A 57,671-nucleotide genomic window follows, 5' to 3' on the forward strand; every position below is an offset into this window, starting at 1 on the left:
GTGGACAGCCATACTTCTGATTTATGGCAGCAAATTTTATCAATCATACAAAATAAACTCAGCAAACCCAGCTTCGACACCTGGTTCAAAGCAACCAAGGCCACCAAGCTGAACGATCAGACCATCGTCATCTCCGCCCCAACTACGTTTGCCGTCGAATGGCTGGAGAGCCGTTACACCAAACTGGTTGGTTCGACGGTCTATGAACTGCTTGGGAAACAGGTCGATGTGAAATTTGTCATCGAGGAGAACAAACCTGTAGAACCAGATCCGCAGTTGCCGGCACCGACGCCGACAGTCGTTCAGGAAGAAGCCGTGCTCAGCATGCTGAATCCTAAATATACGTTCGACACCTTTGTCATTGGGCCGGGGAACCGTTTTGCCCACGCCGCATCGCTGGCGGTCGCTGAAGCGCCCGCCAAAGCCTACAATCCTCTTTTCCTATATGGAGGCGTAGGACTTGGCAAAACCCACTTGATGCATGCCATCGGACATTATATTTTGGAGCATAATCCGAGTAGCAAGGTGGTTTATTTGTCATCTGAGAAATTCACGAATGAGTTCATCAACTCCATCCGTGATAATCGCGGGGAAAGCTTCCGGAACAAGTACCGGAGCGTAGATATACTGCTTATTGATGATATTCAGTTCCTGGCCGGGAAAGAATCAACACAAGAGGAATTTTTCCATACGTTTAATGCGCTGCATGAGGAACGGAAGCAGATCATCATCTCCAGCGATAGACCACCTAAGGAAATTCCAACCCTGGAGGAGCGGCTGCGCTCCCGGTTTGAGTGGGGGTTAATTACGGATATTCAGCCTCCGGATCTGGAGACGCGGATTGCGATTTTGCGTAAAAAAGCGCGTGCGGAGAATCTGGATATTCCAAATGAAGCGATGATGTACATCGCCAACCAGATTGATACGAACATTCGGGAGCTTGAAGGAGCCCTGATTCGTGTCGTTGCTTACTCTTCACTGACCAATCAGGACGTTAGTTCTCATCTGGCCGCTGAAGCACTGAAGGATATTATTCCTTCCAGCCGTCCCAAAATGATCACGATTCAAGACATCCAACAAAAGGTCGGCGAATACTACAGCCTCAAGCTTGAAGATTTCAAAGCACGGAAACGGACAAAAGCTGTTGCTTTTCCTAGACAGATCGCTATGTATCTCTCTCGTGAACTGACAGACTTTTCTCTGCCCAAAATCGGGGAGGCTTTTGGAGGACGAGATCATACCACGGTCATTCATGCCCATGAAAAAATCTCTCAAGCGATCAAGAACGATCAAGATCTCTATAAAGTTATCAACAACTTAACCGAAAAAATTAAGAATCCAACCTGAACAAGTCCCAAGCCTATGCACAACGTGTACACATGTGGATAGGCTTAATTTTATGGGTTTAACCCTACTTATCCACATATTCAGTGCCCCTATTACTATTATTACTATAAAGATCTAAAGATATCTTCTCCAAAAAGCCGTTGCAAAGCACGGCCTTCGGCCTTTCGATAAACACCTTTTTTAAGACCAAAACAAAACCAATAGACATCTAACAAATCCGCTAGGAGTGAAACCATGAAAATCAGCATAATGAAAAGTTATCTTAACGAATCCATTCAACAAGTATCCAAAGCGATCTCAAGTCGTACGACGATCCCCATTCTGAGCGGTATCAAATTCGACGTGAATCACCAAGGTGTAACGTTGACAGCAAGTGACACAGATATCTCCATTCAATCATTTATCCCGCTTGAAGAGGGAGACAAAAGTGTTGTTCAAGTAGAACAACCGGGTAGCGTTGTTCTGCCAGCCAAATTTTTCGTAGAGATCATCAAAAAGTTGCCTTCGCAGGAAGTACACATGGAAGTCAAAGAAAACTTCAACACTTTTATTTCGGCAGGTGCAACGGAGATTCAACTGGTAGGTCTGGACCCGGAAGAGTTCCCGGTACTGCCAAGCATTGAAGAGAACCAAACGGTCTCCATTCCTGGAGATTTGCTGAAAAATATGATTAAACAGACCGTGTTCTCCATTTCCACCCATGAAACGACACCTATTCTGACAGGTGTACTCTGGAGTCTTGGTGATAACGAGTTGAAATTTGTGGCAACGGACCGTCACCGTCTTGCTACACGTGCAGCAATGCTGGATAATGCAGAGGGTATCCGTTTCAACAACGTCGTCATTTCCGGTAAAACACTAAACGAGCTGAGTAAAATCGTTCCCGACCAGAACACACTTGTGGATATCGTTGTCGCAGATAATCAGGTGTTGTTTAAAATTGACCGTGTACTTTTCTACTCCCGTATTTTGGACGGAACATATCCGGATACTTCTAGAATTATTCCAACGTCATACAAAACAGAACTTGTTTTGGACACAAAAAAATTAAGTGAATCGATTGACCGGGCTTATTTGCTGTCGCGTGAGGAAAAAACAAACATTGTGCGCATGCAGACGATGGACTCCGGCACGATTGAAATATCCTCCAGCTCCTCTGAGCTTGGTAAAGTAAGAGAAGAGATTGAGCCGGCTGAATTTTCGGGAGAACCGCTCAAGATCTCGTTTAACTCCAAATACATGCTGGATGTGCTGAAAGTGGTGGAGAGTGAGCAACTGATGATTGCCTTTACGGGTGTCATGAGTCCGATCATCTTGAAACCGCTCGACGACAGTCAGAGCCTATACGTCATCCTGCCTTACCGGACGACCAATTAACGAAAGGAAGATCACACGATGAAGCAAGTATCGATTCGTACGGAATATATTAAGCTTGACCAATTTTTAAAACTAGCAGACTGCATCCCTACGGGAGGTATGGCAAAAGCCCTCCTCCAAGAAGGGCTTGTTCGTGTGAATAAAGAGGCTGAGGAACGCCGTGGACGGAAGTTATACCCTGGGGATATCGTTGAGGTAGACGGAGAAGGCACGTTCGAAGTGGTTGCGGAGTAAAAGACCAAGGTGCAATCCTGCTGCCTCCTGACGGACGGGATAAAAGGGAGGTTAACGCGTGTTTGTAAACAGCATAGAGTTGCAGCAATTCCGCAATTATGAGCATCTGAAGCTGGAATCATTTGGACCCGTCAATCTGTTGATTGGACAAAATGCCCAAGGCAAGACCAATCTGGCCGAGGCTATTTTTGTGCTGGCACTCACCAAGAGCCACCGCACCTCCCGAGATAAGGAACTGATCCGTTTTGGGGAAGAACGGTCAAGGCTCACCGCCGAGGTTGACAAAAAATACGGAGCAGTTAAGCTGGAGCTGTCCTTATCACAGCAAGGGAAAAAGGCAAAGATTAACGGTCTGGAGCAACGTAAATTAAGCGATTTTGTCGGCTCTCTCAACGTGGTGATGTTTGCCCCCGAGGATCTGGAGATTGTCAAAGGCACACCGGGGGTTCGCCGCCGGTTCCTTGACATGGAGATCGGGCAGGTGGCTCCAGGTTATCTCTATCATCTGCAGCAGTATCAGAAAGTGCTGGTGCAACGGAATAATCTACTCAAGCAACTGTGGGGAAAAGGGGATTCAGCTCAAGCGATGCTGGAAATCTGGAACGAACAGCTTGCAGAGCACGGTGTTAAAATCGTCAAAAAAAGGAAACAATTCATAAAGAAACTTCAAAAGTGGGCAGAAACGATCCATCAGGGGATTACTGGAGGTGGAGAAGTTCTGCGTCTGGCCTACCTTCCCTCCTTCAGCGAAGCCGCTGAGGAAGATGAAGCTGTCTTAATGGAGCAATTTATGATAAAATTATCACAAATGAAAGAGCAGGAGATTCGCCGGGGCACAACGCTGAGTGGGCCACATCGGGATGACCTGTCCTTTTTCATTAACGAACGGGAAGTACAAACGTATGGCTCTCAGGGGCAGCAACGCACAACAGCGTTGTCTCTTAAGCTTGCGGAGATTGAACTGATTCATGAAGAGATCGGGGAATATCCGGTTCTGTTGCTGGATGACGTATTATCCGAACTTGATCCTTTTCGTCAGACCCAGCTGATCGAAACATTCCAAAGCAAGGTACAGACTTTTATTACCGCTACGGGAATCGAGAGCCTGAACGTTGACAAGCTTAAAGACGCTAGTATCTATCACGTTCATGCCGGACAGGTGGAACGCTAAGGGGTGAGGGCTTATGTACATTCATCTGGGCGGTGAAAAAATCATCCGTTCTTCTGAGTTGGTTGCTATTTTTGATATATCGATCGAGAAATCCTCAAAAATATCCAAGCAGTATGTTACACATGCCGAACAGGAAAAAACGGTCGAACATATCGGCGAAGAGGAAGCAAAGTCTATCGTGGTGACGAAAAACATTGTGTATTACTCACCGATTTCCTCCGCAACGCTCAAGAAGCGTGCGCACCATTTTCCTGATTTATAGCGGATATTCAAGAGAGAATTTCTTTGTCTGCTAATATTCTTAAGTTAACGCATATTCAAGATATTGAATCTATAGAAGTAGGTGAAAGGCATGTCTATGAATCAACCGTCATATGATGCGAATGAAATTCAGGTCCTTGAAGGACTGGAAGCCGTACGTAAACGTCCGGGGATGTACATCGGTTCCACCAGTGCCAAAGGTCTGCATCATCTGGTCTGGGAAGTAGTGGACAACAGTATCGATGAAGCGCTGGCGGGTTACTGTGATCATATCGAGATCAACATCCATGAAGACAACAGTGTAACCGTTGTGGATAATGGACGGGGTATTCCAGTTGGCGAACATGCCAAAATGAAACGTCCAGCTCTGGAAGTCGTTATGACTGTTCTTCATGCAGGGGGTAAATTCGGCGGCGGAGGGTACAAGGTATCCGGTGGTCTGCACGGTGTAGGTGTATCCGTTGTTAACGCACTTTCTGAAAAAGTAGTCGTTACTGTAAAACGGGATGGTCATATCCATCAACAGGAATACCGCCGCGGTGCTCCGCAATATGATCTCAAAGTGATCGGCACAACCGACGAGACGGGAACAACTGTGACGTTCCATCCCGATCCGGAGATTTTTACAGAAACTTTGGTATATGATTACGAAACATTGCTTACACGTGTCCGTGAGCTGGCGTTCCTGAACAAAGGAATCGGTCTGACTCTGACAGATGAGCGTACAGGTGTAACTAACTCCTTCATGTACGAAGGCGGGATCATTGAGTATGTGTCCTTCTTGAATCAAAAGCGTGAAGTGTTGCATGAGAATCCGATCTACGTTGAAGGTTCACGGGATAACATTCAGGTGGAGGTTGCACTGCAGTACAATGACAATTACACCGAGAATATTTATTCTTTTGCGAATAACATCAACACCCATGAGGGCGGAACGCACGAGTCAGGCTTTAAGAGTGCACTCACCCGGATTATTAATGACTATGCCCGTAAGGCTGGTGTAATCAAGGATAGTACCGGCAATCTGTCTGGTGACGATGTGCGTGAAGGTCTGACGGCCATTATTTCGGTCAAAATTCCGGAACCGCAATTCGAAGGACAAACAAAAACAAAGCTCGGAAACAGTGAAGTACGTGGTATTGTGGAGTCTTTGTTTGCAGAGAAGCTGCAGGAGTTCTTGGAAGAGAATCCTTCCGTATCCCGTCGTATTTTGGAAAAAGGATTGCAGGCTGCGCGTGCCCGTGAAGCGGCTCGTAAAGCTCGTGAACTGACACGCCGTAAAGGCGCGCTTGAAGTCAGCTCCCTGCCGGGTAAGCTGGCGGACTGTTCATCCAAAGATGCGTCCATCAGTGAATTGTACATCGTCGAGGGTGACTCTGCCGGCGGTTCAGCCAAACAGGGTCGTGACCGTCACTTCCAGGCTATTTTGCCGCTTCGTGGTAAGATCCTGAACGTGGAAAAGGCACGTCTTGACCGTATCCTGGGTAATGCCGAGATTCGTGCGATCATCACTGCGATGGGAACAGGGATCGGCGATGATTTCGACATCTCCAAAGCACGTTATCACAAAATCATTCTGATGACCGATGCCGATGTCGATGGTGCCCATATCCGTACACTGTTGCTGACATTCTTGTATCGGTATATGCGCAAAATCATTGAGGCCGGTTATGTATATATTGCACAGCCACCACTGTTCAAGATTGAGCGTAACAAAGTCATTCGTTATGCAGGCTCCGAGAAAGAGCGTGACGAGATTATTGCTTCATTGGGTGAGAACGTCAAGTTCAATATCCAGCGGTACAAAGGTCTTGGCGAGATGAATGCCGGACAATTGTGGGAAACCACGATGGACCCGGAAAGCCGGACAATGTTGCAAGTATCGATCAGCGATGCGATGCTCGCGGATGCCATGTTTGACACCTTGATGGGAGATAACGTCGAACCTCGTCGTGACTTCATCCAGGAGAATGCAAAATACGTGAAAAACCTCGATATTTAACGAGTTGCGAAGAGGCGCCTGTGAGGGCGCCTTTTTTTATATTATGAGTGATATGCGCTTATTTACCTGGCAGTCCGTCGTTTGATTGCGGAAGCCTGGGCTTTGGAAGCCTTAGAGGTTGTTTTTTTCGCTTTGCCTTTTTTGGAGGGTAAGCGTCCGTAAGCAATGGCATAACGTTTGATTTTGCGGTAAGCCTCTTTATCGGGAAGCAGACCAAATGCATAGATGCCGGGCAGTGTGTTGACCTCCAGAATCCAGGGACGCCCATGATCATCCAAAGCGATATCAATTCCAATTTCTTTGAGTCTGGGAAAAGAGCTTTGCAATTGGACAGCAGTATGGATACCGAGGCGGTGCAATTCATGCTTAAGCTTTTGATATCCTTCCCTTTTGAGTTGCGGGAGTACAAGTTCTTCAAAGGTGGCCAGACGGCCGCCTCCGTGGATATTGGTAATGATTTTTCCTGGCGCAGCAACCCGTCCGAGAATACCTGTCGTTTCCCAGCTGTGCTGTGGATTCTTCTGGGTTAATACGCGCAGGTCAAAAGGTAATCCCTCATGTGTCATTAGTGGAATACCCTGTTGAATGATATAGTCACGTTTCTGAATACGTTCGTTCAATGCGTTCTCAAGTTCTGTGAGCGAATGAAAGACTCGCTCTTCAGTTCCATGTTGCAGATGATAGGTCGTAATATCGGACATAGTCGGAGGAATAGGCTCTGATTCTACTGATTCAGGTGAGGTGGATTCGTCAGATACTTCATCACTTATGGATTTGGCAGTTGAGTCTGCAGAACGAGGGACTGTGATTGTGGTGTGAACTGTCCTTACCCGCATCACCCCATTACCGTAAGTTCCCCTGTCGGGTTTAATAAAATTGGCTGGGAATAACTCGGTCATTCGTTCTAGTGTTTGCGAGCTATATTTTCGGGTCACCGGTATATATTCATTGACATGACGACTGCGTTGCAAAATTGCTGTTTTAGTCCATTTGCTGGAGACACGCTGGATACTCATGTGCATCAGTCCTTTCTTGTTTTGATCCGTTGTGCTGAGGGACATTATGCAGAAAATCAAAGGACAAGAGATGATTTCAGTGGTATAATAGAGGAATATGGCGTTTTGTGCTGTCAGCCGATAAAATTGCAGTTTGATTGCCACGTGGGAACGGCTCTAGCCTTGATTGGACAGTACATATGCCGCTTTTCTAGCATTGTATGTGCAATTGCAGAGGAAGGCAGGGCGAACCCCCAGACACGCTCAAGTTCCTGGAAGAAAGGCTATTGCCCAGCGGACGTTTAATTGTGTAACTTTTGTGAAAGTAATATAATAAAGAGTAGCGTTCTTGCGCGGTTTTAGCCTTGTTAGGCTTTTCACATATATTAATTTTCTGGAAATGATTGATTTGGAACGTTTGTTGAAGGACAAGAAGGAGGTCCAGCATGGCGGAAGAAATGAACTCGCAGATTAAAGATCGGGATATTGGCGTCGAGATGCGTGAATCGTTTATGGATTATGCGATGAGCATCATTGTGAGCCGTGCCCTGCCAGATGTGCGTGATGGATTGAAGCCGGTTCACCGGCGCATTCTATATGCAATGTCGGAGCTTGGCATGACACCTGATAAACCACATAAAAAATCAGCCAGAATCGTCGGCGAAGTTATCGGTAAGTATCACCCGCACGGTGACTCTGCCGTTTACGAGACGATGGTACGGATGGCACAGGACTTCTCCCTGCGTTACATGCATGTAGATGGACACGGTAACTTCGGATCAGTCGATGGTGATATGGCTGCAGCGATGCGTTATACCGAGGCACGTTTGTCCAAGATTGCGATGGAAATGCTCAGAGATATCAATAAGGACACCATTGACTTCCAACCAAACTATGATGGCGAAGAAAATGAACCTATTGTTCTCCCTGCTCGTTTTCCTAACTTGCTTGTCAATGGAGTTGGCGGGATCGCCGTAGGTATGGCTACCAACATTCCTCCTCATAATCTGGGAGAGGTTATTGACGGCGTACAGGCCATGATTAAAAATCCAGACATTACGTCCATGGAACTGATGGATTATATCCAAGGTCCAGACTTCCCTACATCTGGTTATATTCTGGGACGTTCAGGTATTCGTCAGGCTTACCAGACTGGACGCGGATCGGTAACGATGCGTGCCAGAACCAATATCGAAGAGAACAATAACAAAGCTCGTATCGTCGTTACAGAGCTTCCGTACCAGGTGAACAAAGCAAGACTCGTAGAGAAAATTGCTGAACTGGTACGTGACAAAAAGATCGATGGCATAACCGATCTGCGTGATGAATCTGACCGTAATGGTATGCGGGTTGTGATTGAGCTTCGCAGGGACGTCAATCCTGGTGTTGTGCTGAACAATTTGTACAAGCACACTTCGATGCAGTCCACATTCGGTATTAACATGCTTGCGATCGTCAATAAAGAACCAAAGATTCTGAATCTGCGTGAAGTGTTATATCACTATTTGCAGCACCAGATTGAGGTTATTCGTCGCCGTACACAATTCGAATTGAGAAAAGCGGAAGCTCGTGCTCACATTCTGGAAGGTTTGCGTATTGCATTGGATCACATCGACGAGATCATTACGTTGATTCGTTCATCAAGCAATACAGATGCCGCTAGAGAAGGTTTGATTGAGCGTTTCTCACTCAGCCATGACCAGGCGCAAGCTATTCTGGATATGCGTTTGCAACGTCTGACAGGTTTGGAACGTGAACGGATCGAGAACGAGTACAACGAATTGATGGTCAAAATCCGCGAGTATCGCGAAATTTTGGCTAATGAACATCTTGTACTTGAGATTATCAGTACAGAGCTTCAGGAAATTCGTGAGCGTTTTGGTGACGATCGCCGTACCGAGATCACGGTTGGAGAAGAAAGTATTCTGGATGAGGATCTGATTCCACGTGAAGAAGTAATCATCACGATTACCCACACAGGTTACGTTAAACGTCTGCCTGTATCTACCTACCGTAGCCAAAAACGCGGAGGACGCGGTGTTGTAGGGATGGATACAAAGGATACCGACTTTGTCGAGCATCTTTTTGTTACCAACTCTCACAATTACCTGATGTTCTTCACGGATAAAGGTAAAGTATATCGCCTGAAAGCTTATGAGATTCCAGAGCTTGGACGTACAGCGCGTGGGACACCAATTATCAACCTGATTCAGATTGAGCAAGGGGAGTCTGTCAATGCGGTTATTCCAGTACAGGAATTCGAGAGCGATAAGTATCTATTCTTTGCAACACGTCAGGGTGTAGTGAAGAAAACGCCGCTTGAAGATTACACGAACATTCGCAAAGGCGGACTTATCGGGATCTCCTTGCGTGATGATGACAGCCTGATTGATGTGAAGCTGACGGATGGGCAACAAGAGATTATCATGGGTACAGCTCATGGAATGTCTATTCGTTTCTCGGAGGGTAATGTACGTTCTATGGGACGTAGTGCTACCGGGGTTAAGGGTATCACGCTTGACGATCAAGACGCGGTTATCGGTATGGACGTCGTAGATGCTGATCTGGATGTTTTGATTGTCACAGCCAAAGGGTACGGTAAACGGACCCCAGTTAGTGATTACCGGATGCAAACTCGTGGTGGTAAAGGAATCAAGACGATCAATGTTACCGAGAAGAACGGTGCTGTTGTCAGCCTCAAAATGGTTAAAACAGAAGAGGATCTGATGATTATCACATCCAGTGGTACACTAATTCGGATGAGCATGGATGGCATCTCAACCATGGGTCGCTATACTCAGGGTGTGAAGCTAATCCATATTCGTGAGGAAGACGCTGTAGCTACCGTAAGCCGAATTGATAAAAATGAAGAAGAACCAGATGAAGAAAACGATGAAGCAACAGAATCTGGGGCGTCCTCTGATACAGAGTTAAATCTGGAAGAAGGCATGGCGTCTGAAGCAGAAGCTGATGTTCAAGATGATGATTCAGGTTCGGAAGAATAACATAGGTATCTTGTTTTATTGAATCGTTAAGAAACTTGAAACAGGATACGAAGGGCTCCCTTTATGGGGGCCTTTTTGATATGTACAGAAGAAATAATGGAAGCTTAAAAATCTAGGATGTACAGCCTGTTTTCTGAGTAATATAATGGGAAATAACATGAGAAACCGGGACTATGGTCTTGTATTGTCATCATCTTAAGAAGAACGATGAGTGAGGGGAATCGGTATGGGATTAATTACCCTGTCAGAAGTCAAACCAGGACTAAAATTGGGAAGTGATGTGCAGACGTCACGTGGCAATGTGTTGCTTCAAAAGGGTAAAATTATTTTACCTAAAGATATGGAAGTCCTCAGGGCGTTTTTGATTCATCAGGTGGACATCGAACAAGAGAGGACAGGAACTAGCAGTGGAGGTTCAAAAGGAGTAACTGGACCCAGCGGAGCATTAGGAACAGCCGTCGCAGAGAAGAATGGGGAACGGACAAGTACAATAGTTTCAGCCCCAGTTATTACACTTCAGGATGAATACGAGAAAATGGTTACGTTGACTAAAAACGCGTTTCTCTCCTCATTAGCTGCTGAATTGCCCGTTTATGAGTTACGGACACAGCTAGAGGCTTTGTTCATACATCTCAAACAATATAATGTGCTTACCTTCAGTCCACGCAATATGAAAGAGCATGATTATGTATATCACCATGCTGTGCTAAGCGCGATCACATCCTATCAACTGGCTCAGTGGATCGATCTCCCCTCCAAGGACTGGATGCAGGTTGCCTTTGCTGGATTGTTCCATGATATCGGTAATAACAAGGTTGATCCGCAGATTCTCCATAAACCTTCTTCTCTGACAGCGGAGGAGCAAGAGGAGATCAGGCAACACACCAAGTATGGTTATCAGATTCTTAAACAGGCTAAGGCCATCAATGAAGGTGCAAGACTTGCAGCACTGCAGCATCACGAAAAAGTGGATGGATCGGGTTATCCCTTGCAACTTACCGGGACACAGATTCATATCTATGCCAAAATCGTAGCTATCGCAGATATTTTCCATGCAATGACCCTAGAGAAGATTTATCGTAAGGCTCAATCTCCATATCTGGTTCTAGAACAAATTCAAAGTGAGGCGTTTGGTAAACTGGAACCTTCTGTTGTGAATATGTTTGTGCAACGCTCCACCCAGATTCATAACGGAATACGAGTGAAACTGAGTAATAACCAGATTGGGGAAATTATTTTCTCAGATCGAGATCATCCTACTCGGCCAATGGTATCTGTAGAAGGATCGATTATTAATTTGATGCAACAAAGACAGTTATATATTCAAGAAGTATTAGGTTAGAAGCATAGTTGGATTTGTAATGTGAAGACCTTCTCATAACGAGAGGGTCTTTTTTTAATATGGTAGTTAAAAGATTAACGTTTATGAGTATATTCGTTATCAAATGAGTCCAACTATAGTTTAGTGTTAAGTAATAAAAGAAATTAGAAAAAACACTTGCATTAAAATTCTCTACATGGTATATTCTAATTCCGGCCAAGAAAACACAGTTTACACGGTGCGGCAAGCCAGTAAAAACAAGCTTCCAAAGAAACTTAAAAAAGGTGCTTGCAAAGTTGGTTCGGAAATGATATGATATAAAAGTTACTGAAGCGAATGAGTGACGGTGACTGAATGCGTTTGATCTTTGAAAACTGAACAACGAGTGAGTAAACATTCTGCTTGCAGAATGATGTGAAGGTTTTTGGTACATGCCATCTGGCTGTATGGAAACTGGAACACAAATGAGATTTTAATCTCGTCAGATTCAAAATGAGCTTATCGCTCTTTTCAATACTTTATTGGAGAGTTTGATCCTGGCTCAGGACGAACGCTGGCGGCATGCCTAATACATGCAAGTCGAGCGGACTTGAAGAGAAGCTTGCTTCTCTGATGGTTAGCGGCGGACGGGTGAGTAACACGTAGGCAACCTGCCCTCAAGCTTGGGACAACTACCGGAAACGGTAGCTAATACCGAATACTTGTTTTCTTCGCCTGAAGGAAACTGGAAAGACGGAGCAATCTGTCACTTGGGGATGGGCCTGCGGCGCATTAGCTAGTTGGTGAGGTAACGGCTCACCAAGGCGACGATGCGTAGCCGACCTGAGAGGGTGATCGGCCACACTGGGACTGAGACACGGCCCAGACTCCTACGGGAGGCAGCAGTAGGGAATCTTCCGCAATGGGCGAAAGCCTGACGGAGCAATGCCGCGTGAGTGATGAAGGTTTTCGGATCGTAAAGCTCTGTTGCCAGGGAAGAACGCTTGGGAGAGTAACTGCTCTCAAGGTGACGGTACCTGAGAAGAAAGCCCCGGCTAACTACGTGCCAGCAGCCGCGGTAATACGTAGGGGGCAAGCGTTGTCCGGAATTATTGGGCGTAAAGCGCGCGCAGGCGGTCATGTAAGTCTGGTGTTTAATCCCGGGGCTCAACCCCGGATCGCACTGGAAACTGTGTGACTTGAGTGCAGAAGAGGAGAGTGGAATTCCACGTGTAGCGGTGAAATGCGTAGAGATGTGGAGGAACACCAGTGGCGAAGGCGACTCTCTGGGCTGTAACTGACGCTGAGGCGCGAAAGCGTGGGGAGCAAACAGGATTAGATACCCTGGTAGTCCACGCCGTAAACGATGAGTGCTAGGTGTTAGGGGTTTCGATACCCTTGGTGCCGAAGTTAACACATTAAGCACTCCGCCTGGGGAGTACGGTCGCAAGACTGAAACTCAAAGGAATTGACGGGGACCCGCACAAGCAGTGGAGTATGTGGTTTAATTCGAAGCAACGCGAAGAACCTTACCAGGTCTTGACATCCAACTAACGAGGCAGAGATGCGTTAGGTGCCCTTCGGGGAAAGTTGAGACAGGTGGTGCATGGTTGTCGTCAGCTCGTGTCGTGAGATGTTGGGTTAAGTCCCGCAACGAGCGCAACCCTTATATTTAGTTGCCAGCACTTCGGGTGGGCACTCTAGATAGACTGCCGGTGACAAACCGGAGGAAGGTGGGGATGACGTCAAATCATCATGCCCCTTATGACCTGGGCTACACACGTACTACAATGGCCGGTACAACGGGCTGCGAAATCGCGAGATGGAGCCAATCCCAACAAAGCCGGTCTCAGTTCGGATTGCAGGCTGCAACTCGCCTGCATGAAGTCGGAATTGCTAGTAATCGCGGATCAGCATGCCGCGGTGAATACGTTCCCGGGTCTTGTACACACCGCCCGTCACACCACGAGAGTTTATAACACCCGAAGTCGGTGGGGTAACCGCAAGGAGCCAGCCGCCGAAGGTGGGATAGATGATTGGGGTGAAGTCGTAACAAGGTAGCCGTATCGGAAGGTGCGGCTGGATCACCTCCTTTCTATGGAGAATCGTTTCCCGCGTGGAAACATTCAAATATGCAGCTCAGCTGCAAACCACTCACTCGTTGCTCAGTTTTGAGAGCTCAAACTCTCAAAACTTCTCGTTTGTTCGACCGACACATCCGTGAACGGCCCGAACCAAACGATTTGTTCTTTGAAAACTAGATATCGAAACGAAACAAACGCGAATTAGAATATTCCTTTAAGCTGATCTTGTGTAAACAAGTGAAGTGTTTTATAAGGTAGATTGCTGGAGCGAGTGATCGAAATGGAACGACTTTTGGATTTGCGCAAGCAAACCAAGGGAAGTGACAGCTCGAACACGAGCGCAATGGTTAAGCTACTAAGAGCACACGGAGGATGCCTAGGCGCTAGGAGCCGATGAAGGACGTGGCGAACAACGAAACTGCCTCGGGGAGCTGTAAGCAAGCTTTGATCCGGGGATGTCCGAATGGGGAAACCCAGCTGGGGTAATATCCAGTTACTCATAACTGAATACATAGGTTATGTAGAGGCATACCAGGGGAACTGAAACATCTAAGTACCCTGAGGAAGAGAAAACAATAGTGATTCCGTCAGTAGCGGCGAGCGAACGCGGAGAAGCCCAAACCAGAGAGCTTGCTCTTTGGGGTTGTGGGACGTCTCACATGGAGTTACAAAGGAACCGGTTAAGCGAAGAGGTCTGGAAAGGCCCGCCAAAGAAGGTAAAAGCCCTGTAATTGAAAGTCTGTTCCCTCCGAGACGGATCCCGAGTAGTGCGGGGCACGTGAAACCCCGTATGAATCCGGCAGGACCATCTGCCAAGGCTAAATACTTCCTAGCGACCGATAGTGAAGCAGTACCGTGAGGGAAAGGTGAAAAGCACCCCGGAAGGGGAGTGAAATAGAACCTGAAACCGTGTGCTTACAAAAAGTCAGAGCCCGTTTTAGGGGTGATGGCGTGCCTTTTGTAGAATGAACCGGCGAGTTACGTTCCCGTGCAAGGTTAAGGTGAAGAGCCGGAGCCGCAGCGAAAGCGAGTCTGAATAGGGCGAGTGAGTACGTGGACGTAGACCCGAAACCGGGTGATCTACCCCTGTCCAGGGTGAAGGTGCGGTAACACGCACTGGAGGCCCGAACCCACGCATGTTGAAAAATGCGGGGATGAGGTGGGGGTAGCGGAGAAATTCCAATCGAACTCGGAGATAGCTGGTTCTCCCCGAAATAGCTTTAGGGCTAGCCTCGGAAAACAGAGTCGTGGAGGTAGAGCACTGATTGGGTGCGGGGCCCGCAAGGGTTACCAAGCTCAGTCAAACTCCGAATGCCATAGACTTACTTCCGGGAGTCAGACAGTGAGTGCTAAGATCCATTGTCAAAAGGGAAACAGCCCAGACCATCAGCTAAGGTCCCCAAGTGTGTGTTAAGTGGGAAAGGATGTGGAGTTGCACAGACAACCAGGATGTTGGCTTAGAAGCAGCCACCATTGAAAGAGTGCGTAATAGCTCACTGGTCGAGTGACTCTGCGCCGAAAATGTAACGGGGCTAAACACACCACCGAAGCTATGGCTTGATGCTTGCATCAGGGGTAGGGGAGCGTTGTATAAGGGTTGAAGGTGTACCGTAAGGAGCGCTGGACATTATACAAGTGAGAATGCCGGTATGAGTAACGAAAAGATCAGTGAGAATCTGATCCGCCGAAAGCCTAAGGGTTCCTGAGGAAGGCTCGTCCGCTCAGGGTAAGTCGGGACCTAAGGCGAGGCCGAAAGGCGTAGTCGAAGGACAACAGGTCGAAATTCCTGTACCACCGTAAATCGTTACGAGCGATGGGGGGACGCAGTAGGGTAGTGACGCAGACTGATGGATGTCTGTCCAAGCAGTAAGGCTGATGTGTAGGCAAATCCGCACATCATTAAGGCTGAGCTGTGATGGGGAGTGAAAATTACAGTAGCGAAGGTCATGATCTCACACTGCCAAGAAAAGCCTCTAGCCAGATGAAGGTGCCCGTACCGCAAACCGACACAGGTAGGCGAGAAGAGAATTCTAAGGCGCGCGGAAGAACTCTCGTTAAGGAACTCGGCAAAATGACCCCGTAACTTCGGGAGAAGGGGTGCCCCGGTAGTGTGAATAGCACGAGGGGGCCGCAGTGAAAAGGCCCAAGCGACTGTTTAGCAAAAACACAGGTCTGTGCGAAGCCGTAAGGCGAAGTATACGGGCTGACGCCTGCCCGGTGCTGGAAGGTTAAGGGGAGTGGTTAGGGAGTAATCCCGAAGCTGTGAACCGAAGCCCCAGTAAACGGCGGCCGTAACTATAACGGTCCTAAGGTAGCGAAATTCCTTGTCAGGTAAATTCTGACCCGCACGAATGGCGTAACGACTTGGGCGCTGTCTCAACGAGAGATCCGGTGAAATTTTAATACCTGTGAAGATGCAGGTTACCCGCGACAAGACGGAAAGACCCCATGGAGCTTTACTGCAGCTTGATATTGAATTTGGGTACGATCTGTACAGGATAGGTGGGAGCCTTTGAAGCGTGAGCGCCAGCTTGCGTGGAGGCACCGTTGGGATACCACCCTGATCGTATCTAGGTTCTAACCTGGTACCGTAATCCGGTGCGGGGACAGTGTCAGGTGGGCAGTTTGACTGGGGCGGTCGCCTCCTAAAGAGTAACGGAGGCGCCCAAAGGTTCCCTCAGAATGGTTGGAAATCATTCGAAGAGTGCAAAGGCATAAGGGAGCTTGACTGCGAGACCTACAAGTCGAGCAGGGACGAAAGTCGGGCTTAGTGATCCGGTGGTACCGCATGGAAGGGCCATCGCTCAACGGATAAAAGCTACCCTGGGGATAACAGGCTTATCTCCCCCAAGAGTCCACATCGACGGGGAGGTTTGGCACCTCGATGTCGGCTCATCGCATCCTGGGGCTGAAGTAGGTCCCAAGGGTTGGGCTGTTCGCCCATTAAAGCGGTACGCGAGCTGGGTTCAGAACGTCGTGAGACAGTTCGGTCCCTATCTGTCGTGGGCGTAGGAAATTTGAGAGGAGCTGTCCTTAGTACGAGAGGACCGGGATGGACGTACCGCTGGTGTACCAGTTGTTCCGCCAGGAGCACCGCTGGGTAGCTATGTACGGACGGGATAAGCGCTGAAAGCATCTAAGCGTGAAGCCCCCCTCAAGATGAGATTTCCCAGTATGTAAGACCCCTTGAAGACGACGAGGTAGATAGGCTGGGGGTGGAAGTGCAGTAATGCATGGAGCTGACCAGTACTAATCGGTCGAGGGCTTATCCAATATGCAAGTTTTAAATCGCGTACGTTTCGTTTCGAATCTAGTTTTCAGAGAACAACACTCTGATTGATATGGAAGAAGCTATGCTTCGACCAATCGCGTTTGGTGGCGATGGCGGAGGGGTTCCACACGTACCCATCCCGAACACGACCGTTAAGCCCTCTAGCGCCGATGGTACTTGGACCGCAGGGTCCTGGGAGAGTAGGACGCCGCCAAGCAAAGAACCACTGCCGATGATGTTCGGTGGTGGTTTTTATTTTGTTCATTTATATGAAAGTATAAAAGATAGCTCCTATCAAAGCGTAAAGCTCTGACAGCTTCGTTATGGGAAGGTAACATTTTTGTTACGGATGGCAGGGATAAAACCAGTATAATAGGACTATGTTAAATATGCTAAAAGTACCTGACCGAAGAGCTGGATTGTGTAGCTGTGAAAAGGAGGGTGTGTGTGTTAAGTTGGCGGAGAGTTGGACTCCACTCGCTTCTGTTGCTTTGTCTGGCCATTGTTCTTGCTGGATGCGGTGAAGCTTCAGGATCTGTATGGATCTCATATGAAGGTGCAGTTAACGAAAAGAGTTTCCCTGTACCCAAAGTAGCAAATAAATCTGACCAGTCCGAAAACAATTCGGATATGGATTATGTTCGATATACGTTGTCTGGAATCAGTGAAAGCACAAGTTTGCCTGAGGTATATCTTAACGAGATTAAAAGTTGGGGTTGGACAGAAAGGCAAGCAAAGCGTTCATCGAATGCTTCAAGTAACGTTCATGTTTTCTCAAAGGATGGCCATATTGTACAGTTGGCTGTGCATGATGGTTCGTTTACTCTAATGGTTCCCAGAAATGAAACGACCCAGACGACAGTAAAGTCACTGGAAGAAGAGAACTAACGTATTGTTTGAAAGCGTACGAGTTAACATTGTGATGTTCTTATAAAGTGAAGTTCTCATCAATAGCGATGAGGGCTTTTTTTGTGTCTACAAGTTGAAGATTCCAGTACATGCGAACTTCGTTAAATATAAGTTACATTGAAGGCTAGAGTGAGTTAGCGGAGCTGAGTAATCATTCAAAATGGATAAGGATGAACACACTTATATTTGTGGATAGAAGAGAGAAGAGAATAAAAAGGTTATCCACTGTGGATAACCTTTTTGGAGAAGGACAACGAATAGAACTATTTTTCACTGCAAGTAATAAGAGACATCCTGATCATTTAATTTAATAAGACCATCTTTACGTCCACGAGATAGAATGAGTATTACGTATAGGCGTGGTCCAAGCAACCACAGATGCCAGAATATAAGGGAAAGCGTAAAGGAGACTGGAGACCATAGCATGCACACAGTAATGATACACAATCCAATCCAGCTCATATTCAGATGAACTCGGACAAACATGCGGTAACTAAAGTGCTGATCTGGTATATAGCCAAACCAAGGCATACGCAGGTTCCAGTGCCAACGCTTGGCATACGAGGTGCGAACGAGTAACAATATAGTTCTGGCAATGACATAATGGATCCAGACGGTAATCGGCCCTGCCAGTAAAAAGAAGAAGAGGCCGTTCCAGGAGAAGGCAAGCAGATTAAAGATGAGCATGATAACAGGTAGACACAGGTAGCTGTATATAACGCTACGAGCGATAGCTTTTTTTTTCAGAAGGCGATACTGATAAAAGGTTGCCTTATTCTCCGGTTCGGCGATCATACGATTTTAAATCCTCCTTCAAATTTACGAGTACGTGATAGATTGGTGTATACATATGTATGGAGAGAGATAAAGGTGTTGATGAAATAATTAGTGTTGCAGATAGGACTTTGTTATCGTTATCATATCTTATTTATCGGCTGAGTTTCCAAGTTTTTTTAAGGTTATTATATCGTAGTTTGAATCAGTTTGAATCTGCATGGAGAAATCCCTTGTTGTTTCATGGAAGCGGGAGAGGTTGCAGGTCAAGAATAAACGTGACTTGGGACAGTACTATGTATATTTTCTGTACAGACACCTATTAAGGGATAGGCGAATATATATATTTTATAGAAAGAAAGCACTATGAAAATGTTTAAAATAATAGAAACTGTGCAATACTGATAGTAAACGTAAAACAAGGTGGGATGGTTCATGGAAGAACATGCCGAACACACATGTATCATTTGCGAGCAACGGAAGAGAGAAGGCATTTTTATTGTATCTGAATTCATATGTGATGCTTGTGAAGCAGAGATGGTTCACACCGATGCGCAGGATGCGAAGTATAACTTTTTTATTCATCAGATGAAACAGATTTGGGTGCAAAAGAACGCTTAAAGGACGTTATATGCTTCACTGTGAAGTTAGAAATTTATATGATCAATATGAATGATTATATAGGGGCCCGAGAGGCCTTTTTTTGTTGGAGAGGGGATTACCTTGTCTGACTTGTGCAGAAAGCGTATGCTGAAATAAAGAGTGGAGATTTATGTTTTACGAAAATAACAGTTACAGGATGGATATCTTATGAATGAATATAATACATCAGGTGTAGGAAAAAAAAGGGCTCCTCTATATGAAGCACTGCTTGCATATCGTGATTCGAAGCAGCGTTCATATCATGTGCCAGGACATAAAAATGGACAAGTCTATTACCAATGGATGCAACAATTCAATACAGTTGAAGATGTTCAAAAAAAAGAGATAGGAGATATTATAGAAACCGGTAAAGAGGGAGAGCAGATCTCTGTTGTTGCAGATTACTCCTTGAAGGATACAGATCAATCCAGACATGTTGTACCCGTGCGTGCTTATCTGGACATGATGGAGATGGATGTTACGGAGATTACGGGTACGGATGATCTTCACCATCCTGAGGGAGTGATCAAGGAAGCACAGGACTTGGCGGCGGATTGTTTCGGTGCAGAGGAAAGTTTTTTTCTAGTTGGAGGAAGTACAGCAGGCAACCTGTCTTTATTACTAACGATCTGTGATGAGCCAGGTAGTATTGTGCTGGTGCAGCGTAACGTACATAAATCGGTTATTCATGGACTGATGTTAGCTGGCGCAAGGGCAGTATTTCTGGAGCCGTGGGTTGACCCTGAATCTGGACTTGCTGTCATGCCGTCTATTGAGACGATCCAGGCTGCTGTCCAGAGGTATCCTGAGGCAAAGGGTGTATTCGTCACGTTGCCAAATTATTATGGCATGGGTGCGGATCTGACACCCATTGCCGAGGTTTGCCACGAGGCAGGCATGCCACTACTCGTGGATGAAGCGCATGGCGCCCATTATGGGCAGCATCCGGAGCTGCCTGTGTCTGCACTGTCCTGCGGAGCGGACGGTGTAGTGCAGTCGACGCATAAGATGCTGGCCGCATTCACCATGGGAGCCATGTTGCACATTCAGGGGCCGAGATTGAATCGGCCCCTGCTTCGGCAACGTCTGGCCATGGTGCAAAGCTCAAGCCCATCCTACCCGGTGATGGCTTCGCTTGATCTATCGCGCCGGCTATTGCATGTGCACGGCGCCGATGCCTTCACGGCAGGGCTTGCCGCCGTGAAAGCATTGAAGCGCGGCCTCGCGGAGCTACCGCGCTTCCAGTTGTTGCAGCCTGCAGATTCGCTGCAACAGGAGCCGGCCTACGGCAATGAAAATCCGGCGGCGCTGCCTGGCCGCCAAGGATACACCGCTCAGGACCCATTCAAGGTCGTCATATATGACGACACAGGGGTACTGAGCGGTTATGGGCTGCAGCAACAGCTGGAAGCTTGCGGCTGCGTGCCAGAGATGAGCGACGAACGGTACGTCGTCCTGCTCTTCAGTCTTGGCTCCACATTGCAGGATGCGGAGCATGTGTTACAGGCTTTACGGCATATTAACATTGCCTACAAGCTAGAGCATTCACTGGAGTCAACTGCGCCTGTTAGGACGGCTTCTCAAACTCAGACTGATCCTCCAATCTATGTTTCCACGTGGAACAATATAGAAGATCGTGAACGCTTATCAGAGCCTGTTGCTTTCTCCCTGCAACCGATAATAGAGAGGGATACGATCGTAGTTCCAATCGAAGACTGCGCAGGATATCGGTCGGCGGAGATGGTTATTCCATATCCTCCAGGTATTCCACTGGTGTATCCCGGCGAGCGAATAAGTTCAAAGATTGCTGAGCGAATTCGAATTCTACGCGATGGAGGAGCCAAATTTCAGGGGATCTCAGATCATATGTATCAGAAAATAAAAGTCATGAAGCCTGAGTCATAGAAAAAGTAATCTTGCAGCTCCCAGCGAGCAGTGCCCTGCTTCATGACAAGGGGGGTCTTGAAACTAAGTCGTATGGTTGAAAAAGGACTAACGTTTCATGTTGGAGGAAAAGCTACCTTATAGTATGATAGAAAGAAAAACTAGCTTGTATTATTTTTGAGTTATTAAATGCAGTTGTTTAACTATACACCTCTGGGCGAAGGAAATCATATCTTGAAGCAAGAGGGTCTAGGCACATGCATAATAGCCATGAATGGATGCAGCAATGAATACAGAAAGCAGGGAAGCATATGCAGGGCAGAGGTAAATTCATTACGCTGGAAGGAGGAGAGGGATCGGGGAAAACAACGATGATCGGCAGGATCGGTTCGTATTTTGAAAAACGGGGTATACCCTACGTAGTCACAAGAGAGCCTGGCGGAATTGAGATTGCAGAAAAAATACGTAGTATCATCCTCGATCCTCTTCATACGGCGATGGATGCACGAACCGAAGCACTGCTCTATGCTGCCGCACGCAGTCAGCATCTGGCGGAGAAGGTAGAGCCTGCACTGGAAGCTGGCAAAACCGTGATTTGTGATCGGTTTGTAGACAGCAGTCTTGCTTATCAAGGGTATGCGCGCGGCCTCGGAATTGAGAATGTATGGGCAATTAATCGTTTTGCTATTGGAGATCTGATGCCGGACATGACACTTTACCTGGACATTGAGCCAGAACAGGGGCTTGGCCGAATTGAAGCTCATGATGGTCGTGAAGTGAATCGTCTTGATCTGGAGAACCTGGAATTCCATCGCAAAGTACGTGAAGCTTACTTCTTGCTTCAGAAACAGTTTCCGGAGCGTATCCAAGTTATTGATGCTTCACAGACCCCGGATGAGGTAGAGAAAGCGATGATTTTGTCGCTAGAAGCCGGGATTTTGAAGGATTTTGACGAGTAATTGTCTAATATATAGACAGGGCATGCTGTTAGAAGTGCTTATTATAAAGGAGGTTATGCAGGATGAAACTGATTGTTGCGATTATACAGGATAAAGACAGCAACCGATTATCCAGTGCATTGGTCAAAGCGAATTTTCGGGCAACCAAGCTTGCCAGTACCGGTGGATTTTTGAAGGCAGGCAACACGACGTTTATGATCGGTGTCGATGATAGTCAAGTCGAATCCGTTATGAATGTCATTCGCAGCAGCTGTAAGGTTCGTGAACAGCTCGTAACTCCGGTTACACCGATGAGCGGAACGACCGACTCTTACCTGCCGCTGCCTGTTGAGGTCCAAGTTGGTGGAGCAACTGTATTTGTTCTTCCAGTAGATCGTTTCGAGCATTTCTAATCCGGTTTCGCAGATGAACTCCATGAGTGTTTTTCATTTATCGATAGCATGACTGCATCTTGCATGATGATAACGAAGGATGTATCCGGTATGCATACGTGCCACTTATGGAGCGCCCTTCTTGATAACAAGAACCGGCACACTCTCTCCCAAAGGAGACTTTATTCCGAAATAATATGCTTCTTCTGGGAGAGGCGACTTAGAATACAATCGTAGATAAGACTATCTTTCTACCATTATATATACAGTGTATCTCAACCTATAAGGCCCATCTTACGCACAGGCGCAATGCGCTCTGTGCTGATGTGCGATTGGCCTAACGATGATAGAAAGCAGGCGTGTCCATGAAAATCAATCCTGGATTCAGACCGCTACAGACTGGAATCAATACGAATGATTCAGGCTCAAAGCCGGTTCAATCCAAAAACTTCTCTGATATGATGAATCACCAGGGAGAACGTGCTTCCCAAGCAGAGCTCAACCGCCGATTAAGCGAAATCCAGCTTCAGGGTGATCGTTTGGCTCGATCCATGACGATTCGTGAACTGAAAGCATATAAACAGCTTGTCAAAAGATTTCTGGAAGAGACGGTCCGCCGTGGTGTATCTATGAAAGAGACAAGGGGTTGGGATCGCCGGGGCAGGGGTAAACGATATAAGCTTATTGATGAGATTGACTCTGCTCTGTTATCTATGGCAGATGAATTACTGGATACAGAAGAGGGGAAAATCTCTCTTTTGCAACAAGTAGGAGAAATTCGGGGAATGCTTATTAATTTAAGCTTCTGAGGAGGAAGTATGTCCTTTCAACAGATTATGGGTCAGCAGGCAGCCAAGCAATTGTTACAGAGCAGTTTGAGACGTCAGGCCATCAGTCATGCATATTTGTTTAGCGGTCCATCTGGAAGTGGGCAGTTACAGACAGCAATGGCGTTTGCCAAGGCAATCTTCTGCACAGAGCTTGAGGATGACGCTTGCGGGCAATGTCTTGAATGCCGCAAAGTAGAACATGGAAACCATCCAGACCTGACGATGCTTGCACCGGATGGAAATAACATTAAAATAGATCAGATTCGGGATTTGCAACGCATTTTCTCTTACCGTTCAGAGGCGGGGCATCCCAAAGTATATATTATAGAGCAAGCTGAGAAAATGACGGTTCAAGCGGCAAACAGCTTGTTGAAGTTTCTGGAGGAACCTCAAGTTCCGGCGGTTGGAATTCTGATTACAGATAATGGACAAGCCATGTTACCTACCATTCGCTCACGTTCTCAGATGGTGCCGTTCAGTGCACTGAATCCGGAGGAAATGCTTCAATCGTTGATCGAGGAAGGTTATCCTGCGAATCTTGCACGGTCTGCCGTCCATTTAGCGTCAGGATTGGAAGCATGTAGAGAAATTCTCCAGCAGAATTGGTTTGCAGAAATTAGAAACGTAATGTTACAATTAGGGAAGGAGTCCCTGGGCAGAGGAAGTACATCTTTGATCTCGGCACAGCAGAAGCTTTTCAAAACAGGACTCTCGGAACACCTGGACATGCTGCTTAGTTTGTTCCATTTGTGGTTTAGGGACATGCTGTATGTTCAGTATGGTAGGCATGAACATATCGTTTTTATAGATCAGTTAGACATGCTGTCTCAGTTGGCACATACCCGCAGCACAGAGCAGTGGGTCTCCTATATGGATTTGGCCGCGGCATGCAGAAAAAAATTGCGTTTTAATGTCAATGGCCAGCTTTGTCTGGAGCAATTTTTGATCGGTTTGGCATAAGAGTGGAGGATCGCGTGAGTTCCAATCCTATGCAAACGGTTATAACTTCGGCGGGTTCCCTAAGAAGTCAGGGCTTCAGACGAAGTGGGGTTGGCTTACAAGGGGGTTAATTTTTTGTACAGTGTAGTGGGTGTCCGTTTCAAAAAGGCGGGCAAAATTTATTACTTCGATCCCCTGGACCTTCCCATTGAGAAAGAAAACTGCGTGATCGTGGAAACGGCGCGAGGGGTTGAGTATGGTAAGGTTGTCGTGGGCAAGAAGGAAGTGGGCGAGGCTGATGTGGTTTTGCCGCTCAAAAAGGTTATCCGCGTTGCAGGCGATACAGATGCCCGTGTGGTGGATGAGAACAAGCGTGCAGCCAAAGAAGCATTCGGCACTTGTTTAAATAAAATCAGAGACCATGGCCTCAAAATGAAGCTGGTCGATGTAGAATTCACGTTTGATCGCAATAAAATTATTTTTTATTTTACAGCAGAGGGCAGAGTCGATTTCCGCGAGCTGGTCAAGGACCTGGCAAGCATCTTCCGGACACGAATTGAACTGAGACAGATTGGTGTTCGCGACGAAGCAAAAATGCTTGGTGGAATAGGGCCTTGCGGCCGTGTATTGTGTTGCTCCTCTTGGCTGGGAGATTTTGAGCCTGTGTCTATCAAGATGGCTAAAGATCAGAGCCTGTCACTGAATCCGACGAAAATTTCAGGGTTGTGCGGAAGACTTATGTGCTGTCTGAAATTTGAGCATGATAATTACGAGAGCGTGAGAGAAGAATTGCCAGCTGTAGGCAAACTGGTCGTCACCTCAATGGGTGAAGGCAAAGTTGTCGGAATTAATGCCGGTAACCGCACGGTGCATGTTCAACTGTTCGACATCAGTAAAGTCAAAGAACTTCCGCTGGATGACGTCGTTATCAAGTAAACCATAAAGGTTGCTTCGGGGTGGAAACTTGGAAAAGAAAAATCTGTTTACGCACATTCATGAAATGGAAACCCAAATGGGTCAGTTGCACGGTGATTTAGCAGAATTAAAAATGATTGTGAAAGAGTTGCTGGAAGATAATCAGCGGCTTACCATCGAAAATGAGCAGTTACGCAAACTGCTTAAGCGTGAAGCGCCAGCAGATCTGCCGATCTCATCTGCTCTTGCTCCTGTCGCAAGACCTGCGGGTCCAGCTCCAGGTGAAGATGTAGTGGGCGAGGGTTATGACAACCTGGCTCGGCTGTATCATGAAGGATTCCATATCTGCAATGTCTATTATGGACACTTGCGGACGGAAGGCGATTGTCTGTTCTGCCTGTCTTTTTTGAATAAATGAAGTGACCGTAGGGATTCCCTACGGTTTTTTTTCAAGGTTATAAACGTTTAACGTACCGGAGGATGAGAGTACCCTATGACAGACCAAGAAGTAATTTTAAAGGAATCGGAGCGGGTCGATGATCTGCTTTCTCATAATTTGCGAATTATTCAAAGTGATGAAGTATTCAGTTTTTCTATGGATGCTGTATTGCTGGCCCGATTTGCTTCTGTGCCGAAACGAGGACGTGTTCTGGATTTGTGCACAGGAAATGGGGTCGTGCCTATATTACTGACAACACGTACACAAGCAAGCCTGGAAGGCATTGAGATCCAGCCCAGATTGGCCGATATGGCACGCCGGAGTGTGCAGCTGAATGAATTGGGTGAGTCCATCCATATTCGTGAGGGAGATTTGCGCGAATTGGTTAAAGAAACAGGACATGCAGTATATGATGCCATTACGGTGAATCCCCCGTACATGCCGCTGAATGGAAGTGACCTCAAGATGAACACCCATCAGGCTATGGCACGTCACGAAATCGGATGTACCCTTGAGGAAGTCATCCAGGCATGCAGTCGTCTTGTGCGTAATGGTGGCAAAGTATCCATGGTTCATAGACCGCAACGCCTCGGTGAGATCATATCATTAATGCGTGAATACAAGCTGGAACCCAAACGTATTCGTATGGTGCACCCGCGTGCTCATCTGGAAGCGAACATGGTGTTAATTGAAGCGATGAAAGATGGCAAGCCGGAGGTACGCATGTTGCCGCCACTTATTGTTTACAATGAACAGGGAAGCTACTGTAATGAGATTATGGAGATCTACTATGGTCAGCAGGATGTTGAACGCTCGAAGGAAGGAGGAAACTAGATGTCTTTACAAGTGCAGAAAAGCTTTAATGAGCAGGCCGAACATGCAGGTAAGTTATATCTGGTTGGGACACCGATTGGAAACTTGGAGGATATGACCTTCCGGGCCATCAAGACGTTACAGGCCTGCGATATTATAGCCGCTGAAGATACTCGTCAGACGCGAAAGTTGCTCACTCATTTTGAGATTACACCTTCAATGTTGTTCAGCTATCATGAGCACAATAAGGGGGCAAGTGGCCCTGAACTGATACGCTATATAATAGAAGGAAAAAATTTGGCACTGGTAAGCGATGCCGGTTTACCGGCTATTTCTGACCCAGGTTCTGATCTGGTAAAGCTTGCAATTGAAGCCGGAATTACGGTTATACCGATTCCTGGTCCGAATGCAGCATTATCCGCACTGATCGTATCCGGATTACCTACGGAAAGGTTTACCTTTGGTGGTTTTTTGCCACGAGAGAAAAAGGACATACGTAAGGTGCTGGAAGCTTTCAATGAGTCCAATGGTACGTTGCTTTTCTATGAGTCCCCTCACCGGATTCGTAAAACGTTAATGCATCTGGAGGAAATTTTGGGCGAACGTTCCATTGTACTGGCTCGTGAGTTGACCAAACGGCATGAGGAATTTGTTAGAGGTAGTCTGAAGGAATGCATAGAGTGGCTCGAAGAGCACCCGCCTCTAGGTGAATATTGTTTGTTGGTTGAAGGAATCAGGGAAGAGGAACGTAAGGCTGAACGGGAAGCTTGGTGGCAGGTTTTGTCGCTGGAAGAACACGTGGAACACTATGAAAATGAAGGAAACAGTCGTAAAGATGCGATGAAAAAAACAGCAGTAGATCGAGGTTTGGCAAAACGGGACGTATATAATGCGTTAATTGGGTAGTCTAAAACTTCAAAAATACCAAATTTAGTTGTAATTACCTTAAAGAGAGATTAAAACCAAGCTTAATATAACCTTAAAATGTAAAAAGAGCAGCACACCAAAATGTGAAAGATATGTGTCTGCTCTTAAAGTTAGAAAAAAACCTTCCAAGGTGATATTACACCAGGAAGGCGATAAGGAAATATAAAAAGGTTAGAATTAACGATTTGAATAATTCCAGTATACTTGTTTTTCTTATTTTGCTACAGGTGCAGGGATTTCAGAAATACATTCGTTACAAACGATTTTACCTTTGAAGTAAGTTACGTTCTCAGCGTTACCACAGAAGATACAAGCTGGCTCGTATTTTTTGAGCATGATGCGCTCACCATCAACGTAGATTTCCAAAGCATCTTTTTCGCCAATACCGAGTGTACGACGCAATTCGATTGGAATAACTACCCGTCCCAGTTCATCCACTTTTCTTACAATACCTGTTGATTTCATCATTATAATCAGTGCTCCTCTCAGCTAACTATCATTGTCATTATTCGACATTATTTTATGTTTTATGATACCCATCATACCAACGATTCCCAAAACAGTCAACCTTAAAATTAGCTTAAAATAAAGGGTGTTTTTCTTAAGTTTGCTGGTGGTAAGGGATTGGAAGCAATTTTTCGTATTTAAACATCCATGTCAGCTTTGTCGATTTGGAAAACGACAAAAGTGCTTTATTCGACAAAATTCGTCATTATATGTCGAATTGTTGGTGAAAATTGAAGCTGGACGCGCTATTCTTTATGGCAAGAGAACAATTTATAAGGAGTGAATCGAAATGGAACATCGTCTGACGGAAGAAAAAGTATTTAAAGATCCGGTACATAATTATATTCATGTGCAAGAACCGATTATATGGCAATTGATCAATACACCTGAATTTCAGAGGCTACGCCGCATTCGTCAATTAGGGACATCTTATCTTACTTTTCACGGGGCAGAGCACAGTCGGTTCTCCCATTCGTTAGGTGTATACGAAATTACCCGAAAAATCATCTCTCAGTTTGAACGTAGCCACTATTCGGACTGGCCCAAGGAAGAAAAGCTGGTGACGTTGTGCGCCGCCTTACTTCATGATCTCGGACATGGACCATTCTCTCATTCAATTGAAGAGGCTTTTGACATGAATCATGAGGATTGGACATGCCGCATTATCAAGGGTGATACCGAAGTAGGGGCGATTCTAAGACGGTATGCTCCTGATTTTGATGAAAAAGTGGCTTCCGTTATCCAGAAGACGTATGATAAACCGATTGTCGTGAACCTGGTAACCAGTCCGCTTGATGCAGACCGAATGGATTACTTGCTCAGGGACGCCTACTTTACAGGAGTAAATTATGGCACGATCGACTTGGATCGTATTCTGCGCATGCTGCGTCCATTTCATGGACGAATTGTAGTTAAAGAGTCTGGTATGCATGCTGTGGAAGACTATCTGATGTCACGATACCAGATGTATTGGCAGATTTACTTCCATCCTGTGACGCGTAGCTCCGAGATTATATTGCGACAAATCTTTAAGCGGGCAAAAGAACTTGTGAAGCAAGGCTTTCCATTCCGTTTCATGGTAGAGCCACTGCCCAAACTGTTTGAAGGAGAAATTTCAGTTCATGAATATCTGCAGCTTGATGAATCGTTAATTCAAACAGCCTTTATGCAGTGGCGTAAGGAGGACGATTCTGTTCTAAGTGAGTTGTGCGAACGTTTTATGGATCGCAGGTTATATAAATATGTGGAACTTGAACAGATCGACTTGGACATCATTGAAGAGATTCGGGAAGCTTTTGTACAAGCAGGATTGAATCCCGAGTACGATCTTGAAATTGATTTTCCGACGGATAATCCGTATGATGTGTTTCGTCCAGATCAATCCACAGATAAGCAAATTCTTCTGCTCGATCGGCAGGACAAGTTGCATGAGCTGTCAGAAGTTTCTGATATTGTTCGTTCCATCAGTGGACTTCATCTGGGCAAACATCATCTGTACTATCCGCAAAACAAGGTGGATGCCATCCTTCATGAATTACCGTCCCATATACGCCCCTATTTTCTATAAGCTTGAGTCGATGCAGCAGGGTGAAACATTTTGATATCAAAAGACTTTCTAAGAGAGCTATTTTACATGATACAGTAATCTGCTTTAATGGGGAGGATGTGTAGATCGACATAATTTTGTAATTCGAGTGAGTAATTATACAGTTTCTAACGCCTTTTCTTGCAAGATGTTGATTTGACTTTTTATTTTCCTTCTATATATAGTAGCTTGAGTGCTAAAACTGAAAATACTGAAATTGATGCTTGTCCCAATCATTTAATGATGCAAAAAAATAAATTTGAAATTCAAACGCAAGAATTCCTGTACAAGAATAAGAGGAGTTCCCATGAAAAAATCATCGGCATTTGACTTTCGACATGAAGGGAGAACGAGAAAGCATGTTATTCGACACACATACTCATCTGGATGCACCACAATTCGACGAAGACCGAGAGGACATGATTAAACGGGCAGTTCAGGCCGGAGTTACTCGCATGATTAATATCGGCTTTAATCGGGAGACGATTCCAACGACAATGAAACTGACCGAAACGTATGATTTTATCCACGCAGCTGTAGGCTGGCACCCGGTGGATGCCATTACGATGCAAGAGGGAGATCTCGAATGGATTGCATCATTGTGCAAACATGAGAAAGTGGTAGCAATTGGCGAAATCGGTCTAGACTATCATTGGGACACTTCCCCTAAGGAGGTACAGCACCGCGTATTACGACAACAAATTGCATTGGCACGTGAATTGAGTATGCCTATTGTCATCCATAATCGGGATGCTCATGAGGATATTGTGCGTATTTTACGTGAGGAGAAGGCTGGTGAGGTTGGAGGTGTGATGCATTCTTTCTCCGGTAGCTGGGAAACGGCGAAAATGTGTCTGGATTTAGGGTTCCATCTGTCCTTCGGAGGACCGGTCACTTTCAAAAATGCCAAGCAACCGAAAGAGGTGCTCGCCAAGGTTCCGATGGATCGATTTTTCTTAGAAACGGACTCCCCGTATCTTACACCTCATCCTTATCGTGGAAAACGAAATGAGACAGCGCATGTACGTCTGGTTGCTGAAGCAGCTGCGGAAATTAAAGGCATTTCGGTAGAGGAAATTGCTGCAATTACCACCAAAAATGCCATGGAACGATTTGGGATTCAATAAGAAAACGAGTAAATCGGGTGAAAAAGGGAGATAGAGAGAGGTAATTTGCTCTTTGTTTCGAATAATTGCAGAATATTACAATATTTTAACCAAATATTTAGAAAAACGTACTTGATCCGCGCTTTACAACATGCATCAAAACAGGATATCATCTTTTCAGTGAATTGTTGCGCGGAAAATTGGACAGATGTTCGGGGGATGAACAAAGGGACACTTTCCGATGAGACAACATTACTTTCATGAATCAATCTCGCTGAGTCTCCGTTAACGGAGAGCGGGGGAACCAATAGGGCTTAAACATCGGTGATTCTAGCCGGTGCGCATCGTTCGCTGACCCAAAAGCAGCGGAATGTTCTGCGAAGCCGTATTTGATTTCTTCTTTGGGTCTCGGGGTGAATTCAAGGGCGTCCGCCATGAGCGGGTGACCTAAGATAGGGCGGCTCTCTTTCGCCCGAACCCGACAGCTAACCTCGCAAGCGGAAAAAGAGAGGCAACCTCGTGCATGAATTTCCGATATTCAAAATCATTCGGAAGCCACGAAAGGGTCTCTTACACTCTTTCTTTGGCTTTTTTTGTTTTGAATAAAAGAAATATTGTCATCATACGGTATGTATTCAGGAGGATGACATCATGTTGCGAAGAGGGGTTCATGGTGCAGAACCGGTCATTATCTCTGATCTGTGTTCTGTAGAAAAATTGTTATAGTCGCGTCAAAGACATCATGCATTACTTTAGACGGCGAGGCTATGAAGGAGGACGGAGAAGTGGGCATATTCCAACCAGAAGAGACCCATGAGTCACGATCATCCAGTAAGTCTTTCGCGTTGCGGTGGAAGCATGAGAACTTGCGTCAAATGGCATTGATCGCGATATTCTCAATTGCGCTTGCAATCATGATCTTGTTAGTCGTTTACGGTCAGGCCGGGAAGCAGGTTTCACTGGTTATTGACGGCAAAGCTCAAGTGGTAGAGACTCGTACAGGAATGCTTCAGGAAATGCTGGAGGAGCAGTCAATCACAGTCAGCCCTCACGACAAGGTATCCATGCCCATGAATGGGGCGATTACCGACGGAGACCGAATCGTTATTGAGCGGGCCGTTCCAGTTAAAATCACGGCAGACGGAGACACCAAGACTCTTTATACAACCGATTCATCGGTACAGGGTGTAATTCAGCAATCAGGTATTCAAGTTGAAGATCATGATAAAGTGTATCCAGCGCTCGGAACCGCAATTAAAGCGGATATGAAGATTCGTGTAGTGCGTGTAACAAAGCATACAGTGGATGTGAAACAACCGATTGCTTACAAGGTTGTGAAAACGGCAGACCCAAGTTTGTTCCAAGGGGATAACCGTGTTGTAGTGAAAGGCAAGGAAGGCACAATTGTGCAACATATCGAAAAGGTATTTCAAGATGGAGAACTCGTCTCCAAAAAAGTGGTAGGTAAAACGGTCGCCACCAATCGTGTAGATAAAGTGATTGCGGTAGGTACGAAGGCTAAGCCGGTTGTGAAGGAACCTGAGGTTCAATTGGTATCTGCCAAAACTTCAACGACCAAAAAAGCTGTAACAACGAACTCGAAGAAAACATCTGCCTCGGGCAGCAAGGTGATTACGGTCTCCGGGAATTCTTTTAAATACTCTAAAGTTTTGAAAAATGTATCGATGACAGCCTACTCTTCTGAAGAGCCGGGTATTGGTACAAAAACAGCTTCCGGTACTCGTGTAACGGAGGGGCGCACCATTGCAGTTGATCCCAAGGTCATTCCAATCGGCTGGTGGGTATACATTGAGGGCCTCGGCTTCCGTCGTGCGGAAGATACAGGCGGCGCTATTAAAGGCAACAAAATTGACGTTTATTACGACAGTGTGAAGCACGCCCTGAATTTCGGACGTAAAAAAGGCAAAACGGTCTATGTGATTGGTCCAGTTAAGCCGGAAGCGAACTAAAATCGTTTTACTTTGAAATGGGAATGCTATAAAATAGTTGCATGAATGATTCATGCGGAATATGCGGCGGAGGGGTCTGAATTCAGTCTCCTCCGCCGTTTGGCAGAGAAGAGGATATTCCTCTTCTTTTTGCGTTAGAAAGGAAGAAAAGGAACATGATAAAAGAAGTGATTGTTGTGGAGGGTCGTGACGACACGGTAGCGATTCGTCGGGCGGTCGAAGCGGATACGATTGAAACCGGAGGCTCTGCCATTAATCAGCGTATTCTGAAGCGAATTGCACTTGCTCAAGAGAGACGTGGCGTCATTATCCTGACGGATCCGGATCATGCGGGAGAGCGTATCCGTAAAATTATTGCCAATAAGGTTCCTGGTTGCAAACATGCCTTCATACCAGAAGCGGATGCAACGCGTAAAGGAGATATCGGAGTAGAGAATGCTTCACCGGAAGCAATTCGTCATGCACTTGCTCGCGTACACACATCCTATGAGGGCGCACCTAGTCTAATCGATTGGGAGGACCTCATTGAAGCAGGATTGATTATACACCCACAAGCAGCCGCACGACGTATGGAGATGGGTAATCTGCTTGGTATCGGGTATTGTAACGGCAAGCAGTTCCATAAACGGCTGAGTGTATTTCAGATTACAAGAGAAGAGTTCTCCACTGCATTAGCGCAAATCGAACGTGAAGGAATGTGAGCATATGAAGGATATGGAGCAAACCATTGAAATAGCAACACCCAAACGTACCAAAGAAATTATTCAAAAGCATGGATTCTCTTTCAAAAAAAGTCTGGGTCAGAACTTCTTGATCGATCAAAATATTTTGAACAAAATCGTAGGCGCGGCTGATTTGGACGAGTCCAAGGGAGCGCTGGAGATTGGTCCGGGTATCGGAGCACTTACAGAGCGTCTTGCGCGTATAGCGGGTCCTGTTACAGCGGTTGAGATTGACCAACGCCTGTTACCGATTCTTGGAGAAGTGATGGAACCCTACCCTAACGTGCGCGTTCACCATGGAGATGTACTCAAGCTGGATTTGGCAGAACTATTTGCCACGGACTTTGCCTCCGTTGATAAGGTAAGTGTAGTAGCGAACTTGCCCTATTATGTAACGACTCCAATCATGATGAAGCTTTTGGAGGAAAAGTTGCCAGTGGATAGCATTGTGGTCATGATACAGAAGGAAGTAGCTGAACGCATGGCGGCTGCACCAGGTTCCAAAGATTATGGTAGCCTAAGCATTGCCGTGCAGTATTACAGTATGCCAGAACTGGTCTGTGTGGTGCCGCCTACGGTATTTATCCCACAGCCTAATGTAGAGTCGGCGGTAATTAAACTGAAGGTGCGTGAGCACCCACCAGTACAGGTTCCGAACGAAGCACACTATTTCGAGGTAGTACAGGCTTCTTTTGCCCAGCGGAGAAAAACAATCTCCAATAATCTCAAAGCTCGTTTCTTCACCAAGGAGAACAGAGAACAGGCAGACATCCTGTTAGAGCAGGCAGGTATTCAACCTTCACGGCGTGGTGAGACATTGAGTCTACAGGAGTATGCAACTCTTAGCACCGTAATGTGGGAAGCTGGGGTTCGCGGCGAGCTTTAATTTCAATGAACCAATCCGGGTCTCTGCCCATACGATGGGGTAGAGGTGATAATGGTGATGAATATCGGAGACTTGGTCGTTCGGAAGTCATACGGCGGCGATGTGACTTTCCGGGTAGAAGGACTCCAGTCGGACGCTGCGGTCATTAAAGGGACTGAGTTCCGGTTGCTGGCAGACTCCCCGGTGAACGATTTGATACAGGTTCCTTATGAACCACAGAGCGCTAAAACACGCCAGGCACATATTAAAGCTCATCAGACGCTCTCACGCTTGCAGCAGAATCGCATGGAGCAGGCTGAGCGTAATCGGGAAGGCCTGATGCAAGAATGGACTGCACAGCAAGAACCCGCCTATTTTGAAATGCCAGGTAAGGTACTGCATTTGGATGGCGACCCGAATTATCTGAAGAAAAGTATGAATCTGTATGAACAGCTTCGTGTTCCTGCAGAAGGGCAGTATGTACATGAGTCAGCGATGGCTGATACGTTATATCGTCTGCTACCCAAAGTTCGTCCGGATATCGTTGTGATCACGGGTCATGATGGTGTGTTAAAGACACGTCAGCCCTATGACCTCTACAGTCTGGGGAGCTATAAAAATTCACAAAACTTTGTCTCGGCTATTCAGGTTGCAAGGCAATACGAGCGCCATTTGGATGCGCTGACGATTATTGCAGGAGCATGCCAGTCTCACTTTGAAGCACTGCTGCGTGCGGGTGCGAACTTTGCTAGTTCGCCAGGGCGAATTCTCATTCATGCACTTGATCCGGTCTACGTGGCTGCTAAGGCTTCCTTCACGTCTGTTCGTGATACCTTGAACATGAATGATATACTGCATAACACGATTAGCGGCATCCAAGGTGTAGGCGGTGTGGAAACGAAGGGAAGTTACCGGGTAGGATTGCCGGGACTTAATGATCTGTCTACGCTAAAAGTGAATCCATCCGCAGTATGATTTATTCATGTGGCAGTACAATAATGAAGTCATGTGAAGTTCACATTGCGATTCGAAAAAGGCCCTTAAAAGGGCTTTTTTATTTTGCGAAAAAATTCATTGACAACGACTTTTTAGTGCTGATATAATATTTAGCTTTGATTTGACAATGACTGTAAAATACAGTATAATGGACAAGAAAAGAGGTGGACGTCCACAATGGCTAAAAATACGCTGTTGGATATCAAACGCAATCTCGATGCACATATTGGTCAGAAAATCACGCTGCGGGCTAATGGTGGCCGCCGTAAGACGATTGAGCGTACGGGTGTATTGGAAGAAACGTACCCTTCTGTTTTTATTGTAAAGCTTGATGAGGAACAAGAAACCTTCAAGCGAGTATCATACAGCTATGCGGATATACTTACGGAGTCTGTGGAAGTCATGGTCTTTGACCCGGGCAGTGAGACTAGCTCTTACAACATGGAAACGTAAGCATTGGTTTACGGGCGATTCACCTATAGGTGGGTCGCTTTTTTGTATGCAGGAATGACTATGGAATGCAGGCGGCATACTATGTGGACAGGTCCTGGGAAAGCTCTCTGTTAAGACGGGGATGTTAAACCAGGACTTGGGGCTTGGGGATGAACAATCCCGAATTGAAGGGACTCATTGTGTCTTGAATAAGATCTGGAGGAGGATGGTTCATGAGTCGGAGAAGAAGAAGTGTCATGTCGGAGGAACTGAAGTACGAGCTGGCGAAGGATCTGGGCTTCTATGATACCGTTCAGCAGGAAGGCTGGGGCGGAATTAAAGCCAAGGATGCCGGTAACATGGTGAAACGAGCGATTCAAATGGCTGAGCAAGCAGCGCGTAAATCATAATCAGGTTCATCCAGATTGGAGAGCGGGGCAATTCTCAGGAATCACCCCGCTTTTTCCCCATAGATGTGGAATACAAATGACTTGACAGCCCCATTTTGATATAATATGTTAAGTTGTCTTAGGGAAAAGGTGAGGACGGGTGAACGTCTTGAAAATTTACGAAAAAGCGCCTGCTAAAATTAATTTGATGTTGGATGTTCTACATAAAAGAAGTGATGGATTTCATGAAGTTGAAATGATCATGACGATGGTTGATCTGGCTGATCGACTGGAGATGTCGGAACTTCCTCGAGATACAATTGTCATCTCAAGCCAAGCGGGTTATATTCCGCTGGATGAGAAGAATCTCGCCTTTCAGGCGGCAAGACTAATTAAAGAACGTTACAACGTGCGTACAGGGGTCCACATTCATCTGGATAAAAAAATTCCGGTAGCTGCTGGCCTTGCCGGCGGTAGCAGTGATGCAGCTGCAACGTTGCGTGGATTAAACCGTCTATGGCGGCTGAATATACCGGATCAGGAGTTGCAAGAGCTGGGTGCAGAACTGGGCTCGGATGTTCCGTTCTGTATTACAGGCGGCACTGCACTGGCAACAGGGCGGGGGGAGAAGTTAACCCCGATTCCTAATCCGCCTCAATGCTGGGTTATTTTAGCCAAACCTCCAATCAATGTGTCCACAGCAGATGTATATGGACGATTCCGAAGTGACAAGATTGTTCGGCATCCAAGTGCATCCCGAATGGAGCAGGCGATTCGCAGCCAATCCTTTACAGAGGTGTGTAGTCAGCTGGGCAATGTGCTGGAGGATGTGACGCTCAAGCTGTATCCGGAAGTGCAACATCTCAAAGATGCGATGATTCGTCTTGGAGCAGACGGAGTGTTGATGTCTGGCAGTGGACCAACGGTATTTGGACTTGTGTCCAAAGAAGCCAAAGTTGCACGTATTTATAACGGACTTCGGGGGTTCTGCAAAGAGGTATACGCTGTACGGTTGTTAACGTAAATTTACTATTTATAATGTACAAACACGTATAAAGGTGCTATATTTTTAAATAATTATTCGGATTTGGATGTTTCCGTGATCGTGAGGATGGATCTCTGTGAAGAAGTTAAAACGAAGCGCAAGGCTGGTTGAAATGACGCAATACTTATTATCCAGACCACATACGGTGATTCCGCTCACCACATTTGCCGAACGTTATGGTGCTGCCAAGTCGTCCATTAGCGAGGACCTGGCTATTATCAAGGAAGTGTTTGAAGAAGGTGGGTCGGGAGAACTGCATACGCTGGCAGGAGCTGCTGGTGGGGTGAAGTGGATTCCGAAAGTATCGGAAGAACATGCTCTTGCTTTTGCTGAGCGGCTGTCTACACAGCTTGCGCAGCCGGATCGGATTTTACCGGGAGGGTATCTGTATATGTCAGATCTTCTTGGACAGCCGGCCCTGATGAATGAAGCGGGCAAAATCTTTGCAACGGCTTTTGGCGATATGAATATTGATGTAGTCATGACGGTGGAAACCAAAGGCATCCCGCTAGCTTATGCGACTGGAGCCCAGCTTAACCTTCCTGTTGTACTCGTTCGCAGGGACCATCAGGCTACGGAAGGATCGGCCGTAAGTATTAATTATGTATCGGGATCGCACAAAAGTCTGCATACCATGTCCCTATCTCGCCGGGCGATGAAAGAGCATTCCCGTGTACTTATCGTGGATGATTTCATGAAAGCCGGAGGTACCGTTCAAGGCATGATTGATCTGCTTGCAGAGTTCAATGCAACGGTGGCGGGAGTTGGCGTGTTGGTGGAATCGGGTTCGGTAGATTCAGAGGAGCGTCTGCTGACGGATTATGTATCTCTCGCGAAGCTGACAGCGGTTGATGCCAAGAGCAGACACATTTCTGTCTCGCCGGGTAACTATTTCGACCTGTAGAATAATGACGAATTACATGTCGGGAAAGGTTCTTTTCCATCGACCTGGCACTAACGTTGTCGAATTGTGTATTAAATAAAAAAATTCCTGAAATTAGGATATTTTTATGGTCGTGAAAAGAAGGAGTTCGTATAGGCTGTGTGGAATTATACACCAAGTTCTGATGGAAAAAGGTGGTGAACACACACATGCAAATTACGGATGTCAGACTCCGCCGCGTTAACTCGGAAGGGAGAATGAAAGCTATCGCATCCATTACCATCGATAACGAATTCGTCGTTCATGACATTCGTGTCATCGATGGTAACAACGGAATGTTTGTTGCAATGCCGAGCAAGCGGACTCCTGACGGAGAGTTCCGTGATATCGCCCACCCGATCTCTTCTGGTACGCGTGAGAAGATTCAGGCAGCAGTATTAACTGAGTACGATCGTGCAGCTACTGAGGAAGAAGTCATTGAAGAAGGTGCCTGAGAACATTATTGGGGTTCGAAGGAAAAGAGAGCCATGTCTTATGGCTCTCTTTTCTTTTTGATCGGAATAAGATATATTCAGTATTGAGTTTATTCAAAAGAGAACCGGAGCGCATCCTGCGTTCGGTAGCAGAGCGGCATCTTAGGAATCGTTGGGATTCAGTTAAGCTCGCAGGTACACGGCGTTACTTATGAGGTCATGATCCACTCGTGACTATGTTGTTACGCGTGATTACAGAGACAGCAGGCGATGAACAAGACCGGCTTGAAGCCGGCTGAATGATTCTCATTGGAGATGAATGTGTAAGGAATTCAATGGGGTTTTCAGAACAGGAGGTCGTTAATTTTGAAACGCATGGCAATTGTTCTAGCCGCAGGGCAGGGCAAACGAATGAAATCCAAATTGTACAAAGTACTGCATCCCGTATGCGGTAAACCGATGGTCGGACATGTGCTGGATGCAGCGCTTCGCGCGGGCGTTGAACGCAGCGTAGTTGTTGTCGGACATGGGGCCGAAGCGGTGCAGTCATTTTTAGGTTCCAGAGCGGAGTACGCTCTTCAAGCGGAACAGCTCGGTACTGGTCATGCCGTGAAACAGGTCAAATCCCTGCTCGGCAATGAACATGGGTCAACGATTGTAGTCTGTGGCGACACACCTCTCGTTACCAGCGAAACGTTGGAAGGTCTGATGAAGTTGCATGAGGAAAGTGGCGCAGCCGCTACAGTACTCACAGCTGAGCTCGATAATCCTAAGGGATACGGACGCGTGATCCGCGGGGAAGACGGTTCCGTACAGCGTATCGTGGAACAAAAGGATTGCACACCGCAAGAAGATGCCGTAAAGGAAATTAATACAGGCACGTATTGCTTTGACAATGCAAAGCTGTTTGCGGCACTGGAGAAGGTTACGAACCAGAACGCGCAGGGCGAGTATTATCTGACAGACGTTGTCGGCATTTTCAAGAGCGAGGGCGAAGTCGTCGAAGCTTATATGTCTGACGATATCGCGGAGTCCATCGGGGTTAATGACAGACTTGCTCTTTCACAAGCAGAAGCATATATGCGGGAACGTCTGGCTGTGCGCCATATGTTGAACGGGGTAACGATTATTGATCCTTCATCGACATATATCGGAGCAGATGTTACGATTGGATCAGACACAGTACTGTATCCGGGAACCGTTCTTAAAGGCACTACTTCGATTGGTGAAGCATGTCATATCGGTCCTCATGCAGATATTGAAGACAGTATCATCCAAGATGGTGCTGCGATTAAACATTCGGTGCTATCCCAGGCAGAAGTTGGTCCTGATGCAACCGTAGGTCCTTTTGCCAATCTGCGCCCTGGCACCAAGTTAGGTCGTAACGTAAAAATTGGTGACTTTGTTGAAGTGAAAAATGCTACAATTGATGAAGGATCTAAAGTGTCACATCTCAGTTATATCGGGGATGCGCAGGTAGGTAAGAACGTAAATGTTGGTTGCGGGGCAATAACGGTCAATTATGATGGATATAATAAAGCTATAACAACCATTGAAGATGATGCTTTTGTAGGTAGCAACGTTAATTTGATCGCACCGATTACGGTTGGTAAAGGCGCTTATGTCGTTGCAGGCTCCACCGTAACACATTCCGTTCCTGAGAATGATCTGGCGATTGCTCGTCCACGTCAGGAAAACAAAGCAGGTTATGCGGAGAAAATCCGCGGACGTGCAAAAGCCAAGAAACAAAACGCCAAACCCGAATAAGGGGTTTTGATAACCAATTGCCTCCCGTTATGCGGGAGGTGCCGACATGTCGCAGACGCTTATAGATTCCAATGAACCAGCACGGAGGGTTTTTATTTTATGACTTATTTTGACTCGAAATTAAAAATATTTACTTGCAATTCTAACCCCAAGCTTGCTCATCAAATTGCTGATTATATCGGGATTCCTATGGGTGAATCTCATACAACCAGCTTTAGTGATGGCGAGATTCAAGTGAAACTCTCCGAGAGTGTTCGTGGTTGCCACGTATATATCGTGCAGTCAACTTGCTTGCCGGTTAATGACAATCTGATGGAAATGCTGGTCATGATTGATGCATTGAAACGTGCATCGGCCAAAACAATCAACGTAGTTATTCCGTATTACGGATATGCGCGCCAAGATCGCAAAGCACGTTCACGTGACCCGATTACGGCCAAGCTGGTTGCCAACCTGATTGAAAAAGCAGGCGCAACACGTGTAATCGCAATGGATTTGCATGCGATGCAGATTCAGGGATTCTTCGACATTCCAGTCGATCATCTGCTGGGTGTGCCGATTCTGGCGCAATATTTCCGCTCGAAACAGATCGAAAACCCGGTTGTGGTGTCACCTGACCACGGTGGTGTGGTTCGTGCGCGCAAACTGGCTGATTTCCTGAATGCACCGCTTGCGATTATCGACAAACGTCGTCCTGAGCCGAACGTCAGCGAAGTTATGAATATTATCGGTAATATCGAAGGTAAAACAGCGATTCTGATAGATGACATCATTGATACTGCCGGAACAATTGTACTAGGAGCGAATGCTCTCATGGAAGGCGGCGTGAAGGAAGTATATGCATGCTGTACTCACCCGGTATTGTCTGGCCCTGCGATGGAACGTTTGGAAAATGCACCGCTGAAGGAAGTCATCGTGACGGATACAATTCCAATTACACATGCAAATCCAACAAGCAAACTTAAAGTGCTTTCTGTAGCACCATTGCTTGGGGAAGCCATCATCCGGGTTCATGAGGAATTGTCAATCAGCAAGCTGTTTGAAATTGAATAGGATGTCTGCATAAAGTAGTAGAGGGGTTACGTCTTCCGGTTGAACGGAAAATGTAACCCCTGTCGGCGTGCCGTTTTTAATGTGATAGAAAACCGCCTGGCGCATTAATATCCCGGGCGGGAAATAAAACGGAAGCGGCGTCTGTGAAAGAGTGTATCGGCAATTTCGACAAATTGACTATCGAAACGGGTAATCACACCAATCTCGATATGGGTATCACGGTCGTACACCTGCACAGGCACGTGATGTTCCAGATGATAAATAAAGTCACTATGTTGAGTCAGTTGTCCGTTATCTTCGCGCAAAACCCGCTCACCTTCCTGGGTGGATAAATGTTCAATACGTACTTTCCTGATATTATATGAAATATAACATTCGAAGTCTATGCCTCACCTAATGGATGCTCGAAGGAGGGAACAAGATGAAGTGGATTGTCGGACTTGGGAATCCAGGTTCAAACTATGCCAAAACCCGGCATAATATCGGTTTTATGGCACTGGATCGATTGGCAGATCGCCATAACATTTCGATTACACAGAACAAGTGTAAAGCATTGATCGGAGAAGGCAACATTGGCGGCGTCAAAACAGTACTGATCAAACCGATGACTTATATGAACCTTTCGGGTGAATCGGTACGAGCTTACATGGATTTTTATAAAGTGAACCTGGAAGATCTAATCGTTGTATACGACGATATGGATACAGAAATCGGCAAGGTACGATTGCGTTATCAGGGTAGCGCCGGTGGACATAATGGAATCAAGTCCATTATTCAGCACACAGGTACACAGCAGTTCAACCGGGTTCGTATGGGGATATCAAGGCCTGATCCGGGACATGCCATTGTAGACTACGTACTGTCAACGTTCATGAAGAAAGAAAAAGAAGCGCTGGAGCAGACGATTGAGCAAACATGTGATGCACTGGAATATAGTTTGACGAATACGTTCGAGCAAACGATGGCGAAATTCAACGGCTGATGCATTCCAGTAATATGGAATTTACACTGGAAAAAAATTAAATTGACGACTTTGATTCGGACAACTTGGGCATACTGGATGTATAAACCATGTTCAGGAGGCATAACTATGTCAGTGAATTATGTATGTCGGCATTGCCGTACCTTTATTGGCCAGATTGATTCGGCTAAAATTACGGAAGCACAGCTCGGTTTTCATTTCTTGACCCCCGACGAGCGGAGGGATATAATAGCGTATAATTCCGGTGGTGATGTTACCGTTCGGATTACATGCGATTATTGTAAGGAAGCGTTGGAACACAACCCCGAGCTGAGCCTGCTTGCAAATCCGCTCCAGTAGCTATTGCCTGTAGGGATTTAATTAATGCTATTGAATGGATAAATGTTGAAAAATGACAGAGAGGATGACCGCGGTTACAGCGGTTTGCCCTTTTTATAGCCTTGGCAGCCTGCTGAGGCTTCTTTTCAGTTGGGACAGAATCAAGGGTGTATTCAACTTTGTAATAGAACTCAGAGTGGTCCTGTAGGAACAGATGTGGAAATGTTTGGAGTAATCCTTTATGATGAAACAGGACAAAAAGGAATAAGTATCCAGTTTTTGAAAAATCCCAATGACCGAAGATGCTGCACATCGATGTGCAATAATCTATAATCAAGAAAGTTATAAGAGAGGTGCCCCTTTTGTTACAAGCACTCATACAGGCTTTTTCCAAAGATCCGGACTTTGCGTCCATTACAGCCGGGGTTAAATCCGGCATGAAGGAGCAATTGGTTTCGGGCCTATCCGGTTCGGCTCGTCAGATCATGCTGGCTACGCTGCACCAAGAGATGGATCGACCACTGCTCGTCGTGACACATAATATGTTTGCCGCACAAAAAATAGCGGAAGATTTACAGGAAGCGCTTTCATCAGATCAGGTGTTGATCTATCCTGCGAATGAACTTGTTGCTGCTGAGGCAGCGGTATCTAGTCCGGAGACACTTGCTCAGCGCATTGAAGTATTGGTTCGTTGCGCCCAGGGTTTCAGGGGTATTGTTGTCATTCCTTTTTCAGGGGTAAGACGTTATGTTCCGCTCCCGGAAGTCATGGCAAATGCACATATCCAGATTAAGCAAGGCAGCACGCTTCAACTGGATTCGTTCTTGCTTGAGATGGTAATGCTTGGCTATGAACGTGTAGAGCGAGTTGAATCTCGCGGAGAGATGAGTGTACGTGGAGGTATTATTGACTTCTATCCAGTGACTTCATCGATTGCATATCGGGTGGAGTTATTTGACGACGAAATCGATTCCATTCGTACATTTGACCCTGCGGATCAACGTTCCATTGAACGGATAGAGGAAATTACTGTTTTGCCATGTAAAGAATTAATCGCTGATCGGGAGCGTATGGAGAAGGCGGCGGATACGGCGGCAATTTTGCTTGAACAGCAGCTGGAGAAAATGACGGACCGCCAGGCCAAGTTGCGCCTTCGGGAAGAGATGCATCGAGAGATTGAGTTGCTGCGTCAGCATGTCTACTTTTCAGAAATGTACAAATACATCTCCCCGCTTTATCCTGAAAATAAAACGATTTACGACTATATGCCAGAAGATACCATTCTAGTGATGGATGAGCCGGCGAGATTGTCGGAAACCTCGAAACAACTGGACAGAGACGAATCGGAGTGGAACTTGCATCTGATGCAAAATGGTAAAACCTTGCCGGATCTGCCGTTATCGGCAGATGGGGATGATTTGCTCTATGAGCGTCCATTCCAGACCATCTTTATGTCGATCTTTTTGCGTCAGGTTCCGCATACCCAGCCACAGAATATTCTGAACTTTATCAGCCGGGGCATGCAGGATTTCCACGGACAGATGAACGTGCTGAAGGCGGAGATGGAACGCTGGCAGAAAGCCGGTGTTCAGGTGTTGATGCTTGCGAATGGTGAGGAACGGATGGACCGGATGCGCCGGGTATTGCAGGATTACGACATTCCTGAGCCGGAGATGCTGAATGGCAATTTGCAAACGGGATTCGAGATGCCGTCCATTCATTTGGCGGTGATCACAGAAGGTGAGATGTTCTCACAGAAGCAGCGTAAAGCCCGTAAACCGATTCGAAACATCGATAATGCCGAGCGTATCAAATCCTATAGCGAGCTGAAAGTGGGCGATTATGTCGTTCACCAGAACCACGGAATTGGTAAATACCTCGGGATTGGTACGCTTGAGGTTGCTGGTATTCACAAAGACTACATGCACATTCTGTATGCAGGCGGCGACAAATTGTCTGTTCCGATTGAACAGATTGATCTCATTCAGAAATATGTGGGTTCCGAAGAGAAGGAGCCGAAAATTTACAAGCTGGGCGGTAACGAGTGGACACGGGTTAAAAATAAGGTTCGTTCATCCGTTCAGGATATCGCCGATGATCTGATCAAGCTGTACGCAGAACGTCAAACATCTAAAGGCTATGGGTTCGACAAGGATTCCGCAGAGCAACAAGAATTCGAAGACATGTTCCCTTACGATGAGACACGTGATCAGATGCGCGCGATTGAAGAAATCAAAAAAGATATGGAACAAAACCGTCCCATGGATCGTTTATTGTGTGGAGACGTTGGTTACGGGAAAACTGAAGTTGCGATTCGGGCTGCATTTAAAGCGGCAATCGAGGGCAAACAGGTAGCGGTATTGGTTCCGACCACAATTTTGGCTCAGCAACACTATGAAACGTTCCGTGAGCGGTTCTCCGGTTATCCGTTTAACATTCATGTCCTTAGCCGATTCCGTTCCCGCAAGGAACAGAATGAGACCGCCAAAGGTATCAAAGCCGGTACAATAGACATTGTTATTGGTACACATCGCTTGCTGTCACAGGATCTGGTGTTCAAAGATCTGGGATTGCTTATTGTCGATGAGGAGCAACGTTTTGGCGTAACACATAAAGAGAAGCTCAAGAAGCTCAAAACCAACGTGGATGTGTTGACCCTCACGGCAACCCCGATTCCGCGTACTTTACACATGTCCATGTTGGGTGTACGTGACTTGTCCGTTATTGAGACACCGCCAGAGAACCGTTTCCCCGTTCAGACCTACGTGGTAGAGCATAGTCAGGCTCTTGTTCGTGAAGCGATTGAGCGTGAGTTGGCGCGTGGTGGTCAGGTATATTATCTCTACAACCGGGTACAAGGCATTCAGGAGATGGCAGCCGAAATCTCGGATCTGGTGCCAGAAGCCAAAGTGGGTGTTGGGCATGGGCAGATGACAGAAACCGAGCTGGAGAAGACGATTCTCGACTTCCTGGACGGAGAGTATGATGTACTGGTGAGCACGAGTATCATTGAAACAGGTGTGGACATTCCGAATGTAAATACACTCATTGTGCATGATGCAGACAAAATGGGACTTTCCCAACTGTATCAGTTGCGTGGAAGGGTAGGACGGTCTAACCGGATTGCCTACGCGTATTTCACATACCAACGGGACAAAGTGCTTACGGAAGTTGCCGAGAAGCGTCTGCAATCCATCAAGGAATTCACAGAGCTTGGTTCAGGCTTCAAAATTGCAATGCGAGACTTGTCCATCCGTGGGGCCGGTAACCTGCTCGGAGCAGAGCAACATGGCTTTATCGCCTCCGTCGGGTTCGATCTGTATTCACAGATGCTGGCGGAAGAGATCAACAAACGTAAAGTTACAATGCTGGGCGAAGAGCCTGTACCTTCCGATCAGTGGAATACAACGCTAGATCTCAGTATCGATGCCTACTTGCCATCGGATTATATTTATGACAGTATTCAGAAGATTGAGATCTATAAAAAGGTCGCAGTTATTGCTTCCTTCGACGATGCAATGGAACTGGAAGACGAACTGGTTGACCGCTTCGGTGATTTACCGGAAGCTGTAATTAATTTGATGGCAGTAGCCCGCCTCAAAGTGTATGGCAAAATCTATGGTATTGAGTCCATCACACAGCGTGGCGATGATCTTACAGTCAAGTTCTATGAAGGACGTGAACATGCCTTCGAGTTGTCAAAAATCGCACACATTGGAAATCAGTTCGAAAGACGTGTACAATTTGAACAAGGACCCCATATGCTGATTCATGTCAAAGGCAAGGGTCTTGGGGATAAGCAACTGATGGAGCTGGTAGAAAAGTTTCTGGAATCCATGAAGACTGCTTTTAAATCAAAGGGGGAACTAAAAGATGTTAGCAAAGTATAAAAAAGTGGGAAAAGTGCTGTCCGTAGGTATGGTAGCAGTACTGTCCCTGTCCTTGCTTGCTGCATGTGGCAAGAAGGAAGAAGCAAAAGCACCGGAATCAACAGATAAAAGTGCTGTTGTAGCTACGTATGATGGTGGCACAATTACAGCGAATGAATTCGACATGGAACAACGTGTCATGAAATTCCTCTATCCGGAATATGCACAAATGATGGAGATGGATGATTTTAAAGAATATCTCGTGAAGCAAGAGATTGCTTATGAATATTTGAGTGGCAAAGCAAGTGAAGAAGCCAAAACGGCTGGAGCCAAAACAGCATCTGAACAATTCGACAAAATGAAGGCTTCCGTGAAGGAAGAGCAATGGACTGAAATGTTAAAGACTCAGAAATTGACTGACCAAAACATTAAAGATTACATGACTCGTATTATGACGGTAATCAAAGATAAAGAAACAGGCGTAACCGAAGATGCCATGAAGGCAGAATTTGAGAAAAACAAAGATCAGTATACAACAGCTTCTGTACGTCATGTGCTGATTACTTTTAAAGATCCTAAAACGCAAAAAGATCGTAAAAAAGAAGACACGTTGAAGCTTGCAAAAGAAGTAAAAGCGAAACTGGATGGCGGCGCTGATTTTGCCGAGATTGCGAAAAAATATTCCGAAGATCCGGGATCTGCTGAAAAAGGTGGACTTTATGAAAATACACCTGTTGCGAATTGGGTAGATTCTTTCAAGGAAGCTGCAAAAACATTGCCGCTGAACAAAATCAGTGATCCGGTTGAAACAGAGTACGGTTATCACATCATGAAAGTGGAAGCACGTACGGAAGCAGATTACTCCAAGTTGACGGCAGAGCAAAAAGAGACACTGAAAAGCCAACTGGCGGCTGCTCAAATCGATACGTTTATGCAAAAAGAGCTGGATAAAATCATCAAAGAAGTGAAACTTCCAAAAACGGAGAAAAAAGAGGAAGGCACTACTGAAGGTTCGACAGGTACTGGTACAGAAGGCACGAAAACAGATGGATCAAAAACCGATTCTAAAGGTACAGATGCGAAAACAGATCAAGGTACAACAGGAACAGACAAAGATGCAAAAACCGAAGAAGGTACAAGCAGTAAATAGTTTGACTCACAGTGATTTTAACATGCGTTTCAGAGAAGCCTGAGAAGCTTGCTGAACCGGGTTATATTCACCGTAATATGGACAACCTATAACGAAGTACAGGGAGAACTACGGTTCTTTCTGTTGCTTCGTTTTTTGGTTTACATGGAGCGTAAACGACTGGAGATACAATTTTTATTACTTTATAAAAAAGTTAATTCACGATATTCCGCAAAGCATGTATAAGGATATGGGAACAGATGAATACTATGGTCAAGAAATCACACTAAACGTTCTGGGACTTTCCTCTACCCATTAAGGAACAGTAGTTGAAAAATCTTCTCGAGAAAGTGGGGCAACATGTAAATGAAAGCTACTGGTATTGTCCGCCGTATAGATGACCTGGGTCGTGTGGTCATTCCTAAAGAAATCCGTCGTACGTTGCGTATTCGTGAGGGAGATCCGCTTGAAATTTTTGTGGATCGGGATGGAGAAGTTATTCTTAAAAAATATTCGCCCATTGGGGAACTTGGTGATTTTGCCAAAGAATATGCAGAATCGCTGTATGAGAGTACAGGTCACGTTACGATGATTTCTGACCGGGATACCATTATCACGGTGGCAGGCGGATCCAAGAAAGAGTATTTGGATAAACAGGTTGGCAGCCTTGTGGAGAGTTGCATGGAAAACCGTAAGACAATTATGGAAGCAACCAATGGTACTTATGAGCTTAGCAAAGATCATGACGAGACGTTATCCTCTTTTGTTATCGCGCCAATTATCTCTGGTGGTGATCCCATCGGAACCGTTATCCTGTTCAACAAGGATGAATCCGTGAAGATGTCTCAGATGGAGACTAAAATGGCTGAGACGGCTGCTGGCTTCCTTGGCAAACAAATGGAACAATAGATAGCAGATGGACTCCTGTGAGCCTGAACCGGGCATACGGGAGTTTTTGCTTTTTACATATAAGTTGAACTATAAGTGTTTACACAAGTACTCCGATGACAGAATAAACTTTCAATCGCTGTTATCCCCAGATTTTTTTGGATTCCCTTTTCCAAAGGGGAAAATCCGGTGATAAAGGCGAGGCATATGCTTCCGATGCAGCTTTCTTTCAGGGAGGCTAGAGGTTTTGATCTGATCACAGGTTGTGGCTCAAAGGATGTTCGTATTGTGTGCCTTCTGGCAGGTATAATAGCAAAGGAAGCTTTATGCTTCGTTTGAATGCCAGAATACACATGGAAGGAACCGGGAAATTGATAAAACAGCCATCTTCAGGAACAAGGCTGCTACAGGGTGCTTTTATCCTTGGGCTTGCCGCCATTATCTCCAAAATCATTGGTGCTTTTCAAAAAATTCCTCTTCAAAATCTGGGGGGAGACGGTGTCTTTGGTATCTACAATACGGTCTATCCGTTATATATGCTCATTATTACGCTGGCTGCGGCTGGGTTGCCCTTGGCTGTATCCAAATTCGTAGCTGAACAGAATGCCCTCGGCAGACCAGACGAGAGCCGAAGAATTATACGATTATCTTCGATGTTGCTTGGCGGATTAGGTATGATTACCGCGATGGTGATGTATGGAAGTGCACCGTGGATCGCAGGTCTGATTGGAAATCAGCATGTGATTCCTTCCATCCGTGCAGCATCCCTGGCCTTGTTATGTGTACCGCTGATGACAGGTTTACGTGGATACTTCCAGGGGATGCAGCAGATGGTGCCTACAGCCGTATCTCAGGTGGTCGAACAGACGGTGCGGGTCACGGTCATGATTGTGGTGTTATTATGGCTGATCCGCCAGGATGCTTCGCTTGAAACGGTTGCTTCCGGGGCAATGTTAGGCTCGGTAGCCGGAGGATGTGCAGGGCTCATCGTCATGTTGGGATTCGTAAATAGACATCGGCGGAAAGAGCAGGAAGTACATTCGATGGATAGAGAGCCGATGTACACAGAAGATCGCAAGAAAAAGGGAGAGACAGTATGTGAAGAGTCTTTGGATTCAGGGGCAGATCGGCATACTGGAGTAGTGGAACATGATGTTGCAGTAGTTGGAGGAAGCGGTCAAGCTCGGAAGATCAGACGCTCAAATACCGAATGGATGCGTACTTTGCTTGTCTATGCCATTCCGGTTTGTCTTGGATCACTGGCAGTGCCCCTGATGAATCTGGTGGACACCTTTACCGTTCCACGTCTGCTACGCGGTGAAGGGCTGGATGATATGCAAACGATGGTATCCTTCGGCATATACAACCGCGGATTGCCACTGGTGCAGCTGGTGACGATGCTTACCACGTCACTCTCGGTGCTGTTTATTCCGGCGATGGCCGAAGCGCGCCTGAAGGGCGGGCCAGAAGCCGTCAGGAAGCAAGCGGGCATGGCGCTGCGCTGGTTCTGGCTGATCGGTCTGGCAGCCTCTGCAGGACTTGCGGTGCTGGCAGACCCGATTAACCGCATGCTGTACGGGGATGCCGCAGGCACCGAAGCATTGCGGTATATGGCGCTGACGGCTGCAGGTAGCACCGTCAGCATCATCGCGGCGGCGCTGCTGCAAGGCCTCGGCGCCGTGCGTGCTCCTGCGTTCAGCATGCTGGCCGCCGCAGGCGTCAAGGTGCTGCTGAACGTCATGCTTGTGCCAGCGCTGGGCATCAGCGGCGCGGCACTTGCAGGTGCAGCCGCCTATATGCTGGCGGCTGGCCTGAATGTGGTGCTTCTGGCGCGGCTCACCGCCATGCGCCCTGCTCCTGGCGCCGTCTTGGCGAAGCCGGCGCTGGTGATCGCCGCCATGAGCCTGGCGGCGCTAGGCATGGCCTGGGCCGCCGAAGCAGTGCTCGGCGGCTTGGGCATCGCAGCCACGCATCGGCTGGCTGCGATGGGCGTGAGCCTGCTGGGCATTGCCGCAGGCGCAGCCGTGTTTGTGCTGGCCGCGGCCCGGACAGGGTTACTGACCGCCGCAGAGCTGGCGGCCTTGCCGAAGCTGGGGCCGCGTCTGGCGCAGCTGTTGCGCAGACTGCGTGTACTGCGCTAGCCAAATCATAGTTGCTATGGTGTCTAGATGCTGCCGCGCATGCTTATGGTACCGTTGCGCCTGTGGATACCTTTACAGTCTGTCTAGCAACCTTACAAGTTGATGGAGAGCCAGTACGATTGAACAGCGATGAAACAGCTACGCGGATGCAATTATAGGATGTAGACAGATTCTGGTATAATACGTTTAATTATTGAGCGCCATCCTGTTCAGATAAAAAAGAGAGATGCTCATGCGCACATTGAAATGGTACATGAGTTAGAGGTCGCTCGGAAAAGCAGGATGGTTCGGATGGAGGTTAAGTGTAATGAGTGCAGCTTTGACAGTGGTAGGTCTTGGATCTGGAGATGCGGACCAACTGACTTTAGGTATTATTAAAAAAATGAAACATGCGGCTACATTGTATGTACGCACATTGGATCATCCTGTCTTGAATGATTTACAGCAGGAAGGGCTAGAGATGACGTCGTTTGACACAATCTATGAGTCCAAATCCTCCTTCCCGGAGGTTTACGATGAGATTGCGAACCAATTAATCGACGCGGCTCGTAGCAGCGATGCAGGCACCGAGATTGTCTATGCTGTACCAGGCCATCCAATGGTGGCCGAAGCCAGTGTACGACTTTTGAAAGAACGTTGTCCGCAGCAGGGCATTTCCTTACGTATTATGGGCGGAGAGAGCTTCCTGGATGAAGCCTTTATCCGACTTGGATTCGACCCTATTGAAGGCTTTCAACTGCTTGATGCAAGTAGCCTCAGCCCCGAATTGATACAACCCCAGCTGCATACGTTGATTGGACAAGTCTACGACGGTTTTACGGCATCCGATGTGAAGCTATGTCTAATGGAAGTATACCCGGATGATTATCCGGTGTTTGTGGGCCATGCACTTGGTGTACAAGATCAGGAAGTCATCCATAAGGTACCACTGCATGAGTTGGATCGTACCCCGGGATATGGCAACCTGTCACTGATCTATGTGCCGAAAAATATAGATGATGCATTACGCCGCCGTTCTTTCGCGCGATTGCACGAGATCGTAAACATTCTTCGCAGTCCGGGTGGCTGCCCATGGGATCAGGAGCAGACACATCAGTCGATTCGTAAAAACCTGATTGAAGAGACATACGAAGTGATTGAAACTATCGATGAGGATGACCCGGATCACATGAAAGAAGAACTGGGTGATCTGTTGTTGCAAATTATGTTGCATTCTCAGATGGAGGAAGAGGTTGGCACATTCAACGTATATGATGTTATAGAAGGACTTAATGACAAATTGATTTTCCGTCACCCGCACGTATTTGGCGATAATCAAGCCGAAGACGCGAATGAAGCCCTGCAAAACTGGGAACAGATGAAAGCAGAGGAGAAAAAACGTAAAGGCCAGGACGTAGAAAAAACTTCCGTACTGGACGGTATCCCCCGTGATCTGCCTGCACTTATGAAAGGATATAAGCTCCAGAAGAAGGCCGCCAAAGTTGGCTTTGACTGGGATGATGTGGAGGGCGTTTTTGCCAAGATCGAAGAAGAACTGGCTGAACTCAGAGAAGCGGTACAACAAGGGCATGATGCAGAAGCACGCAAGCTTGAACTCGGTGATGTGTTATTTGCCACGGCGAATGTGGCACGTTTTATTGACACAGATCCGGAGGAGGCTCTTGCCGCCACGAACCGCAAGTTTGTGGCAAGGTTTCAGTACATTGAGGATCGGTTGCGTGAACAGGGCAAAACACCTGCGGAAAGTACGGTAGAAGAGATGGAGCGGTTCTGGCAACAGGCAAAGAAGGCCGGGCTCTGATTTTACTGATTTGTAAAAATACCCAGACACCGTATTCCATCAGGCTCGGCAGTGTGTTATGATGATACGAACGTGTGTTCAGCATTATATTGAGTCTGGTGTTTGAAGAGACATCATATCGGGTACTGGACTAAGATGATTCTCTGTCATGCAACGGCATAAGTAAAAAAAGTCGTTGGTCAAGGCAGGAATTTAGCATGAAAGCCAGAATACATGTGTAGTAACCGTGCGAGAATCAACTTGGTTATTTTAAAACAGCCAAGGCTCGCAGATACTTTTTTTTCAATTTGGGAGGCTTTTAACATGAACAAAACAGACCTGATCAACAACATTTCAAACAAAAGCGGTTTGACAAAGAAAGATGTCGAGTCCGTATTGAACGGCTTTTTAGGAGAAATTACAGATGCACTTGCCAGCGGAGACAAAGTACAATTGATCGGCTTTGGCACTTTTGAGACCCGCAAACGTTCTGGTCGTACGGGACGTAACCCACAAACAGGGAATGAGATTGTGATTCCTGAGTCCACTGTTCCTGCATTCAAAGCAGGTAACAAACTTAAAGAAGCTGTAAAATAATGCGTCTTGATAAATTCCTGAAGGTATCTCGGTTGATCAAACGCCGTACTGTAGCCAAGGACGTTTCTGAACAGGGACGTGTTCTTGTAAATGGACGGGAAGCCAAGCCCAGCGCTGCTGTCAAGGTAGGCGATGAGCTGACGGTTCAGTTCGGTCAGAAGCTAGTCACCGTGAAGGTGGAGCGTCTTGCTGAGAGTACCAAGAAGGATGAGGCAAGCAGCCTCTATACCTTGGTTAAGGAAGAGCCGATTGCCAGGGACAACGGGATGGATTGGTAACAGAAATTTCTGATACATCTTTAGATCATTTAAATGAAGCGTTCTCCCAGTAAAGGGAGGACGCTTTTATGTTTTTTCCCAGAGACAAATGGAAAGATCAAAGAGACAGGAGTTCTAATCTGGGTATCTCATCCATAAGCTAGGTACTAAAGAAGGAGGGGTACATGCCATGGCTGAGCACGGAAAAGCTAAACAGCACTATCTAAACATGCAAAATAGGAAACTGCTGGATCTAACAGGGGTTTCGAATGTGGAGAGCTTTGACAGTGAGGAGTTCTTGCTACAGACCGAACTTGGGCATCTGACGATCCGGGGGCACAATTTACATATCAAAAACCTGAGCCTGGAGGAAGGTCTTTTATCCATTGAGGGTACGGTTAGTTCACTTCAGTATCTCGATCCCGGTTCCCAGTCCAAAAACAGCAAAGGCCTGTTTGGCAAGATGTTCCGATGATTCTGGATGCGCAGTGGATCACACTGACCTGGATGGTGTTATCGGGAGTTGTGATGGGTGTAGCTTATGACAGTTACCGGGTACTGTCAGGACAGCTGCGATTTCCGAGGTGGAGCATCCACACGTTAGACCTGTTGTATTGGGTCGCTTCCGCACTGTTCGTTTTCCGGATGTTGTATGCCGGAAACCACGGACAGTTGCGGTTTTATGTCTTTTTGGGGCTGATTATCGGAGTTTGCTTCTATTTTTGGCTTTTAAGTGTTACAACCCAGCGTTTTGTGGTAATGTTAATTAAACTCGCGAGAACACTCATCCAGTGGTGTGGACATATCCTTAACATCCTGATTGTTGTGCCAGCGAAGGGAATATACAGATTGGTTCGTGTAATATTTGGTTTCATCATCGCGATCCTGCTGTTCCTGGGCAAGCTGGTGTTGCAATGTTTAATCCCTTTCGGCAATTTGTTCCGCTGGATGTTTAGGCCGCTACTGAGAAATTGGGTAACGCCTCGATGGATGATCCAAGCGGGTACAAGAATTGCAGCGATATGGAAACGCTGGTTTCAAGGAGGTCGTCCGGGGAATGAGTAGAACACCTGTGGGTAGTAAGAAGAGCCCAGCTAATCAGGGAAAATCTGCTGGTGCACGAAGGCGTCTGATGCTTTGGTTGACATTTGTTGCTGTATTTGCGATCTGGGCAGGATATACGTTTCTTGTACAGAATGCGCAAATTTCGGACAAGAGTGATTACTTGGCCACACAGCAAACTTCGCAGCAGGATACGCAGAAACAGCTCGAGCAGCTGAAGTATGAGGTCAGTCGGTTGAAGGACCCTGAATACATAGGACAGCTGGCACGAAAAAAAGGTTACTATCTTCCTGAAGAAACACCAATTCAGGTCGAAGGGTCAGGGAACTGATGGAATCCAGTCTTTTGCTAAGCAAGGTTTGTTTTCCATGAGTCTTATGCGCGTAAACCGGAAAAAATAGGCGTTACAATGGGGTAGTGCTCAGTTGACCTTGGTTTATGGCATAAGGTATAATTACATTTAGCACAGCATGATTTTGGCATTCAAAAAATCGGGTTGTATATTTTTAAGGGAGGATCATTTTATTCTATGGCAATTGAAGTGGGCACCAAGTTAGAGGGCAAGGTGACAGGAATCACGCATTTTGGAGCATTTGTGGATCTGTCAGGAGGTGTCACGGGTCTCGTTCACATCTCGGAAATCGCCGACAATTACGTCAAAGATGTCAACGACCACCTGAAGCTGAATGACCAAGTCACAGTAAAGGTTATCAACGTTGACAAAGACGGCAAGATCGGACTTTCCATCAAACAGGCTGTTGACAAACCGGTAGAGCAACAAACTCAATCCAGACCCCCAAGAGCTCCTAGACCGGAACGCAGTGGAGGAGATCGCGAACGATTCAGCGGCGGAGGCCCAAGTGGTGGCCAAGGTCGTGGTGGTGGCGGCGGTGGATTTAACCGTGACCGCGGAGGCCGTTCTTTCAAGCCCGCAGCAGGCAAACCTTCATTTGAGGATAAAATGTCACGCTTCCTGAAAGATAGCGAGGAACGGATCTCTTCGCTCAAGAAGAATACAGAAGGCAAACGTGGTGGCCGCGGCGCTAAGCGTGTGTAATCTGTTTCAACCTGATTTGAATATATAAGTAAAACCGTTAGCCTACTGGCTAACGGTTTTTTTGTGCTTATTTTATATAATCTGATGACCATTTCATATTTCGATGAAACATCGGCTAGGAGTTTATTTTTAGGTAAAACGCGACATGATTTCTTCATGATTTACATTGTGCAGGGGAGAATAAGAACATTTGTCGTCTCCTATTTTTTACCGACAGGTTTCCATGGCATTCTCCAGTTATTCTGCTCAGATCATGACGACACCCTCTAACTTCTCGTTCAAAATCAGACATGCCACCGTTCAACAGTTTGCTCAAAAATGCTGGAAAGCACAATAAGGCCGAGGGTTTCACACCATCGCGCCGCAGCGGTTTCTTTTGTCGTAAACTTTTTGAAGGTCGTCCAGCTATTCTGACAAACTATGTCTTCTATTCTATCTATAATCAGAACCATCGAGAGTGAAACACGAAATCAAATAATCGAATGGGGTGCCTTGAGCATGATGGAGAAGTGGAATGTCATTCAATTTCCGGGGATGAAAGCAGGCAAGGGGGGTGCTGCAGCTCGGGAGGAGCTGTCGGTACGTCTGAAACAGTGGCTGGGTTCCCGCAAGGCTGTCCAGGCTGTGGCATCTCGCAAGTGGGTGTTGCTACTTACTTTTATGGGGTTCTTATTGGGAAAGGCGATGATCCTCAATGAATTAACTCCTTTTGCGATTGCATACTTTGCCGTGATTGCTTTTATGCGCAGGGATTATATGATACCCGTTGGTGCGGCATTACTCGCAGGGAGTCTGTTTGCACCATTCCCGGTTTCGTTAATTGTAGCCTCTGAGATTGCCATCTTCTATCTGCTGTTCCGAGGGCTCGAGTCTTACGACCGTGCTGAATTATCTTATGCACCAGTAATGGTGTTTACGACAACTTTTATGGTGAAGCTATTTGCCGTTGTGATTGGGCCTTCGTTCAGTTGGTATGCGATGTTGATGCTCACCATGGATTCCGTGCTAAGTTTCGTATTAACCCTTGTATTCATTCAGGCTATCCCCATTTTTACGTATCGCAAAAAAAAGTTCAGCCTAAAGAACGAGGAGATTTTGTGTCTGATTATCCTGCTGGCTTCCGTGATGACTGGGGCAGTTGGGTGGACCATTCAGTCTCTTTCGGTGGAGCATATGCTTTCCCGTTACCTTATTCTCGTCTTTGCGCTGGTGGGCGGAGCCCCCCTGGGTGCATCGGTTGGAGTGATTACGGGGTTAATTCTGAGTCTCGCCGATATGTCTGCCGTGTATCAGATGAGCTTGCTTGCTTTTGCCGGGATGTTGGCAGGTATGCTTCGTGAGGGGAAACGTATGGGGGTTGCCCTAGGGATGTTGCTAGGTTCATCTATTCTATCGATTTATTTGGGCGGCCCGAGTGACGTGATGAATTCCTTGTGGGAGACGTGTGCAGCTATCGTCCTGTTTATGTTAACACCCAAAAGCATGTTCACAGCAATCTCCAAATACGTACCAGGCACACAGGATCATACCAAATCCCAGCATGAATATGCGAAACGCATTCGGGACATTACGGCGGAGCGAGTAACACGCTTCTCACAGGTGTTCCGTCAGTTGTCACGCAGCTTCGATCAGATGTCCGGCACGGGGGAGCCGGTACATAAAGAAGGCGGGATGGATCATTTCATGAACGCGGTTGCTGAGGGTACTTGTGCAGGGTGCTTCAAGCGTGCGCAATGCTGGGATGCGAAGTTTATTCAAACTTATAGCTATATGACCGATGTGATGAGTTCCATTGAGACAAACCCGGAGATGTCAGGTGACCAAATTCCGGTGGAATGGAACCGGGTGTGTGCCAAGCCGGAGGAGGTACTCGAAGTGATGCGTGCCCAATATGGCCTGCATCAGCATAATATGCAATGGAAACGCCAGATTATGGACAGCCGTCAGCTGGTTGCTGAGCAATTGTCAGGTGTATCACAGGTGATGGAGGACTTGGCCAAAGAAATTCAACGCGAAAGTGAGGAGATGGTACAGCAGGAAGAACAAATTCGGGATGCACTGGAGTCATTGGGACTATCTATTCATTCTATAGAGATTATTAATCTGGAAGCTGGTAATGTGGAGATTGAGATTGTACATGCATATACGAGAGGGTTCGATGAATGCCGTAAAATGATCGCTCCGCTGATCTCTAACGTGCTGGACGAGCATATTGCTGTGTTGCATGAGACCATGACTGATCCCCGTCAGGGACTGGCAACCGTAACCTTCGGTTCAGCGAAGACATTCGAGATCACGACAGGTGTAGCTGCCGCCGCCAAAGGAGGCGATGTGATGTCGGGAGACAGC

Annotated in this window: 50 protein-coding genes, 3 rRNA genes and 1 riboswitch (1 of these 54 running past the window's edge); of the genes, 49 read left to right on the forward strand and 4 right to left on the reverse strand. The window is 46.6% G+C overall.

Annotated elements, in window-relative coordinates:
* From dnaA to gyrB, 6 genes are all read left to right on the forward strand, one after another.
* A complete protein-coding gene (gene dnaA / locus MKY23_RS00005; protein ID WP_090923606.1) occupies positions 1–1,347 on the forward strand; it encodes a chromosomal replication initiator protein DnaA in 1,347 nt (448 codons plus the stop codon).
* 234 nt (positions 1,348–1,581) lie between these two features.
* The gene (dnaN, locus tag MKY23_RS00010; RefSeq protein WP_090923607.1) at positions 1,582–2,724 is read left to right on the forward strand and encodes a DNA polymerase III subunit beta; all 1,143 of its coding nucleotides are present in this window, start codon (positions 1,582–1,584) and stop codon (positions 2,722–2,724) included.
* 18 nt (positions 2,725–2,742) lie between these two features.
* Positions 2,743–2,958 (forward strand): S4 domain-containing protein YaaA, encoded by a 216-nt coding sequence (gene yaaA, locus MKY23_RS00015; protein WP_090923608.1) that lies wholly within the window; start codon positions 2,743–2,745, stop codon positions 2,956–2,958.
* A 58-nt stretch (positions 2,959–3,016) separates the two neighbouring features.
* The gene (gene recF, locus MKY23_RS00020) at positions 3,017–4,129 is read left to right on the forward strand and encodes a DNA replication/repair protein RecF (protein WP_154889616.1); all 1,113 of its coding nucleotides are present in this window, start codon (positions 3,017–3,019) and stop codon (positions 4,127–4,129) included.
* 13 nt (positions 4,130–4,142) lie between these two features.
* The gene (locus MKY23_RS00025; protein WP_090923610.1) at positions 4,143–4,391 is read left to right on the forward strand and encodes an extracellular matrix/biofilm biosynthesis regulator RemA family protein; all 249 of its coding nucleotides are present in this window, start codon (positions 4,143–4,145) and stop codon (positions 4,389–4,391) included.
* Between the two features lie 90 nt (positions 4,392–4,481).
* A complete protein-coding gene (gyrB, locus tag MKY23_RS00030) occupies positions 4,482–6,392 on the forward strand; it encodes a DNA topoisomerase (ATP-hydrolyzing) subunit B (protein ID WP_154889614.1) in 1,911 nt (636 codons plus the stop codon).
* 62 nt (positions 6,393–6,454) lie between these two features.
* On the opposite strand, the gene MKY23_RS00035 is transcribed toward gyrB, so the two are convergent.
* Positions 6,455–7,408 (reverse strand): YheC/YheD family protein, encoded by a 954-nt coding sequence (locus MKY23_RS00035; protein WP_339834338.1) that lies wholly within the window; start codon positions 7,406–7,408, stop codon positions 6,455–6,457.
* Positions 7,409–7,833: 425 nt separating this feature from the next.
* Between MKY23_RS00035 and gyrA the strand changes: the two genes are divergently transcribed.
* From gyrA to MKY23_RS00065, 6 genes are all read left to right on the forward strand, one after another.
* Complete coding sequence (gene gyrA / locus MKY23_RS00040; RefSeq protein WP_154960409.1) at positions 7,834–10,392, forward strand: DNA gyrase subunit A; 2,559 nt, start codon at positions 7,834–7,836, stop codon at positions 10,390–10,392.
* A 226-nt stretch (positions 10,393–10,618) separates the two neighbouring features.
* Positions 10,619–11,734 (forward strand): HD-GYP domain-containing protein, encoded by a 1,116-nt coding sequence (locus MKY23_RS00045; RefSeq protein WP_154960408.1) that lies wholly within the window; start codon positions 10,619–10,621, stop codon positions 11,732–11,734.
* 497 nt (positions 11,735–12,231) lie between these two features.
* Positions 12,232–13,787: ribosomal RNA gene (locus MKY23_RS00050) — 16S ribosomal RNA — on the forward strand.
* 334 nt (positions 13,788–14,121) lie between these two features.
* Positions 14,122–17,049: ribosomal RNA gene (locus MKY23_RS00055) — 23S ribosomal RNA — on the forward strand.
* A gap of 98 nt (positions 17,050–17,147) precedes the next feature.
* Positions 17,148–17,264 (forward strand): 5S ribosomal RNA (gene rrf / locus MKY23_RS00060).
* The 16S, 23S and 5S rRNA genes sit together here, the layout of an rRNA operon.
* Positions 17,265–17,494: 230 nt before the next feature.
* Entirely contained in the window at positions 17,495–17,935 is a 441-nt protein-coding gene (locus MKY23_RS00065; RefSeq protein ID WP_145415441.1) for a hypothetical protein, read from the forward strand.
* Positions 17,936–18,226: 291 nt separating this feature from the next.
* Here the strand turns inward: MKY23_RS00065 and MKY23_RS00070 are convergent, their stop codons facing one another.
* Positions 18,227–18,751, reverse strand: coding sequence for a hypothetical protein (locus MKY23_RS00070; RefSeq protein ID WP_090924589.1), 525 nt, complete (start codon positions 18,749–18,751; stop codon positions 18,227–18,229).
* A 414-nt stretch (positions 18,752–19,165) separates the two neighbouring features.
* Between MKY23_RS00070 and MKY23_RS00075 the strand changes: the two genes are divergently transcribed.
* From MKY23_RS00075 to rsmI, 10 genes are all read left to right on the forward strand, one after another.
* Positions 19,166–19,351 carry a sigma factor G inhibitor Gin gene (locus MKY23_RS00075; RefSeq protein WP_090924590.1) on the forward strand — a complete coding sequence of 62 codons (186 nt, stop codon included), beginning with the start codon at positions 19,166–19,168 and terminating at the stop codon, positions 19,349–19,351.
* Between the two features lie 189 nt (positions 19,352–19,540).
* A complete protein-coding gene (locus tag MKY23_RS00080; protein WP_339834344.1) occupies positions 19,541–21,277 on the forward strand; it encodes an aminotransferase class I/II-fold pyridoxal phosphate-dependent enzyme in 1,737 nt (578 codons plus the stop codon).
* 290 nt (positions 21,278–21,567) lie between these two features.
* Positions 21,568–22,215 (forward strand): dTMP kinase, encoded by a 648-nt coding sequence (gene tmk / locus MKY23_RS00085; RefSeq protein WP_090924592.1) that lies wholly within the window; start codon positions 21,568–21,570, stop codon positions 22,213–22,215.
* A gap of 62 nt (positions 22,216–22,277) precedes the next feature.
* Complete coding sequence (locus MKY23_RS00090; RefSeq protein ID WP_047914178.1) at positions 22,278–22,607, forward strand: cyclic-di-AMP receptor; 330 nt, start codon at positions 22,278–22,280, stop codon at positions 22,605–22,607.
* A gap of 344 nt (positions 22,608–22,951) precedes the next feature.
* Positions 22,952–23,395: a YaaR family protein gene (locus MKY23_RS00095; RefSeq protein ID WP_090924593.1), complete on the forward strand. Its 444-nt coding sequence runs from the start codon at positions 22,952–22,954 to the stop codon at positions 23,393–23,395.
* A gap of 9 nt (positions 23,396–23,404) precedes the next feature.
* Entirely contained in the window at positions 23,405–24,376 is a 972-nt protein-coding gene (holB, locus tag MKY23_RS00100) for a DNA polymerase III subunit delta' (RefSeq protein ID WP_090924594.1), read from the forward strand.
* Positions 24,377–24,490: 114 nt separating this feature from the next.
* Positions 24,491–25,291: a stage 0 sporulation family protein gene (locus MKY23_RS00105; protein ID WP_090924595.1), complete on the forward strand. Its 801-nt coding sequence runs from the start codon at positions 24,491–24,493 to the stop codon at positions 25,289–25,291.
* 28 nt (positions 25,292–25,319) lie between these two features.
* A complete protein-coding gene (locus MKY23_RS00110; protein WP_090924596.1) occupies positions 25,320–25,688 on the forward strand; it encodes a DNA replication initiation control protein YabA in 369 nt (122 codons plus the stop codon).
* Positions 25,689–25,763: 75 nt separating this feature from the next.
* Positions 25,764–26,543: a tRNA1(Val) (adenine(37)-N6)-methyltransferase gene (locus MKY23_RS00115; RefSeq protein WP_339834358.1), complete on the forward strand. Its 780-nt coding sequence runs from the start codon at positions 25,764–25,766 to the stop codon at positions 26,541–26,543.
* Entirely contained in the window at positions 26,544–27,428 is an 885-nt protein-coding gene (gene rsmI / locus MKY23_RS00120) for a 16S rRNA (cytidine(1402)-2'-O)-methyltransferase (RefSeq protein WP_154892097.1), read from the forward strand.
* 234 nt (positions 27,429–27,662) lie between these two features.
* On the opposite strand, the gene MKY23_RS00125 is transcribed toward rsmI, so the two are convergent.
* A complete protein-coding gene (locus MKY23_RS00125; protein ID WP_017691383.1) occupies positions 27,663–27,917 on the reverse strand; it encodes an AbrB/MazE/SpoVT family DNA-binding domain-containing protein in 255 nt (84 codons plus the stop codon).
* A gap of 328 nt (positions 27,918–28,245) precedes the next feature.
* Here MKY23_RS00125 and MKY23_RS00130 point away from each other — a divergent pair, with 328 nt between their 5' ends.
* The 13 genes from MKY23_RS00130 (at position 28,246) to MKY23_RS00190 (ending at position 41,242) form a co-directional block, all read left to right on the forward strand.
* The gene (locus MKY23_RS00130; protein WP_090924599.1) at positions 28,246–29,523 is read left to right on the forward strand and encodes an HD domain-containing protein; all 1,278 of its coding nucleotides are present in this window, start codon (positions 28,246–28,248) and stop codon (positions 29,521–29,523) included.
* Positions 29,524–29,900: 377 nt separating this feature from the next.
* Positions 29,901–30,668, forward strand: a complete 768-nt coding sequence (locus tag MKY23_RS00135; RefSeq protein ID WP_154985694.1) for a TatD family hydrolase — start codon at positions 29,901–29,903, stop codon at positions 30,666–30,668.
* A gap of 241 nt (positions 30,669–30,909) precedes the next feature.
* Positions 30,910–31,163, forward strand: a riboswitch (cyclic di-AMP (ydaO/yuaA leader).
* A 269-nt stretch (positions 31,164–31,432) separates the two neighbouring features.
* Positions 31,433–32,617, forward strand: a complete 1,185-nt coding sequence (locus tag MKY23_RS00140) for a 3D domain-containing protein (protein WP_090924601.1) — start codon at positions 31,433–31,435, stop codon at positions 32,615–32,617.
* 155 nt (positions 32,618–32,772) lie between these two features.
* Positions 32,773–33,318, forward strand: coding sequence for a ribonuclease M5 (rnmV, locus tag MKY23_RS00145; protein WP_090924602.1), 546 nt, complete (start codon positions 32,773–32,775; stop codon positions 33,316–33,318).
* Between the two features lie 13 nt (positions 33,319–33,331).
* Entirely contained in the window at positions 33,332–34,225 is an 894-nt protein-coding gene (rsmA, locus tag MKY23_RS00150) for a 16S rRNA (adenine(1518)-N(6)/adenine(1519)-N(6))-dimethyltransferase RsmA (protein ID WP_154892106.1), read from the forward strand.
* Between the two features lie 57 nt (positions 34,226–34,282).
* Positions 34,283–35,179 carry a sporulation peptidase YabG gene (gene yabG, locus MKY23_RS00155; RefSeq protein ID WP_090924604.1) on the forward strand — a complete coding sequence of 299 codons (897 nt, stop codon included), beginning with the start codon at positions 34,283–34,285 and terminating at the stop codon, positions 35,177–35,179.
* A 198-nt stretch (positions 35,180–35,377) separates the two neighbouring features.
* Positions 35,378–35,653 (forward strand): Veg family protein, encoded by a 276-nt coding sequence (locus tag MKY23_RS00160; RefSeq protein ID WP_090924605.1) that lies wholly within the window; start codon positions 35,378–35,380, stop codon positions 35,651–35,653.
* Positions 35,654–35,865: 212 nt separating this feature from the next.
* On the forward strand, positions 35,866–36,042 hold the full coding sequence (locus tag MKY23_RS00165; protein WP_090924606.1) for a small, acid-soluble spore protein, alpha/beta type: 177 nt from the start codon (positions 35,866–35,868) through the stop codon (positions 36,040–36,042).
* Positions 36,043–36,190: 148 nt separating this feature from the next.
* Entirely contained in the window at positions 36,191–37,045 is an 855-nt protein-coding gene (ispE, locus tag MKY23_RS00170) for a 4-(cytidine 5'-diphospho)-2-C-methyl-D-erythritol kinase (RefSeq protein ID WP_154892105.1), read from the forward strand.
* Between the two features lie 97 nt (positions 37,046–37,142).
* Positions 37,143–37,970: a pur operon repressor gene (purR, locus tag MKY23_RS00175; protein WP_090924607.1), complete on the forward strand. Its 828-nt coding sequence runs from the start codon at positions 37,143–37,145 to the stop codon at positions 37,968–37,970.
* A gap of 188 nt (positions 37,971–38,158) precedes the next feature.
* Positions 38,159–38,443, forward strand: a complete 285-nt coding sequence (gene spoVG, locus MKY23_RS00180) for a septation regulator SpoVG (protein WP_017691372.1) — start codon at positions 38,159–38,161, stop codon at positions 38,441–38,443.
* Positions 38,444–38,788: 345 nt separating this feature from the next.
* A complete protein-coding gene (gene glmU, locus MKY23_RS00185; protein ID WP_339834373.1) occupies positions 38,789–40,189 on the forward strand; it encodes a bifunctional UDP-N-acetylglucosamine diphosphorylase/glucosamine-1-phosphate N-acetyltransferase GlmU in 1,401 nt (466 codons plus the stop codon).
* 99 nt (positions 40,190–40,288) lie between these two features.
* Entirely contained in the window at positions 40,289–41,242 is a 954-nt protein-coding gene (locus tag MKY23_RS00190) for a ribose-phosphate diphosphokinase (RefSeq protein WP_017691370.1), read from the forward strand.
* Positions 41,243–41,346: 104 nt separating this feature from the next.
* Here the strand turns inward: MKY23_RS00190 and MKY23_RS00195 are convergent, their stop codons facing one another.
* A complete protein-coding gene (locus MKY23_RS00195) occupies positions 41,347–41,547 on the reverse strand; it encodes a hypothetical protein (protein WP_090924609.1) in 201 nt (66 codons plus the stop codon).
* Between the two features lie 116 nt (positions 41,548–41,663).
* On the opposite strand from MKY23_RS00195, the gene pth reads away from it, so the two are divergent.
* The 14 genes from pth to spoIIE all read left to right on the forward strand — a co-directional run.
* The gene (gene pth, locus MKY23_RS00200; protein WP_090924610.1) at positions 41,664–42,224 is read left to right on the forward strand and encodes an aminoacyl-tRNA hydrolase; all 561 of its coding nucleotides are present in this window, start codon (positions 41,664–41,666) and stop codon (positions 42,222–42,224) included.
* A gap of 108 nt (positions 42,225–42,332) precedes the next feature.
* A complete protein-coding gene (locus tag MKY23_RS00205; RefSeq protein WP_090924611.1) occupies positions 42,333–42,563 on the forward strand; it encodes an anti-sigma-F factor Fin family protein in 231 nt (76 codons plus the stop codon).
* Between the two features lie 341 nt (positions 42,564–42,904).
* Complete coding sequence (mfd, locus tag MKY23_RS00210; RefSeq protein ID WP_154985686.1) at positions 42,905–46,432, forward strand: transcription-repair coupling factor; 3,528 nt, start codon at positions 42,905–42,907, stop codon at positions 46,430–46,432.
* The gene (locus MKY23_RS00215) at positions 46,416–47,561 is read left to right on the forward strand and encodes a peptidylprolyl isomerase (RefSeq protein WP_221788847.1); all 1,146 of its coding nucleotides are present in this window, start codon (positions 46,416–46,418) and stop codon (positions 47,559–47,561) included. Before mfd ends, MKY23_RS00215 begins: the two co-directional genes overlap by 17 nt.
* Positions 47,562–47,906: 345 nt before the next feature.
* Positions 47,907–48,449: a stage V sporulation protein T gene (spoVT, locus tag MKY23_RS00220; protein WP_090924614.1), complete on the forward strand. Its 543-nt coding sequence runs from the start codon at positions 47,907–47,909 to the stop codon at positions 48,447–48,449.
* 353 nt (positions 48,450–48,802) lie between these two features.
* The gene (locus tag MKY23_RS00225; protein WP_339839114.1) at positions 48,803–50,569 is read left to right on the forward strand and encodes an oligosaccharide flippase family protein; all 1,767 of its coding nucleotides are present in this window, start codon (positions 48,803–48,805) and stop codon (positions 50,567–50,569) included.
* 307 nt (positions 50,570–50,876) lie between these two features.
* A complete protein-coding gene (gene mazG, locus MKY23_RS00230; RefSeq protein ID WP_339834377.1) occupies positions 50,877–52,370 on the forward strand; it encodes a nucleoside triphosphate pyrophosphohydrolase in 1,494 nt (497 codons plus the stop codon).
* Positions 52,371–52,673: 303 nt separating this feature from the next.
* Positions 52,674–52,946: an HU family DNA-binding protein gene (locus MKY23_RS00235; protein ID WP_090924617.1), complete on the forward strand. Its 273-nt coding sequence runs from the start codon at positions 52,674–52,676 to the stop codon at positions 52,944–52,946.
* The gene (locus MKY23_RS00240; protein WP_339834380.1) at positions 52,946–53,224 is read left to right on the forward strand and encodes an RNA-binding S4 domain-containing protein; all 279 of its coding nucleotides are present in this window, start codon (positions 52,946–52,948) and stop codon (positions 53,222–53,224) included. Before MKY23_RS00235 ends, MKY23_RS00240 begins: the two co-directional genes overlap by 1 nt.
* Positions 53,225–53,393: 169 nt before the next feature.
* Positions 53,394–53,678, forward strand: coding sequence for a sporulation protein YabP (gene yabP / locus MKY23_RS00245; protein ID WP_090924619.1), 285 nt, complete (start codon positions 53,394–53,396; stop codon positions 53,676–53,678).
* Positions 53,675–54,268, forward strand: coding sequence for a spore cortex biosynthesis protein YabQ (gene yabQ / locus MKY23_RS00250; RefSeq protein WP_339834384.1), 594 nt, complete (start codon positions 53,675–53,677; stop codon positions 54,266–54,268). Before yabP ends, yabQ begins: the two co-directional genes overlap by 4 nt.
* A complete protein-coding gene (locus tag MKY23_RS00255) occupies positions 54,261–54,596 on the forward strand; it encodes a septum formation initiator family protein (protein ID WP_090924621.1) in 336 nt (111 codons plus the stop codon). The genes yabQ and MKY23_RS00255 overlap by 8 nt, the downstream gene beginning before the upstream one ends.
* 198 nt (positions 54,597–54,794) lie before the next feature.
* Positions 54,795–55,322 (forward strand): S1 domain-containing RNA-binding protein, encoded by a 528-nt coding sequence (locus MKY23_RS00260; RefSeq protein ID WP_090924622.1) that lies wholly within the window; start codon positions 54,795–54,797, stop codon positions 55,320–55,322.
* Positions 55,323–55,820: 498 nt separating this feature from the next.
* A protein-coding gene (gene spoIIE, locus MKY23_RS00265; RefSeq protein ID WP_221788853.1) for a stage II sporulation protein E crosses the window boundary here: on the forward strand, positions 55,821–57,671 show its 5' portion. It continues 657 nt past the right edge of the window; 1,851 of the gene's 2,508 nt are visible here — the first part of the coding sequence; it begins with the start codon at positions 55,821–55,823; its stop codon lies off the right edge, out of view.

The sequence above is a fragment of the Paenibacillus sp. FSL R7-0272 genome (assembly GCF_037969905.1).
In the GTDB taxonomy this organism is placed as follows: domain Bacteria; phylum Bacillota; class Bacilli; order Paenibacillales; family Paenibacillaceae; genus Paenibacillus; species Paenibacillus polysaccharolyticus.

Excerpts from the sequence above, each read along its gene's own strand:
- MKY23_RS00035 (WP_339834338.1), bottom strand. The coding sequence starts at position 7,408 with ATGAGTATCCAGCGTGTCTCCAGCAAATGGACTAAAACAGCAATTTTG.
- MKY23_RS00190 (WP_017691370.1), top strand. The coding sequence starts at position 40,289 with ATGACTTATTTTGACTCGAAATTAAAAATATTTACTTGCAATTCTAAC.
- rsmI (WP_154892097.1), top strand. The coding sequence starts at position 26,544 with ATGTCTTTACAAGTGCAGAAAAGCTTTAATGAGCAGGCCGAACATGCA.
- MKY23_RS00240 (WP_339834380.1), top strand. The coding sequence starts at position 52,946 with ATGCGTCTTGATAAATTCCTGAAGGTATCTCGGTTGATCAAACGCCGT.
- MKY23_RS00115 (WP_339834358.1), top strand. The coding sequence starts at position 25,764 with ATGACAGACCAAGAAGTAATTTTAAAGGAATCGGAGCGGGTCGATGAT.
- spoVT (WP_090924614.1), top strand. The coding sequence starts at position 47,907 with ATGAAAGCTACTGGTATTGTCCGCCGTATAGATGACCTGGGTCGTGTG.
- MKY23_RS00025 (WP_090923610.1), top strand. The coding sequence starts at position 4,143 with ATGTACATTCATCTGGGCGGTGAAAAAATCATCCGTTCTTCTGAGTTG.
- yabQ (WP_339834384.1), top strand. The coding sequence starts at position 53,675 with ATGATTCTGGATGCGCAGTGGATCACACTGACCTGGATGGTGTTATCG.
- rsmA (WP_154892106.1), top strand. The coding sequence starts at position 33,332 with ATGGAGCAAACCATTGAAATAGCAACACCCAAACGTACCAAAGAAATT.
- pth (WP_090924610.1), top strand. The coding sequence starts at position 41,664 with ATGAAGTGGATTGTCGGACTTGGGAATCCAGGTTCAAACTATGCCAAA.
- MKY23_RS00260 (WP_090924622.1), top strand. The coding sequence starts at position 54,795 with ATGGCAATTGAAGTGGGCACCAAGTTAGAGGGCAAGGTGACAGGAATC.
- MKY23_RS00205 (WP_090924611.1), top strand. The coding sequence starts at position 42,333 with ATGTCAGTGAATTATGTATGTCGGCATTGCCGTACCTTTATTGGCCAG.
- MKY23_RS00160 (WP_090924605.1), top strand. The coding sequence starts at position 35,378 with ATGGCTAAAAATACGCTGTTGGATATCAAACGCAATCTCGATGCACAT.
- yabG (WP_090924604.1), top strand. The coding sequence starts at position 34,283 with ATGAATATCGGAGACTTGGTCGTTCGGAAGTCATACGGCGGCGATGTG.
- MKY23_RS00125 (WP_017691383.1), bottom strand. The coding sequence starts at position 27,917 with ATGATGAAATCAACAGGTATTGTAAGAAAAGTGGATGAACTGGGACGG.
- MKY23_RS00235 (WP_090924617.1), top strand. The coding sequence starts at position 52,674 with ATGAACAAAACAGACCTGATCAACAACATTTCAAACAAAAGCGGTTTG.
- yaaA (WP_090923608.1), top strand. The coding sequence starts at position 2,743 with ATGAAGCAAGTATCGATTCGTACGGAATATATTAAGCTTGACCAATTT.
- MKY23_RS00095 (WP_090924593.1), top strand. The coding sequence starts at position 22,952 with ATGAAAATCAATCCTGGATTCAGACCGCTACAGACTGGAATCAATACG.
- gyrB (WP_154889614.1), top strand. The coding sequence starts at position 4,482 with ATGTCTATGAATCAACCGTCATATGATGCGAATGAAATTCAGGTCCTT.
- MKY23_RS00255 (WP_090924621.1), top strand. The coding sequence starts at position 54,261 with ATGAGTAGAACACCTGTGGGTAGTAAGAAGAGCCCAGCTAATCAGGGA.
- holB (WP_090924594.1), top strand. The coding sequence starts at position 23,405 with ATGTCCTTTCAACAGATTATGGGTCAGCAGGCAGCCAAGCAATTGTTA.
- MKY23_RS00135 (WP_154985694.1), top strand. The coding sequence starts at position 29,901 with ATGTTATTCGACACACATACTCATCTGGATGCACCACAATTCGACGAA.
- MKY23_RS00090 (WP_047914178.1), top strand. The coding sequence starts at position 22,278 with ATGAAACTGATTGTTGCGATTATACAGGATAAAGACAGCAACCGATTA.
- rnmV (WP_090924602.1), top strand. The coding sequence starts at position 32,773 with ATGATAAAAGAAGTGATTGTTGTGGAGGGTCGTGACGACACGGTAGCG.
- MKY23_RS00080 (WP_339834344.1), top strand. The coding sequence starts at position 19,541 with ATGAATGAATATAATACATCAGGTGTAGGAAAAAAAAGGGCTCCTCTA.
- MKY23_RS00070 (WP_090924589.1), bottom strand. The coding sequence starts at position 18,751 with ATGATCGCCGAACCGGAGAATAAGGCAACCTTTTATCAGTATCGCCTT.
- MKY23_RS00165 (WP_090924606.1), top strand. The coding sequence starts at position 35,866 with ATGAGTCGGAGAAGAAGAAGTGTCATGTCGGAGGAACTGAAGTACGAG.
- tmk (WP_090924592.1), top strand. The coding sequence starts at position 21,568 with ATGCAGGGCAGAGGTAAATTCATTACGCTGGAAGGAGGAGAGGGATCG.
- spoVG (WP_017691372.1), top strand. The coding sequence starts at position 38,159 with ATGCAAATTACGGATGTCAGACTCCGCCGCGTTAACTCGGAAGGGAGA.
- MKY23_RS00045 (WP_154960408.1), top strand. The coding sequence starts at position 10,619 with ATGGGATTAATTACCCTGTCAGAAGTCAAACCAGGACTAAAATTGGGA.
- gyrA (WP_154960409.1), top strand. The coding sequence starts at position 7,834 with ATGGCGGAAGAAATGAACTCGCAGATTAAAGATCGGGATATTGGCGTC.
- yabP (WP_090924619.1), top strand. The coding sequence starts at position 53,394 with ATGGCTGAGCACGGAAAAGCTAAACAGCACTATCTAAACATGCAAAAT.
- MKY23_RS00075 (WP_090924590.1), top strand. The coding sequence starts at position 19,166 with ATGGAAGAACATGCCGAACACACATGTATCATTTGCGAGCAACGGAAG.
- MKY23_RS00130 (WP_090924599.1), top strand. The coding sequence starts at position 28,246 with ATGGAACATCGTCTGACGGAAGAAAAAGTATTTAAAGATCCGGTACAT.
- dnaN (WP_090923607.1), top strand. The coding sequence starts at position 1,582 with ATGAAAATCAGCATAATGAAAAGTTATCTTAACGAATCCATTCAACAA.
- mazG (WP_339834377.1), top strand. The coding sequence starts at position 50,877 with ATGAGTGCAGCTTTGACAGTGGTAGGTCTTGGATCTGGAGATGCGGAC.
- MKY23_RS00215 (WP_221788847.1), top strand. The coding sequence starts at position 46,416 with ATGTTAGCAAAGTATAAAAAAGTGGGAAAAGTGCTGTCCGTAGGTATG.